48 protein-coding genes, 16 pseudogenes and 1 riboswitch are annotated in these 57671 nt (G+C 34.4%); of the genes and pseudogenes, 16 read left to right on the top strand and 48 right to left on the bottom strand.

The features are described 5' to 3' along the window. Positions 1-1544: 1544 nt before the first annotated feature. Positions 1545-2774, bottom strand: a complete 1230-nt coding sequence (locus tag Q3V31_RS11485; RefSeq protein ID WP_090814375.1) for a helix-turn-helix domain-containing protein — start codon at positions 2772-2774, stop codon at positions 1545-1547. 339 nt (positions 2775-3113) lie between these two features. Between Q3V31_RS11485 and Q3V31_RS11480 the strand changes: the two genes are divergently transcribed. Both Q3V31_RS11480 and Q3V31_RS30980 read left to right on the top strand, forming a co-directional pair. Then, entirely contained in the window at positions 3114-3278 is a 165-nt protein-coding gene (locus Q3V31_RS11480) for a hypothetical protein (RefSeq protein WP_016129860.1), read from the top strand. A gap of 339 nt (positions 3279-3617) precedes the next feature. Continuing rightward, a pseudogene (locus tag Q3V31_RS30980) lies at positions 3618-3686 on the top strand (hypothetical protein); the annotation flags it as partial. A 789-nt stretch (positions 3687-4475) separates the two neighbouring features. Here the strand turns inward: Q3V31_RS30980 and Q3V31_RS11475 are convergent. Continuing rightward, positions 4476-4864, bottom strand: a pseudogene (locus Q3V31_RS11475) (alpha/beta hydrolase); the annotation flags it as partial. 219 nt (positions 4865-5083) lie between these two features. On the opposite strand from Q3V31_RS11475, the pseudogene Q3V31_RS11470 reads away from it, so the two are divergent. Next, a pseudogene (locus Q3V31_RS11470) lies at positions 5084-5182 on the top strand (YolD-like family protein); the annotation flags it as partial. A gap of 231 nt (positions 5183-5413) precedes the next feature. Here the strand turns inward: Q3V31_RS11470 and Q3V31_RS11465 are convergent. Next, a pseudogene (locus tag Q3V31_RS11465) lies at positions 5414-5683 on the bottom strand (N-acetylmuramoyl-L-alanine amidase C-terminal domain-containing protein); the annotation flags it as partial. A gap of 106 nt (positions 5684-5789) precedes the next feature. Here Q3V31_RS11465 and Q3V31_RS11460 point away from each other — a divergent pair. Then, positions 5790-5996 (top strand): hypothetical protein, encoded by a 207-nt coding sequence (locus Q3V31_RS11460; RefSeq protein WP_000834521.1) that lies wholly within the window; start codon positions 5790-5792, stop codon positions 5994-5996. Between the two features lie 68 nt (positions 5997-6064). Here Q3V31_RS11460 and Q3V31_RS11455 read toward each other — a convergent pair whose 3' ends face one another. From Q3V31_RS11455 to Q3V31_RS11425, 7 genes and pseudogenes are all read right to left on the bottom strand, one after another. Continuing rightward, the gene (locus tag Q3V31_RS11455; RefSeq protein WP_002094521.1) at positions 6065-6436 is read right to left on the bottom strand and encodes a hypothetical protein; all 372 of its coding nucleotides are present in this window, start codon (positions 6434-6436) and stop codon (positions 6065-6067) included. Positions 6437-6523: 87 nt separating this feature from the next. Further along, entirely contained in the window at positions 6524-6820 is a 297-nt protein-coding gene (locus tag Q3V31_RS11450; RefSeq protein WP_001088450.1) for an HNH endonuclease, read from the bottom strand. Beyond that, a complete protein-coding gene (locus Q3V31_RS11445) occupies positions 6813-7073 on the bottom strand; it encodes a helix-turn-helix domain-containing protein (protein WP_269719412.1) in 261 nt (86 codons plus the stop codon). The genes Q3V31_RS11450 and Q3V31_RS11445 overlap by 8 nt, the downstream gene beginning before the upstream one ends. 83 nt (positions 7074-7156) lie before the next feature. Further along, positions 7157-7351, bottom strand: coding sequence for a hypothetical protein (locus Q3V31_RS11440; protein WP_002094518.1), 195 nt, complete (start codon positions 7349-7351; stop codon positions 7157-7159). A gap of 239 nt (positions 7352-7590) precedes the next feature. Further along, complete coding sequence (locus Q3V31_RS11435; protein WP_001208185.1) at positions 7591-7779, bottom strand: hypothetical protein; 189 nt, start codon at positions 7777-7779, stop codon at positions 7591-7593. A gap of 798 nt (positions 7780-8577) precedes the next feature. Continuing rightward, a pseudogene (locus Q3V31_RS11430) lies at positions 8578-8709 on the bottom strand (Holliday junction resolvase RecU); the annotation flags it as partial. A gap of 324 nt (positions 8710-9033) precedes the next feature. After that, a complete protein-coding gene (locus Q3V31_RS11425) occupies positions 9034-9282 on the bottom strand; it encodes a DUF3947 family protein (protein ID WP_329765148.1) in 249 nt (82 codons plus the stop codon). A gap of 200 nt (positions 9283-9482) precedes the next feature. Here Q3V31_RS11425 and Q3V31_RS11420 point away from each other — a divergent pair, with 200 nt between their 5' ends. Both Q3V31_RS11420 and Q3V31_RS11415 read left to right on the top strand, forming a co-directional pair. Then, entirely contained in the window at positions 9483-9707 is a 225-nt protein-coding gene (locus Q3V31_RS11420; RefSeq protein WP_002094515.1) for an exosporium leader peptide-containing protein, read from the top strand. A 35-nt stretch (positions 9708-9742) separates the two neighbouring features. Continuing rightward, positions 9743-10081 (top strand): annotated as a pseudogene (locus Q3V31_RS11415) (carbohydrate binding domain-containing protein); the annotation flags it as partial. On the opposite strand, the pseudogene Q3V31_RS11410 reads toward Q3V31_RS11415, so the two are convergent. The 9 genes and pseudogenes from Q3V31_RS11410 to Q3V31_RS11370 all read right to left on the bottom strand — a co-directional run. Further along, positions 10074-10366 (bottom strand): annotated as a pseudogene (locus tag Q3V31_RS11410) (IS4 family transposase); the annotation flags it as partial. The pseudogenes Q3V31_RS11415 and Q3V31_RS11410 overlap by 8 nt on opposite strands. A gap of 123 nt (positions 10367-10489) precedes the next feature. After that, entirely contained in the window at positions 10490-10825 is a 336-nt protein-coding gene (locus Q3V31_RS11405) for a hypothetical protein (protein ID WP_329765146.1), read from the bottom strand. Positions 10826-11102: 277 nt separating this feature from the next. Next, positions 11103-12014, bottom strand: a complete 912-nt coding sequence (menA, locus tag Q3V31_RS11400; RefSeq protein WP_306007630.1) for a 1,4-dihydroxy-2-naphthoate polyprenyltransferase — start codon at positions 12012-12014, stop codon at positions 11103-11105. 158 nt (positions 12015-12172) lie between these two features. Further along, positions 12173-13303, bottom strand: coding sequence for an RNA-guided endonuclease InsQ/TnpB family protein (locus Q3V31_RS11395; RefSeq protein ID WP_329765144.1), 1131 nt, complete (start codon positions 13301-13303; stop codon positions 12173-12175). Between the two features lie 1029 nt (positions 13304-14332). Continuing rightward, positions 14333-14608, bottom strand: a complete 276-nt coding sequence (locus tag Q3V31_RS11390; protein WP_001176332.1) for a hypothetical protein — start codon at positions 14606-14608, stop codon at positions 14333-14335. Between the two features lie 243 nt (positions 14609-14851). Then, on the bottom strand, positions 14852-15736 hold the full coding sequence (locus tag Q3V31_RS11385) for an alpha/beta fold hydrolase (RefSeq protein ID WP_329765136.1): 885 nt from the start codon (positions 15734-15736) through the stop codon (positions 14852-14854). Between the two features lie 175 nt (positions 15737-15911). After that, positions 15912-16665: pseudogene (locus tag Q3V31_RS11380) on the bottom strand (CgeB family protein); the annotation flags it as partial. 48 nt (positions 16666-16713) lie between these two features. Then, the gene (locus Q3V31_RS11375; protein ID WP_000701574.1) at positions 16714-17313 is read right to left on the bottom strand and encodes a DJ-1/PfpI family protein; all 600 of its coding nucleotides are present in this window, start codon (positions 17311-17313) and stop codon (positions 16714-16716) included. 51 nt (positions 17314-17364) lie between these two features. Continuing rightward, positions 17365-18347: pseudogene (locus Q3V31_RS11370) on the bottom strand (phosphotransferase enzyme family protein). A 258-nt stretch (positions 18348-18605) separates the two neighbouring features. Between Q3V31_RS11370 and Q3V31_RS11365 the strand changes: the two are divergent. Further along, the gene (locus Q3V31_RS11365) at positions 18606-19379 is read left to right on the top strand and encodes a hypothetical protein (RefSeq protein ID WP_000410304.1); all 774 of its coding nucleotides are present in this window, start codon (positions 18606-18608) and stop codon (positions 19377-19379) included. Between the two features lie 196 nt (positions 19380-19575). Here Q3V31_RS11365 and arsC read toward each other — a convergent pair whose 3' ends face one another. From arsC to Q3V31_RS11315, 11 genes and pseudogenes are all read right to left on the bottom strand, one after another. Continuing rightward, positions 19576-19980 (bottom strand): arsenate reductase (thioredoxin), encoded by a 405-nt coding sequence (gene arsC, locus Q3V31_RS11360; RefSeq protein ID WP_000428374.1) that lies wholly within the window; start codon positions 19978-19980, stop codon positions 19576-19578. Positions 19981-20005: 25 nt separating this feature from the next. Beyond that, positions 20006-21046 (bottom strand): ACR3 family arsenite efflux transporter, encoded by a 1041-nt coding sequence (gene arsB / locus Q3V31_RS11355; protein ID WP_071735113.1) that lies wholly within the window; start codon positions 21044-21046, stop codon positions 20006-20008. Positions 21047-21064: 18 nt separating this feature from the next. After that, a complete protein-coding gene (locus Q3V31_RS11350) occupies positions 21065-21502 on the bottom strand; it encodes an ArsI/CadI family heavy metal resistance metalloenzyme (RefSeq protein ID WP_329765131.1) in 438 nt (145 codons plus the stop codon). A 60-nt stretch (positions 21503-21562) separates the two neighbouring features. Further along, positions 21563-21868: an arsenical resistance operon transcriptional regulator ArsR gene (gene arsR / locus Q3V31_RS11345; protein ID WP_000046018.1), complete on the bottom strand. Its 306-nt coding sequence runs from the start codon at positions 21866-21868 to the stop codon at positions 21563-21565. 117 nt (positions 21869-21985) lie between these two features. Then, a pseudogene (locus Q3V31_RS11340) lies at positions 21986-22492 on the bottom strand (MFS transporter); the annotation flags it as partial. A 122-nt stretch (positions 22493-22614) separates the two neighbouring features. Beyond that, a pseudogene (locus tag Q3V31_RS30975) lies at positions 22615-22733 on the bottom strand (amidohydrolase); the annotation flags it as partial. 236 nt (positions 22734-22969) lie between these two features. Beyond that, a complete protein-coding gene (locus Q3V31_RS11335; protein WP_071735116.1) occupies positions 22970-23983 on the bottom strand; it encodes a phosphotransferase enzyme family protein in 1014 nt (337 codons plus the stop codon). 146 nt (positions 23984-24129) lie between these two features. Further along, positions 24130-25449, bottom strand: a complete 1320-nt coding sequence (locus Q3V31_RS11330) for an aspartate aminotransferase family protein (RefSeq protein WP_001095745.1) — start codon at positions 25447-25449, stop codon at positions 24130-24132. Between the two features lie 65 nt (positions 25450-25514). Continuing rightward, the gene (locus Q3V31_RS11325; protein WP_001098744.1) at positions 25515-26939 is read right to left on the bottom strand and encodes a sodium:solute symporter family protein; all 1425 of its coding nucleotides are present in this window, start codon (positions 26937-26939) and stop codon (positions 25515-25517) included. Between the two features lie 23 nt (positions 26940-26962). Further along, positions 26963-27919: an agmatinase gene (gene speB / locus Q3V31_RS11320; RefSeq protein WP_000277798.1), complete on the bottom strand. Its 957-nt coding sequence runs from the start codon at positions 27917-27919 to the stop codon at positions 26963-26965. A 276-nt stretch (positions 27920-28195) separates the two neighbouring features. Then, positions 28196-29569 (bottom strand): sigma-54 interaction domain-containing protein, encoded by a 1374-nt coding sequence (locus Q3V31_RS11315; protein WP_329765112.1) that lies wholly within the window; start codon positions 29567-29569, stop codon positions 28196-28198. A gap of 212 nt (positions 29570-29781) precedes the next feature. Here Q3V31_RS11315 and Q3V31_RS11310 point away from each other — a divergent pair. Then, positions 29782-29931, top strand: a pseudogene (locus tag Q3V31_RS11310) (IS5/IS1182 family transposase); the annotation flags it as partial. A gap of 106 nt (positions 29932-30037) precedes the next feature. Here the strand turns inward: Q3V31_RS11310 and Q3V31_RS11305 are convergent. Both Q3V31_RS11305 and Q3V31_RS11300 read right to left on the bottom strand, forming a co-directional pair. Then, positions 30038-31243 carry a M20 family metallopeptidase gene (locus tag Q3V31_RS11305; RefSeq protein ID WP_000501384.1) on the bottom strand — a complete coding sequence of 402 codons (1206 nt, stop codon included), beginning with the start codon at positions 31241-31243 and terminating at the stop codon, positions 30038-30040. A gap of 88 nt (positions 31244-31331) precedes the next feature. Beyond that, positions 31332-31433, bottom strand: a riboswitch (SAM riboswitch). Positions 31434-31508: 75 nt separating this feature from the next. Beyond that, the gene (locus tag Q3V31_RS11300; protein ID WP_002076530.1) at positions 31509-33818 is read right to left on the bottom strand and encodes an AAA domain-containing protein; all 2310 of its coding nucleotides are present in this window, start codon (positions 33816-33818) and stop codon (positions 31509-31511) included. A gap of 111 nt (positions 33819-33929) precedes the next feature. Between Q3V31_RS11300 and Q3V31_RS11295 the strand changes: the two genes are divergently transcribed. Next, positions 33930-34322, top strand: a complete 393-nt coding sequence (locus Q3V31_RS11295) for a VOC family protein (RefSeq protein ID WP_001145281.1) — start codon at positions 33930-33932, stop codon at positions 34320-34322. Positions 34323-34598: 276 nt separating this feature from the next. Further along, the gene (locus tag Q3V31_RS11290; RefSeq protein WP_000611118.1) at positions 34599-34922 is read left to right on the top strand and encodes a hypothetical protein; all 324 of its coding nucleotides are present in this window, start codon (positions 34599-34601) and stop codon (positions 34920-34922) included. Between the two features lie 214 nt (positions 34923-35136). Here the strand turns inward: Q3V31_RS11290 and Q3V31_RS11285 are convergent, their stop codons facing one another. Continuing rightward, positions 35137-35469 (bottom strand): DUF1904 family protein, encoded by a 333-nt coding sequence (locus Q3V31_RS11285; protein ID WP_001120971.1) that lies wholly within the window; start codon positions 35467-35469, stop codon positions 35137-35139. Positions 35470-35552: 83 nt separating this feature from the next. On the opposite strand from Q3V31_RS11285, the pseudogene Q3V31_RS11280 reads away from it, so the two are divergent. After that, positions 35553-35929 (top strand): annotated as a pseudogene (locus tag Q3V31_RS11280) (transposase); the annotation flags it as partial. On the opposite strand, the pseudogene Q3V31_RS11275 reads toward Q3V31_RS11280, so the two are convergent. The 4 genes and pseudogenes from Q3V31_RS11275 to Q3V31_RS11260 form a co-directional block, all read right to left on the bottom strand. After that, a pseudogene (locus tag Q3V31_RS11275) lies at positions 35928-36170 on the bottom strand (IS4 family transposase); the annotation flags it as partial. The pseudogenes Q3V31_RS11280 and Q3V31_RS11275 overlap by 2 nt on opposite strands. 211 nt (positions 36171-36381) lie before the next feature. Then, positions 36382-36894 carry a HEAT repeat domain-containing protein gene (locus Q3V31_RS11270; protein WP_255260693.1) on the bottom strand — a complete coding sequence of 171 codons (513 nt, stop codon included), beginning with the start codon at positions 36892-36894 and terminating at the stop codon, positions 36382-36384. Between the two features lie 272 nt (positions 36895-37166). Next, entirely contained in the window at positions 37167-37490 is a 324-nt protein-coding gene (locus tag Q3V31_RS11265; protein ID WP_242399078.1) for a PepSY domain-containing protein, read from the bottom strand. A gap of 20 nt (positions 37491-37510) precedes the next feature. Continuing rightward, positions 37511-37981, bottom strand: coding sequence for a hypothetical protein (locus Q3V31_RS11260; protein WP_329765104.1), 471 nt, complete (start codon positions 37979-37981; stop codon positions 37511-37513). 176 nt (positions 37982-38157) lie between these two features. On the opposite strand from Q3V31_RS11260, the gene Q3V31_RS11255 reads away from it, so the two are divergent. Together Q3V31_RS11255 and Q3V31_RS11250 are read left to right on the top strand one after the other, a co-directional pair. After that, complete coding sequence (locus Q3V31_RS11255) at positions 38158-38832, top strand: response regulator transcription factor (RefSeq protein ID WP_329765103.1); 675 nt, start codon at positions 38158-38160, stop codon at positions 38830-38832. Next, positions 38829-40202, top strand: a complete 1374-nt coding sequence (locus tag Q3V31_RS11250; protein ID WP_329765102.1) for a sensor histidine kinase — start codon at positions 38829-38831, stop codon at positions 40200-40202. Before Q3V31_RS11255 ends, Q3V31_RS11250 begins: the two co-directional genes overlap by 4 nt. Before the next feature lie 860 nt (positions 40203-41062). On the opposite strand, the gene cypD is transcribed toward Q3V31_RS11250, so the two are convergent. After that, positions 41063-44260: a bifunctional P-450/NADPH--P450 reductase gene (cypD, locus tag Q3V31_RS11245; protein ID WP_329765101.1), complete on the bottom strand. Its 3198-nt coding sequence runs from the start codon at positions 44258-44260 to the stop codon at positions 41063-41065. Positions 44261-45000: 740 nt separating this feature from the next. Here cypD and Q3V31_RS11240 point away from each other — a divergent pair. Beyond that, a complete protein-coding gene (locus Q3V31_RS11240; RefSeq protein ID WP_000704314.1) occupies positions 45001-45858 on the top strand; it encodes a PhzF family phenazine biosynthesis protein in 858 nt (285 codons plus the stop codon). Positions 45859-46122: 264 nt separating this feature from the next. Here Q3V31_RS11240 and Q3V31_RS11235 read toward each other — a convergent pair whose 3' ends face one another. Then, positions 46123-47601 (bottom strand): DHA2 family efflux MFS transporter permease subunit, encoded by a 1479-nt coding sequence (locus Q3V31_RS11235; protein ID WP_071735345.1) that lies wholly within the window; start codon positions 47599-47601, stop codon positions 46123-46125. A 529-nt stretch (positions 47602-48130) separates the two neighbouring features. Here Q3V31_RS11235 and Q3V31_RS11230 point away from each other — a divergent pair. After that, complete coding sequence (locus Q3V31_RS11230) at positions 48131-48736, top strand: hypothetical protein (RefSeq protein WP_329765099.1); 606 nt, start codon at positions 48131-48133, stop codon at positions 48734-48736. 544 nt (positions 48737-49280) lie between these two features. Here Q3V31_RS11230 and Q3V31_RS11225 read toward each other — a convergent pair. From Q3V31_RS11225 to Q3V31_RS11190, 8 genes and pseudogenes are all read right to left on the bottom strand, one after another. Continuing rightward, positions 49281-49667, bottom strand: a complete 387-nt coding sequence (locus Q3V31_RS11225; RefSeq protein WP_002094508.1) for a DUF1259 domain-containing protein — start codon at positions 49665-49667, stop codon at positions 49281-49283. Between the two features lie 328 nt (positions 49668-49995). Then, positions 49996-50157 carry a hypothetical protein gene (locus Q3V31_RS11220; RefSeq protein WP_000441003.1) on the bottom strand — a complete coding sequence of 54 codons (162 nt, stop codon included), beginning with the start codon at positions 50155-50157 and terminating at the stop codon, positions 49996-49998. A gap of 623 nt (positions 50158-50780) precedes the next feature. Then, positions 50781-51410, bottom strand: a complete 630-nt coding sequence (locus Q3V31_RS11215; protein WP_329765097.1) for a LysE family translocator — start codon at positions 51408-51410, stop codon at positions 50781-50783. Between the two features lie 209 nt (positions 51411-51619). Next, complete coding sequence (locus Q3V31_RS11210) at positions 51620-51835, bottom strand: hypothetical protein (protein ID WP_001104090.1); 216 nt, start codon at positions 51833-51835, stop codon at positions 51620-51622. A 357-nt stretch (positions 51836-52192) separates the two neighbouring features. After that, positions 52193-52354 (bottom strand): annotated as a pseudogene (locus Q3V31_RS11205) (zinc ribbon domain-containing protein); the annotation flags it as partial. Between the two features lie 105 nt (positions 52355-52459). Next, the gene (locus tag Q3V31_RS11200) at positions 52460-53311 is read right to left on the bottom strand and encodes a DUF2935 domain-containing protein (RefSeq protein WP_001078039.1); all 852 of its coding nucleotides are present in this window, start codon (positions 53309-53311) and stop codon (positions 52460-52462) included. 333 nt (positions 53312-53644) lie between these two features. After that, a complete protein-coding gene (locus Q3V31_RS11195) occupies positions 53645-55090 on the bottom strand; it encodes a L,D-transpeptidase family protein (RefSeq protein WP_001064086.1) in 1446 nt (481 codons plus the stop codon). Positions 55091-55304: 214 nt separating this feature from the next. Beyond that, on the bottom strand, positions 55305-55727 hold the full coding sequence (locus Q3V31_RS11190) for a YhfM domain-containing protein (RefSeq protein WP_329765095.1): 423 nt from the start codon (positions 55725-55727) through the stop codon (positions 55305-55307). Between the two features lie 135 nt (positions 55728-55862). Here Q3V31_RS11190 and Q3V31_RS11185 point away from each other — a divergent pair. Then, positions 55863-56835, top strand: a pseudogene (locus tag Q3V31_RS11185) (IS1595 family transposase). Positions 56836-56914: 79 nt separating this feature from the next. Here Q3V31_RS11185 and Q3V31_RS11180 read toward each other — a convergent pair. Continuing rightward, the gene (locus Q3V31_RS11180) at positions 56915-57658 is read right to left on the bottom strand and encodes a class I SAM-dependent methyltransferase (RefSeq protein ID WP_016129882.1); all 744 of its coding nucleotides are present in this window, start codon (positions 57656-57658) and stop codon (positions 56915-56917) included. Positions 57659-57671 lie beyond the last annotated feature (13 nt).

The raw sequence follows: 57671 nt of genomic DNA, 5'->3' as shown, positions 1-57671 counted from the left end.
ACCTAGTGCTAGACTCTCTCCTTGCATACGCTTGAGAAAGGAAAAGTCTTTCGGATAAAGTATTAAACCTTCGTTATCATTCATTTCTCATAGAATGTAAAAAAATTACTTTTCGCTCATTTAAATAGTATGTTTGTCACAAGTAAACAATAAAATTTCATCAGCTATATTAAAATGAGTTGCTCAATAAATAGTAAAATATTTATTTTTCTCCAGTTTTGCTATTTGAATTACAAGCGTTCAGATAGATAAACTCATTGCTCCTACAGCTAATCCTGCCATGAATTTTTAGAAAGCAATTTTATAAGCCTCTCTACTAGTTGTGTGGAAAAGGCTCTATAAGATTACAAAAGATGAAATTATACTGTACATTGCTTATACTTTTATTGCGGAATAAGATCACTTTTGTTATGTAGAAAAATAAAACCCTTTTTTACAAAAATAATACTTTTGAGATGCTAAACTCACTTCTAACTAACTGATTATTAAGAAAATTAATTACGACATAATGTTACTTGTAAATTTATTAACCCCTAATAGCGTGATCTTCTCCTTTCTGTGTGGTCATACCAGTTATGTTGTTCATTAAAACATTAAATTTCCGATGCGTAAATAGCAAAATTTTGTCGATTGTACTCGATTATTTAATTTTTAAGCGCTTATATGAGCGGGAAATATTATACTAATAAAATTTAATATTAGATTTTATATTTGTACTTTTGATGATTGCAACATAATATATATATGGTTAAAAAAATTATTTTATTTTAACTGAGCTAGTTATATTTTAGAAAAAATACTTATAGAATAATTTAATAGGATTTCTTATACTATTTTACCTTTATTTGGTTATGTATAATTACATATAATATAGATATATCAAGTAATATATGTTATATTACTAAGTTTTATGGAATAATTTCCGATATTACTATTAACAAATACATGATTTATTACGCTCTTTAATTCACCATATTATTCAAAAGTATCTTTATATTGTCATAAAAAACATCTCAATTCTTAACGCGAAGATACTAAACTGGATTCTTGTAGTTCGTTATAACAAGAAGTTTTGAAACAAGAAAAGGCCGCAAAGCTTCCTTGAAAAAGCGCTTTGCGGCCTTCTAGTTTTTTGTTTTGCTTAGAGAAAATGGTTTGTTTTTTTATTCAAATTAATACCATGATATAAAGATATCCATTTCTGTTTTACTTTGGTATATGTATCATGGACTCTTTAAGAGCTATTTGTTTGATGTGACGTCAGATTCATTTGTCCAATTCAGAACCATACTGATGAATCAAACGCATAATCGTTGTAAGAGTTATGATTAAGCCCCGTTTCTCCATTATTTTCACCAAATCAAGAAAACTAAGGTGGTTCCGTTAACAAAATATTATCAGGTTGATAACGTTATCTATTTGAATACATATTCCTTTTCTAGATCAATCACATACCCTTTCTAGAGTAAAAGAAATAGTATGCTCAAGTTTTAGAGATACTTTCGCGTATATTAAAGTTTTTGCACAAGAAACAGATACTAAGCTTATATTACGGTATATTTTTCACGATATTGTCTAGGGGTCATGTTAGTTGATTTTTTGAAAACCCTTGTAAAATAACTTTGATCGTTAAAATTAAGCCAAGCACAAATATCTGATAATGGATATGTAGTGAGTGTTAATAATTTTTTTGCTTCTTCCACTCGTTCCCTTTGAATAAATTCACTTAAAGGAATCCCCACTTCTTTTTTAAATAATTTAGATAAATAAGTAGGGGTAATATCCAAATGATTAGCGAGTTCATTGAGAGATATTCCATCGTAAACATTTTTACTAATATGATTCATACATGTAGTAACCACATTTGAAAATTTTTGCGCATTGAATTCTTTCACCCGATCTGCAAAAGTACGTAAAGCATCTCCTGACAATCGCCTTACAGAGTCCACGTTATCTAGTTGTTCCATGGTTTGGATATACAAAATACTAAGAGCAAAAGCAATGTCTGGTGGGAGATTACCTTCTATCGCATATCGAGTAGCTAAAGTAATCGCAATAATCCCATGGTTTTTTTGGTTTCTGAGTGGATCCGCTGTTAAAATTAATTCAGTATCTTCCTGCGAAACTGCATACATATATTGTAACAACTTCTTTTTATTTCCCTCTTTGATTGCTGAAAAATAATTATGTACTAATGCCATGTTATGAGTTTTTGGTTTATTTTGTTGTCGCTTTAAAATATATAGATCGGGTTTCACAATTTTATAGGGAACTTCCTCTAACACTTTATTTTTTTCTAAAACAATATCAACATCTAACTTTTCATTGAAAATCATGTAATGTAATAAAATTCCCATATCAATTAAAGTAGTTTTTTTAACCTCAGGTAGGGATTGATAATAGTTTAGTCTTTCTTGAATATTTTTATTTGAGTTAAATTCTTTCCAAAGTTTAAAGGTTACATCATCTGATCCCTTCGGATGTACAGTGGGGCCAATTATAATAGTCCCTTTTATAAAATCATGATTTGCTATATGAATTAGGACGAAATTTTCAAGATAACTGTTACATCTGAAAAGTGGCAAGTTATAGGGATCATTTTCTTGATAAATGCCACTAAGATGTTCCTCTTTAGAAGAATAAAAAGGACTACAAACATAATCAGAAGTAGAATGATATAAGATTTTTTTGTCTGTAGATAAAATGTGAACAGGGACATTAAAGGCTTTATGTGCGAGATCACACAAATGTTGTATATCGATGGAATTATTCATTACCTTCTCCTTTTAATTAGATTAACTGCTATATTTTACATTGTTACTTTGTGGATTCATAAATTATTTTCCGTCAGGTATAACTTACGACAAAATATTACTATAAAATATCAAAATAGTACAATTCACGACAAAATATTACTATATTTTTTTTATGAAAATCATATATTATTTATTTGTAATTAACATCTACATTCGAAGCAGATAGGAAAAGAGTGAAAGATACTTTATCTGAGTGTAAAGAAATAGATTTTTTCTTGTAATTTCCTAAACGACAATGAAATGAGCGGAGTGCGTTTTTTGATCCTATAAGATCCTATCATAGAATCCGAGAAACCAGTGAAGAACTTACAAAATAAAAATACAGAAATAGGGGATGAACTGGCGTATACGATTCGAACAAGAAATACGCTTCTTGCTAGTCTTGTGAAAAATCTATCTTTTCCGAATAAATTGCCAGAAGGACTAGAATATGTCCCAGGTGCATTACAAGTAGTTGGCTAAACAGTGACAGATGCAGTCAATACAGACAAGAGTAAATTTAATGTAGGAAAAGCAAACGGAAAATTTGGAGATGTGATACATACAGAGTGGCATACAGTGGTACTCCATGCGAGGGCCAAGCTGGAAAAGAGATTCAAAATACAGCAAAAGTCATAGGAGATACTGTACAACCGTAAGAATCAACAGCCAAGAATTCAATTCATCCACTTGGACAAATTGAGATTAAAAAAGTGGATACTGCTGATTCAAATGTAAAGCTGAAAAAATACTTCATTCCAAAATTAAGACAAAGATGGTAAAGAGGTTGAAAAATTAACAACAGATGAAAATGATAAGGTTTCTTCTGAACCACTATTCTTTTTAATGTACACAGTGGAAGAAATTCATGCACCCAATGGATATTTGTAATTTAGAGATCAAATTGAGGTATAGGGCTCATCATCAGTACAAAACATAAAAGTAGAAAACACATAAGACGAATGGAATATTAAAAATAACAGAAATATATTAATGGTCGCAACATTAGTTATATTTTTCCGTAAAAGAGGAAGAAATAAATAGATTTCAAAATTAATAGAGGTAGTAAAGGAGACAAAACATATGAAATGGGTTTTTATTATGTTGTTAATCTTTGTATTAACAGTCTCTATGCTACCTAGCTTTATTATCGCATCACATAACATATTATTAATTTTCTGAGTATAATGGTTGTTAATTAACAAAAATACACCTCTAATTAAGAGTTGTTGCAATATAAATCCAAAATAAAAGTAGATGTTAGACACTTAGTGCACAGTATATTCACCTCAAAACAGTAGTTACTGCAATACCTGAATTTGTTTATTCTATAACAAAAGAAATGTTACTTAGGAAATATTGCTTCAAATCCATTTTGTATTAGGCATTCTTTATATGGCACTTTTTATTGAAAAATTTAGATGGCTACTTGAAATTTTTATTTTATTTTTAATTAAGAATCAGATTACCTACAATTGAAATTGACTTGAGTATTATGAACTTAAAATCACTTACAAAAACAAAATAACGTTTAACCACCTTATTTCCTCTCATATATAATTCAATTCTAATCGATACCTACAACACCACCTCCACCATCTGAAAGGATTACAAAGGAATCTGATGGATTGTTTTCTATTACTTCTTTAACTTAGTGTAATCTGTATTGACCTGTTAACTGGTCCTCAGCCATTTTTCAGATATTATTTTCTGTAATGATCGAGAAGTTAAATTAAATGCAGATTTATAATCTTCAGTATGCATATAACGGATAAATGAAAGGGTAGTAGATATAACTGGATTTTCATCGTCAATATTGTCTATTTTTTTATATTTGTTTTTGTTTCCTTTAATGTTGATATATATTGTTGGTTGAACGGATTATTATATGTATCGGGATACAAACTTGTTTTCAATACATCCTTATGCTGTCCCTCAAACAGGCTTGAAGAACTTTCGGAATTTTTAGGTAAAATTAATTCCTCCGCATATGAAACCGAAGGAATAGTTATCGCACAAATTGCACTGACAAGTAATAACTTATTCCCTATTCTTTTTTTCGTGCTCATATTTATTGATTCTCCTTTCAAAATTAAAATTTGTTAATACAGCATGCCAAGTACTATAAGGAAAATAAAAATTTTCAAAGAGATTAATAATCTACTTTACGATCCCCCCTTAACAGGTTGAAAAGCTATTATAATCAAACTTCAATAAAAAATGCCTTCTCCCTCTTTTTTTATCACTGGATTTTTTGATTGGCATGGAAGGACCACGCTGAATCACATGTAACTGACATAAATCCGATAAAGAATTTAGTAACGTGCACTGATGCATCTTATAACAGAATTCCCCTTAAATTTATAGATATAATTGATTTGAGATAAAAAACATACAGTTTTTCAAATGTAGCCGGGAATAAAAAGGAAAAAATCTTGTATTCTAGGTTAAATACAGATAGAGCAAAGTGTAAGCTCTTATGAGAGTTAGCAAGATAAAGGCTGTTTGTTATGGTTATCGAATTTACAAATACATAAGAGGAACAGAACTCAATAGAGAAAGCTAAGGAAGCATTTTGATAATAGTTGAAGACACCCGATTAAGGATGGCTTCAACTATTATCTCACTTTGTTATATTCATACCACCATTTACCACCTGGTCTAGTATCCATCCACCAAGTAATCTTATCTAACTCTGCATTAGATAGAACATCGGTTTGGATATAACATACTCCAGAAATTGGATCAACATTAACCCTACCTTTTATTCCTCGTTCTGCCATAGCTTGAATAGCTTCATCTAAGGAGTTAGTACCACATCCACCTGACTTAACGTATTGATATCCACCATTCCCAACAGTTTGTCCTGTTAGAGCGTATACGTAGGAAGTAACTCGTCATAACTCCTCCTTATGGTAATTACTTTGTAAACCTTTTTATTTAAATGTATAATTGTATTAAGAGTCTAAAATTTCAGAATCGGAGGGCAGCATCATGAAAAGTTTTGGTACGTTAGTAATCTCTACCGTCATTTCAGCAGGCTTAGTATATTATAATATCGATTCCTTTTATAATAAATTTACATCCGGGAATACATATTACTGGGTGAACGGTATCCTAGCTGCTGGATTCCTTATATCCTTAATTATCAACATAAAAGATATCATCAAGAAAAACTACACAACTTCTGAATCGAATTAAGGAGCCTATTATGGTTCCTTTTTCTATGCAAAATAAAAAAGCAGCGCATTCGCTACTTTGAATTCTTTTTATCCCCAAATGAAATGATATATATATTCTCCCGTTACACGTTCATTAATTCCAGCAATCCTAGCGAATCTCATTAAGTCCGCCCCTTGAAGAAAATACACCGAAATCGTAACTGGTACTTGTGACCACATGAATTGATAAAGCTCATTCACTCTCTGATTCGTCGAAACGATTAAATCATTTACTGGTCCATGATTCCATGCAGAGGTTTGAACTGAAGTGAACGGAAGGTCTTTCCCATTAACCACTATTCTTGCCACACTTTGAGTTATGTCCACAACAATCCCCTCCACCATTACAAAAATTAGACCTGTTTCTATACTTATATTCTTGATTAATAATAAATGTTTAAGGCAGACCCCTATTTTCATTTCTACTCAAAAACAATTTATTTGATAAAATAAAAAAGCAGCGGATTCGCTACTTTAAAGTAAATTAAACTATTCCTTTTTCTTTTGCTATTTCGTACAAAACAGTATGACTAACTCCTGTTTCAGTACATATTTTCGCTCTTTTGCCTTTTCTATCCCTATTCTTTGCAATTCCTTATGTTTAACCCTATTAACATCATGTATCTTCCCATGACATTCAAGGCATAACATAACCAAATTACTAATTCGATTCGTTCCACCTTTCGCTAAAGGAACGGTGTGGTGTATATCTAAATCATTTGTTTCTCCGCAATTTGCACACTCTTTAGGTAAAACATTTAAGTAATACGTACGATTCTGTTCGAATTCCTCTCTACTATTCATTTTTACTCTCCTCAGCATTTAAAGTCGATTGTTTAGAATAGTGTTCTTTTATATACCTATACAGGGTTGCACGTGCACGAGCAACATCAAACATCTCACATACTTCTACTTTCGTTTTACCAGAAGCAAGCATTTCCATCATGCCTTGAATTTGTTGAGGAGTATGAGCCTTCTTTCTACCGCCTTCCCTTCCTCTTGCCTTTGCAGCAGCTACACCACTAATAACACGTTCATTAATTACTTCACGTTCCATTTCAGCCATTTAATAAGTATAAATTTAGAAAACTCATAAACAAAAAAAGAGTGCTGTGAAGAAACGCACTCATTCAAAGGACTTTACCAATCCTTACGCTTATCACAATCACAGTCACGATCATGATTACGTTTACGACGACATTCATCACAATCACAGTCGCGGTCACGTCTACAACGACGGTCATCACAATCTCTATGTCTGCGTCTACAGAACATTAAATCATCCCAAAATCTATCACAATCTCGGGAACGTCTGAAATTACAATTACATCCCATAAATATAATTACCTCCTCTTAACTCTAGGATTCATCATATTCTATGCTAAAAAACAAAAACAGCTTGTTTACTAGTCTACTTTCTGCATTTTAAAGTAATAATGTTATTACCTAATCTTTAAGTTTCAAATCTATTTCACCCCTTATCTTTCCTTAACAACAAACAAGACGCCACCCAGATCACGCGGTAGCGCCTACGATAATTGCTATACACTTAACCAGACTCATTTATCCTCACATTATTTATTTCTTTGCTTCCATACCCCATTCTCTTTACGATAAGTATTCTTGCCATTCATGAAGTCAGCTGTATTGCCAGGAATGCTATATTTTTTCTTTTTCTTTTTCTTTCTTTTCTCTTTAGACTTTTCCAAAATAACTTGTTGTAGATCTGTTCTCCATTGCTTTAAGCGTTCTTTTTCTCGCATCTTCACTTATACCCCTAATGAAATTTATATATGTTCATATCAAATATACCTCTAGAATTAAATCAACGAAAGGGGTTACAATTATTTATCAACTTAGTTTAAAGTGTATATATCAAGTCAAATGTCCATTTTATTCAAATTTAAAAGAGCGCCCATGCCATGGATGCTCTTAATGTGATAAAGGGTATCCTATGAGTATTGAATGAGACACGAAGAACTTGTCCCATAATTCAATATATGCTCGTCCTTATCAAAGGGTGCAATAAAAAAGAGCACCCGCCATTAGGTACTCTTCAACAAATAAGTATGGCGCTCCGGGTTTCACCTCATATGATAACTCGTCCCACGATTTTATAATATGCTTGTCTCATTCAAAGGTGTACTTGTTTAATGTGTAATTTCTATATAACAAAGAAAAAAACACCCATTCTGGATGCTTTTTAACTATTTTTTGTTTTCAATAAGACTATACAGAGTCCCTTTTGTTATTTTCGTTCCTGGCCTCGGAATATTCCAGACTAAATGAACTTACCTCATAATCTTTCTTTCCAATTTTAACATTCTTTCAAAACTCTGTAACAAAACAACTCTTTTGCAACTTCTCTTTGTATCTCTTTATATTCTTGCTTGCTGATTTCTGGAAAGAATGATAATTGCTCCATCTATAATCCCCCTATTTCGAATTTTAATTTTCATATCCACATTTGATACGTGAAATTTTACTGTCTCATTGTTGAATAAGGGAACCATGCATAGCGAGTAGCCCCCACCATCCACTCTGCATGGTTCCGCTATCCATTAAGCCTTTAATAATTTACGTTTCTTGTTGGCCATCTTCTCTTTTGCTGCTTCAATGTTATTTGCTATCCTTGTATGATGGTCCTGATCAAATTGAATCATGGCATCTATTACTGGTGTGAATCCTTGTTCCGCCTTGGAGAACCGAGCAGTTAGCTTTTGCTAGCTGCTTTTTGTTTGAACAAAACGAACTCAATTGACTGCACAAACATATTATATTTTGTGTTCCTTTCTCTATATATTGAAATAGTCTTTACAAATGGATAATCTCGTCACGAGAGCACTTTATTAAGTGCTCTTTTTTGCGTTCCACATTAATACAAAATGAAATTTTCATTTTAATCTTAAGTACACATTTAATTGAATATTACTTCATCAGACACGAATCATTTTTTATAAGGACGCTCTGTACTTGCGCCCTTATTTAAATACTCAATGTTATTCCCCTGCACATTTTTATAAATTGTATACAGTTCCATATGGAATTGTCGAAAAAGAAATTCCATATGGCGTATTATAATGCATTGGATAATAATCCATAGATGAGTAGTACGGTTGTATGCCTTGCTCCATTTGTTGCATTTGCTGCTGTGCTTGTAGCGCTTGTTGAACAGCTTGAATTGTACTTTGTGCTCCGCTATACGTAATACCCGCCGTACCATACGGACGCATTCTATCCTGGGTACCAAAATATGAATAAAACATTATTATTCAACTCGCTTCCATATAAGTTATTACAAAGTATGTTATGATTCTTAATTTCCGTGAGTGTTAAAAACTAGTTCCCTAGCTTTTATTCAAATAGTGTTTTTGTTTAATTTTTAAAATACAACCGCTTGTCCATTTCACTTTGCTCTATCATTGCATTTACTATTAGTAATACGAATTTTTAGAGGTGAATTATATTGGACGAGTTTTTATCTTCTACTGCATTAAATCCGGACTCGATTGGACCTACACTCCCACCTATGCAACCTTTTCAATTCCCCACTGGAACGACTGGGCCGACACTATTTTTCACTTCCCTTGCACCAGACCCTGAACCTAATGAAAATAACCTAACTCTCGGATACATAAATTATTTATTAACAAAGATGTCCTTCGGCAGGTTTATCCAAATATATATATAAATGTGAAAAACTAAATTTTAATCTGACCAAAGGAGATGAAGAAATCGTTTAAAAAATTCGGTATAGGAGTATTTTCTACAGCAATTGTATTAAGCGCCAGTATAGGTTTTTCAGGTATTGTATCAGCAGATAGTCCATCTGCAAATGAACAAGTTAGGAATGAAGACTTTGAGGATGGGCTAAATAACTGGATTTTATCTAATTCTAATTCTAATTCTTCTACCGAGAATATCGGCTCTTCTGAAACAGGCAATCATTATCTGAAATTAATACATGCAGACACAGCCTATCAGCTTGTTACTGTAAAGCCGAATACAGAATATACATTAACATTTGATATAGCGGGGAGTATAGGTTCTACAAGGGAAAATACACGCTGTAAAATAAAACAGCACATCGGTTAAAACGTTGATTAAGTCTTTCTGAATTCATAATTGTAGCTGTATTTGCACAAAGCTGACTACATAATCGAGTAAGAGAATCGCTTGCTACATGTTGACTAATCCAGATACATAAAGTAACTAAATCTTTTGCGCCATACTTACTTTTACGTTTTTCAAAACCTGTCTCTTGTGCCAGTTGTTAAAAAATATGTGGAGATAGATATCGCTGTAATTCTTCAGCGAATAATGAAACTCATCTTGAATCAAAAGATCCATACAAAAACGCCATCCTTGCTGTATATTTCTACAAACAGGATAGCGCTTTTTTCATTTTAAAGGTTGCATTCTATGATGAATTATATTAATAAGGTAATATCAATTATACGTAATAATTGATATTTAATTGATATTAGAACTTATTACTTTATATTTATCTTCTTTTGCAACATCTATAATTGCATCAATTTTTTGTTGTTCATTATTCAGCTCATGTCCTTCGATCCAAACTTTATATCCTATTTCTCCCACTACTCCAACTTTAGTTATAACAACATCTAACTGTTTTTCTTTTTGAAAATATTCAATAGCAGTTGCCTTTGCTTTTTCTTGAGTTTTTGGAAATTCTTTGTCACTTAATGGATCTTTCGTTGTTAATGTAATGTAAGAGACAAAACCAATAATAATTAAAGTTATGGTAGAAAGTCCAACTAAAACTATTTTTTCATTCTTCTTCATCCTTGTCTATCTTTTTTTTAAGATTAACATATCATTTATCGTTTTTCAATAAAAAAATATTGTATTTCGCTATTTTTTTATTGAAAATACCTATAACTTAGACAAATATATAAATCATTCCTCTAACTATCCTGATCTTTATCTCAATTAATCTATTAAATAATGTAGATTTATAAAAGAGTTTGATCATTATTAAAGAAATACAAAAATAAAAACCCCAATTTCTCTATATTAAAATCGAGAAATTGGGGTTTAGTCACGAAACAATAGTTTTTATTTAAAACAGATAACTAATTAATAATCCTGCTGATAATAAGAAGCCGAAAATCGTATTTGTCATCGCTGTTGATTTCATTGCGATGCGCATATATCCGGGATCCTTTGCTCCTTTTTGGAAACTTCGAATTGCAGAGATTGGCTTTCTCAAACCTAAGAACATAACTAATGCCCAAGGGCTTATATAACCCATTAATACAATCACCGCGATCCATAAATAAGCAATGAAAAAGGCTACAGCTAGTGTTACTATTGCTTTTTCTCTCCCAAGGAGGATTACTAATGTCTTTCTTCCACCTTTAATATCTTCTTCGATATCTCGGATGTTATTCGACATGTTAATTGCACCGACTAAAATTCCAATTGGAATGGAAATCAATACACTTTCAATCGTTATCGTATTCGTTTGAATAAAGAAAGCAATGAGTACAAAACATGTCCCCATTAACAATCCAGAAACTAATTCTCCAAACGGAGTGTACGCAATTGGTAATGGACCACCTGTATATAAGTAGCCAACCGCCATCCCAATTAAACCAATAACGACTAACCACCAGCTGCTATTCATACAAATATAAACTCCAATAATTGCTGCTACCACATACAATAAAAGTGCAACTGTTAACACATTTTTTGGTTTCAATCCATGACGGACAATTCCACCACCGATGCCAACAGAATCAGCGGTATCTAATCCACGTTTGAAATCATAGTACTCATTAAATAAGTTCGTTGCTATTTGCAATGCTAAACATGCAACCATCATCGCAATAAATAAAAGCCAATGAATGTCTGTAACATACAGTGATGCCACTGTCCCTAAAATTACAGGTGAAAATGTCGCCGTTAACGTATGCGGGCGCGTCATCTTCCATATTAATTTAGCGGAACTAATTTCTTTTTCTGTCCCCATAACTCTGTTCAATCTCCGATACGATAAACTTAACTAAATCTATACAATTCAATCAAATTTACACGAGTTAGTGCTTCATCGTGTTCTCGCAACCCCGAAGGGACGAGGGGTATAACACTCCACACGAGGCAGTATCGTTACCTCCTATTATCAAGCATTTATTTTACACATCTTGATAAATTTATCGAAGCATTTAAATCTCTATCGTGGTGGCTATTGCATGAAGCACAACGCCACTCACGTATTTTTAAACTCCACTGTCCTTCTGGTTGAACTGAATGGTCGTATTTTACTCCGCAACATGAGCAAATCTTGCTTGAGGCGAACCATTTATCAGCTTTTACATACTCAATGCCATACTTCTCGCACTTGTATGACAAACATTGAAAGAAGAAGTGTAACTTTTGAAATGAAAATGCTTTCGATAGTTTTTTGTTTTTTAACAGGTTTGAGATAGGTAAGTCTTCCACAACGATCCTCATTGGTTTGATTTTCACCAATTTAGCTGTTGCTTGATGGATATGGTTAATTCGGATATTCGTAATTTCCCTAGATAACCGCAGGTGCTCAGTTTTAGCTTTTTCATATCCGGCAGACTGAATTTTTACACCTTTTTTAAATCTCCTAGACATATCTCTTTGTGCTGACTTTTTCCTTTTCAAAAGCTTTTTAACCTTGGCATCTTTGTTTATATTTCGTTCTTTCATACCATTAGAAGCTACAAACAGCTCTTTTAAACCAACATCCACACCAATCGACTCATTGGTTAGTTCTTGTAATTCAAAGTCTTCTTGGAATCCTACACTAATCCACCAGTGACGACCGTCAAATGTAACTCTTGGATTGGATGGTTTTTTGTTTCTTGGTAGTTGTTGGCTTGTTTTCACTTCTCCAATGGACTGAATATGAACTACTTTCTTTCCTATAATCAGTCTTTCATAATTAGCATAAAATCCTTGGATTAAATCTTTTTTGGATTTATAAGAAGTATGATAACCATTTTTATACTTTTTGAACGAATGTTTCCTCGCCGTATCAAAATCTTTTGAAGCCTGTTTAGGAACTTGTGCGTTGATGTCTTTTAACCACTCATATTTCTTTCGCTTCTTGATCTTTGTAAATCGTTTCTGTAAAGCTAACTGTGAAACAGATTTTCCAAATAGCTTATAGTATCTATCACTCATTCTTTTACAATAGTTATAAGCGAATCTTGCAGCACCAGCATGGTTTCTAAGCACTTGTTCTTGTTCAGGCGTTGGAATCAGTCTGACTTTCTTCGCCAATATCATCAGAATGTAACTCCTTTACTGTGCAATTATTCGGGCACTCATCTTTTAGATAATGAAAGATTGATTCTTCTGAATTGTAGCGTGTTCCATCAGCATTCTCCTAAGACTACTAGGATACAAACCTGTTAATTCCGATACTTGACTAACTCGTGAAAATTTCATTAATATTCTCACCCCATGGAATTTACCACAATGCATAGGTTCGGTAGCTTCAATGGGATTTGATAGATTTAATTAAATTTATCTCGTTCAACTAAGAGCGCAATTCCTTAGCCAGTTCTCTTATGAACTTCTCATATTTTCACATGAGCGCAGACTATATGTTTATCTCTTTAGAGATAGAGGATTTTTCCACCACCATAGGCTTGTGATGTACTCTCGTCAGTTATACGAGATAGTCGTTGAACGTTCATCTTATCCATTTTGACTTAGATGATTCGAGGCGGAAGACCCATTGTTCTAGTGTTTAGGATTTAACCTTACACCATCTGATTGATTTTTTCTGCTTTCGCAACATTCACACTCGCTATTTCTAGCCACGTTGTAGTTCAATCAGCTTTAGGGATTGCCCGCAGTTAACCCTCACTACTAGCCAATCACTGGACTAGCAGGGCTTACTGATATATTTAATTAACTTTCGTTATAATTGGTTAAATAAATCGTAACAGTTAGTTACCCTACATTTAAGTATAAATTACTAGCAGTATCTTTCTATCTATTTCCTGCTTCACATCTATTATATCAAAAAAAGAATTGGCGATAGAACTTTCATGCTCTTGCTTACACCATAAATTTGTATCAAAATATATTTTTTTCTAATATGGGGGTACCCCTAATACCCCAGAAGAAAAAGAAGAGTTTGAATCCTTTAACGTACAGGGCGTTCCATATATCATTGTAAAAGATCATGAAAATAACATTCAAAAATTAATTCTTGGATTCAGCACTCAATCATTAGAAGAGGCTATTTTATAATAATCATCCAAAAAAAAGAAACGAACAAAAATGTTCGTTTCTTTTTTTTGGTGTTTAATGCTCAAGAAAACTTATAACCGCATAAGTATATAGAACGACTAGAGCAAAGGCACATATTCCCATAATTATAATCGCTAGTGCGCTTTTCTCTTGTCTAAACCCTATAATTCCAAGAATAAATGCACTCAACATTGTTACCTTAAGCATTGTAGAAAGATTGGGAATTGAATATCCACTCAACCAGGTAGAGAAACTTACAATTACAGAAAAAGAGAACAAAGTTAGAACAATAGATAATATATTAATGTGCTTCCCATACTTCAATTGCATTTCGCTAGCCTCTTTTCTTTTCATTAGTGAATAATAGATAGGCAGATATATTTTTATTTTATTCTAAATTTTCTTGAAAATCCACAGCCAAAAGAAGAGGTTGTCCCAAAAGTCGCTAAATAGTTACTTTTAGGCAACCTCTTTTCTTTATTTTTTACTTTCCTCTAGTTTAGAGATACTAGTTTCTTTTTCAGGTAACGTATCAAGAAAGTCCGTTGCTCAAATTCGAACAACGGACCTTCTTTATATGAACCAATTTAAAACATCCGCAGCAATCTCTTCCGGTCTATCCCAATGCATTAAGTGCCCTGTATCTGTATAAAGCTTAGTCGTAATATTAATATGCTTCCTAAATTCCGCAATTTGCAATTCTCTTATTTCTAAATAATTATGTGGCAGATCACAATACAATAACAAAATATCGTTTTTAATTTTATGCGATTTCAACGTTTTATACACCTTATATTGAAACTTAATTACACTTCTAGCGGTATCGCCAGTAGCATGCCATTTCACTTTATTATCTTCTTCTCGCATTAAGTCATAAACCGCACGTTCTATTAATGGTGACCACCTGCTGTAAACCATTTCTTCTGATTGGATGAATGCTTCTTTATTGTCAAAAGTATATTCATCAAAATCTTTCTCGTAATGGGTGATTTCTTCTTCTAATGATCGCGGTGGACACTCTCCTTCTTTCTCATCTTTGTATAGCTTCGCAAAATAATCTGCATTCATTTTACCATGATGATAACCACCATCTAACAAAACCATCTTATTCACTTTTTCTGTACATTCTGCTGCATAGTGAAGCGCAACGCTTGCTCCCCATGAATGTGCTACTATATGAAATGTGTCTTTTCCTATCTGCTCAAGTAATGCTACTACCCAATTTGTTAAATGGGATGCACCGTAATCTTCATCCTTCCCAAAACTTGGTGTTTTCCCATGTCCAGGTAGATCAAACGATACAATATGATATTTATCCTGTAAAAGCTGCGCTATTTCTATAAAACTTAATTTTGTACTTCCTAAACCATGAAAACAAATGATTTGAGGATTTCTTTTATCCCCCCATTCACAAACACTTGCTTCATATTCGCCAAATTCTACAAAAAAGTGATTCATTTTTAATCTCCTCTAATTATCAAATATAAATTAGTTTGTATGCAAAATCGTTTTTTCTAAATGAATAAATTCAGCAAAATTATCCAAATCCCTTTTTCGTAAATGATTTTATAAAATACTAGAGTTAACTCTATTTGAAAGCGCTAAACGCTTATCATTTCAGCTAATGGTTAGACTACATCGTCACATCAATGAAATTAATATAGTTTAATAATTGTAATATACGTTTATCATATGTGTGATTTTTCAAAGTTCTATTCAGCCCATTTTTTGCTATTTGTTTTCTTTCTTGTACATGTTCCAAATAATACTCCGGTGCACTGTAAAACGTTTCTATTTCAACACCTGGTATGTAATGCTTTGATACATCTGGGCGTATATCAGTTAATTGAAAAGAACCTACAGCATTAATTTCAAACGTCCTATTATTTACTGAATATGCTTGGATGTTTCCAGCATTACAATTCAATTCCTAATCATATGATGAACGGTGTAAATTTATATTAATTCTAGTAGATACGTAATAGTGTAACGCATCTTCATACTTTGCAAGTGGAAAAAGTTGTATTTTACCCTTTAATCTTTCATAGTTCTTTAATTTCTCCCACCCGAACCCCACAATTTTTGTGTTTTTTTCTGCTAAATACTCTGAAATAGAATCAACAAAGTTAATTCTATTTTCAAATGCTGTACCTATCTTCTTTCTGAGAAGGTTTAAACACATCTTGATTTACTGCTAACGGAAGATGAAACACATTGTTACATCCTATCCCTTTATAAAACTGGATACAATTTAAATCTTGCGTAAATATATAATCATAATACGGAACAAGATTTTCTGTTACATCCGTATAATAAGGATCATCTGTCAGCCAAGGTCCAGTAGTAAAACCTGCATTTTTTAAGAATGGTATTATACTATGAAATTGAGGTGGGATTCTTACTGCCCGTTAAAGAGGGATAAAAAAGAAGTTAAATCACTTCCAAACAACACCTCGCCTCTCGTATTCCATTCTATATTCAACAGCAGCTGCAATTTGGGGACTTGCAAACCTTTCCGTGATCCAAAGACCTAAATCAATTCCTGAAGTAACTCCTCTTGCAGTAATAACATTTCCTTGATCTACTATTCTGTAACGAAGAAGATCTGCTCCATATTCACTAATTTCATGCTGCGCTAAATGGTGCATTGTTGCCTTTTTATCATTCAATATACCGGATGCAGCTAGTAACATACCTCCTGTACAAACTCCAGCAACAATTGTTCCTTCATTGTGCATCTCTCTAATCATTTTGGTCAAAGTACCAAGCTCTGCTTGCTTTCGTGCCCCATCTTCAGCTTTATGATTCCAGCCACCACCAGGTACAATTAACAGATCTGGACGATTATCCATTCGTAAAAAATCATGTAGTTTAACCGTAACTCCAAACGAAGTAGTAACCTCTTGTTTTCGTTCACTTGATACGAGTTCCAACGTAAATGAAGCCCCTTCTTCTATTGCTCTTTTCAGTACTTCAAAAGGTGCAAAAGAGACAAGCTCTCCGAAACCGTCAAACAATACAATTTGTATTTTCATTTTTGAACACCTCATATGCTTTGTTTTATAAATCCCAAAAGAGAAGAAATGTTATCTACAAATTAACAATGAAGACAGTCTTTCTCCTCTTATTTATAAACTTTCAAATGTTCCTCTAACCGTCTCGCATCCTCTAACACACTTAACATTTTCTTCACAAAATTCCAATTCAAACTACCGGATAACCATAACAGTGAAGAAAGTCTTTTATAATCATTTGAAGTTAAAATATTACTAGCTTTATACCCTTCTAAAAATGCTCTAGCAACTTTCGAACATACTTTATGCGACTGTATTCCTTCTGTCCGGGAATACCACTTTATTAAAAAGGCTAAACCTTCAATACGATCAACATATGCAATGGATTCAAAATCTATAATTCCTTTTACACATTGATTGGAGTCCCATAGGACATTTAAAGGATTTAAATCAGTTTGTACTATATACTCTAAATCATTTGTATGTGCGCTTTCTATATGAAACTTAGCTAGATCTATATACTCTCGCAACTTCTTACATGTACCGCTCTTATTTTCTAATAGCTTTATAAACTCACCATACCCATCTAAATGAGATTTCTTTTGAAAAATCGAGCTTTGAAATGTACTAGAAATATCATGTATCTTTCTTGCTTCCTTTCCGAAGGCTTCTGCGATAGTTTCTGTACAATGAGTAACGTGTCCTCCTTCAATCCAAGTAGACAATACAAACCGGTACTGTTCCTCATTCCAATTGACAAATGTAAATGACTCTCCCGCCCTATTTTCCTTAATCTGCATAAATGGGATTCCATGCTCTCGTAAATAATACGTAAACCGTACTTGCTCTTTCAATTGTTCATTTGATAACGTCCCAAAGGCCGGATTGATTGTTCGATTGCTATTCATAAACCGTGCAGAATACCGATTTCCATTCACCATGATTTTATAGTGTAGATCTGTATGCCAACTGTTCTTATGTAATTCTTCTTCAACTACTAATGTATGGATTTCTTTAAAATAATTTATTACTACGTCTTTTATTATGTGTTTCATCCTTTTTTCCTTTCATGTGAAATTTAGAGTAAACATGATTTATTATGCTCCCCCATAACAAATTTCATTTTACTTTATACATAACTAGGATATTACAAATATGAGATAGAATTATAGGAAATAGTAGATACGAGACTCTAATATTGAAAAACTTAAAACTCGGATAAAAACTATATATTTCAAAATGGCAAATGCTATTAAACTAACAGTCAATTTAAGTAATGACTTACACATTGATAAAATCTTGGGGGATATGATATGGAAAAAGAAACTCTATTAAAGAATGTAAAATCACTGTTAAAAATGCACTCTGAAGGATTTCTTGGTGGAGAGGTAATGCCTGAAGATGTTTTAATTCATGTTGTTCCAGATCATAAATTAATGGATGTTTTAACACTTGCCATGGCTTTAAATTATCAAAGAAATTCCTATACTTTATGGGAAGCGGTTGTAAAAGCGTATCAAGATGAAGCAACAAAATGGATTTTCAGTCCGAACGTTGCGGCAAATAGTGAGATTGATATTCTACGGAATGCTTTACTTTTGCACCGTGTAGCATTACAACCTAATCGCCATCCAGAGATTTGGAAACGTGTAGCAATAGGAATAGTGCAATCTTCACCAAAAGGAAATGTACAAGGTCTAATTGAATCTGTTCAATTTGATATTTCTTCTTTAAAGAAGATTATGCAAGGCACACGAAAATCTGATTTCCCTTATCTTTCTGGACCAAAAATCTTTAATTACTGGCTTTACGTCTTAGAAAGTTACTCAAATGTTTCCTGGAAATCCCGTGAACTTATTACAATAGCTCCAGATACACATATATTGAAAGCAACCGTAAAGTTAGGACTATGTTCATCTGAAGTATTAAATGGAACAGCTGAAAATCGGCAGACTGTAGCAAAAGTATGGGAGAATGTGCTAATGGGTAGTGAAATTCCCCCTATTGATATTCATACTCCTTTATGGTTATGGAGTCGTGCAGGGTTTCCACCTCTTTTAAATTTAGAATCATTAAAAAGTACTTAAAGCACTCCATTCATTTTAATACTCAAGTAAAACTATTTCAAATCTAGTAGTTTCGGGCCAGGTCTGCTTTCTTTCACTATATTTTTGTATGTCTCGTCTAAAAAATGCATTTGAGATACAACACCAAATTTAACTTTATATGAGCGATATAGTAAAAAGAGCCAATCCCTATAAAATAGAAGATTGACTCTTTACTTTACTCCCCTGTTTCAGAAAATCGCTTTATACGTTCCCCAATTTCATCGCGAACACGTTGAAATTCAGACCACTCTTTTCCTGCTGGATCATCGAATCCCCAGTGAATACGGTTAACGTGCGAAGGTGTCGAAGGACAGACAAAATCCGCATGACTACAAAGGGTAACAACTAAGTCAGCGTTATTTAAAATGTTTGCATCAATTATATCTGATGTTTGATTTGTTATGTCGATATTTACTTCTCTCATCGCTTTAATAGCATTTGGATTTACTCCGTGTGCTTCAATACCTGCAGAATATACATTCCACTTATCACCTACATATTGTTTGCCCCACGCTTCTGCCATTTGGCTTCGGCATGAATTTCCTGTGCATAAGAAATAAATTGTCTTTTTGTTTTCCATGTTGTTTTCCGCCTTTGTTTTTAAATTATACTGGCTGATCTTTAAAATATTTTCGCTTAAACCAAAAAGCGACGTTTACAAGTGCAATCATTACAGGTACTTCCACTAACGGTCCGATAACAGCTGCAAATGCTGCGCCTGAATGAATACCAAACACACCAACTGCTACAGCAATCGCTAACTCAAAGTTATTACTACCTGCTGTAAATGCTAACGTTGTAGTCACCGAATAGTTTGCACCAATTTTTCTTCCCATAAAGAAAGAAACAAAAAACATCACAATAAAATAGATTAATAACGGAATCGCTATTCTTACAACATCTAATGGTACGCTAACAATCATTTCCCCTTTTAAAGAGAACATAACGATGATTGTAAATAGTAATGCAAGTAATGTAAGTGGACTAATCTTCGGTATAAACACCTTTTCATACCACTGTCTTCCTTTTAACTTAACGAGTACAAAACGTGTCAACATACCTGCTATAAAAGGAATTCCCAAATAGATAAATACTGATTTCGCTACTTCTCCCATTGTAATATCGACAATAGCCCCTTCAATTCCTAACCATTCTGGAATGACTGTTACAAACACGTATGCATAAACAGAGAAGAATAACATTTGGAATACGGAGTTAAAAGCTACTAAACCTGCCGCATACTCTTTATCCCCATCAGCAAGGTCGTTCCAAACAATTACCATTGCAATACAACGTGCTAAACCAATCATAATGAGCCCGACCATGTATTCTGGCTTATCAGGAAGAAAAATAATTGCTAAAACAAACATAAGTACAGGTCCGATAATCCAGTTTTGTACTAAAGATAAAACCAATACTTTTACATCTTTAAATACACGGCCCATTTCCTCGTAACGAACTTTCGCTAATGGTGGATACATCATAACAATTAAACCAACAGCTAGCGGGATAGACGTTGTTCCAACTTGTAATGTATTTAGTCCGTCTACTACACTAGGAAATGCAAACCCTAAGCCAATCCCAACAGCCATAGCTAGAAAAATCCATAGTGTTAAATATCGATCTAGAAAAGATAAATGTTTCATTTTATTTTCCATCTCCTATTAACAACAAGAATTTTTTTCTACTCCGTTAGAAGTCGTGTAACAAGATGGATCTTCAATTTTATGAACATCACTATCTGCTTTTGTATAAAAGAATTCCCACTCGTTCCCATCAGGATCCGTTACCCAAAACTTATCTTGAACTGCATAGCAACAAGTCGTATCCATCTCATCTCGCGCAAAGAAGCCTTCTTTTTCTAATCTTTCTTTATGTAATGTAATTTCTTCAGCTGTATCCACTTGGAAACCGAAATGATTTACTTGATTTCCCTTCACTTCATCTCGTACGTTCAGCGTGAAGTTAAGTCCTGGCGGCTCTAATAAAAATTTTGCATAATCCATTTTCATCTTAACTGGTGACACACCAAATACCTTTTCGTAAAATTCAATAGACTTCTCTAAATTCGTAACATTTATACCAACGTGAACATATCTCATAGCTTATTCCTCCTCTTTATATGTTATTAATCAATTTTTTTTGATTAATAGTACAAAATTTTAACAGCAGCTACCTTTGCCTGTTTTTCTAAAGATACAACACAATTCTTCTGATAATAAATTATTTACTTCCGCATCATTTAAATCATAATAACTCCACGTACCTTTTGTTTCTTTTACAATTAAACCTGCATCTAATAAAATCTTTAAATGATAGGACAACTTAGATTGCGTCATTTCGAAAACCTCTGTTAGATCACACACACAAGTCTGGCCGCGCTGGCAAAGTTCATACATAATTTCTAAACGCTTCTGATCCGCCAACGCTTTAAATTTTTTCTCATAGAGCTGAAAATCCTGTGCCACTGTAGTTCACTCTCCCTTCATCAACTTTCTTTGATGTTTATAGTATATACGCTGTTTAGTTCTTTATGCAACTGATTAATCGATTTTTTTTGATTAATATAACCTTCTTTTCTTTCCCATAATTGTACAAGTCCATAACAATTCACTTCGATAATGAAAGAAGAAAAATGAACCTAACACCGGTCCAGATACCGCACCGATATTATTCGCTGTAACAAAAGTGGCAAAGACGACCCTTCTATCCTTTTCTGGTACTATATCAGCTATCATTGCAGAACTTGCTGGACTGTATATTGCCCCACTAATTCCAATACCGATATAGGCTAAATAATTAATCCAATGCGAATGAGATAAGGAAAAAACTGCAAACATTACTACTTGTATGATTGTGCCTAATAGCATGACAGGGCGGCGTCCTAATCGATCAGCTAAATATCCACCTAACAAATTACCGATTATGCCTACAAGAGGTATAATTGCCATTAAAATTCCGCCAATAGTTTTGCCAAAAGCATCGCTATAGTATATGGCCATAAACGGAAAATACATCCAAAACAATGTATTGAACATAGTCTCGCCAATCAATCTAGTTTTTAAATTCCGGTCCCATGATAACCATTTCAACGTAATACATCCCCTATTTTAACTTGTCAAATATTCACTATACATTCTATAAACTTTCAGTCCAAGGAAAATATAATAACATAAAGTGAATTTATTTTACAAATTAATATAGGAATCTAAACTTCGCGCGCGAGAAAACCTGTTTCATGTCCAGCTATATTATGCTGCAGTTGGAAACTAGCACTCCTACCAATAAACTCAACGTTCTTAATGCGTAAAACTCTTGGTTATCAAACTCCGGATAGATAAAACAGGCATAGTCCATATGCATTGATAATGGGCCAATGGAGTCTTTTAGGGAACTATTAAGTGCGAGAAATATTACTTACATAAATACGATACGTTTGAGGAAATAAATCAAGCGATATACGAGTACATTCAGTTTTATTATTATGACATTCCAAAAACGACTAAACGGCCTCATCCCCATGGAATATAGAACTAAAGCCGCTTAGGGTATTTTATTAGTTCCCCTGTCTACTTGACAGGGGGCTGTTCAGAGTTGGCTCTTTCTTTACTTACCAATACAGATAGATTTTCTCCTCTTATTGTATAAACTCTCAAATGTTCTACTAATGCACTCTCGTCACCTAATAGACTCATCGTCTTTTTAACAAAGTTCCAATTTAAACTGACGGATAACCATAGTAACGAAGAAAGTCTTTCATAATCATTTGAAGTTAAAATGTTACTAGCTTTATACCCTTCCAAAAATACTCTAGCTACTTCCGAACATACTACATGTGACTCTATTCCTTTCGTTCGAGAGTACCATTTTATTAAAAAGGCTAATCCTTCAATACGATTCACATATCCAATCGATTCAAAATCTATAATTCCTTTTACACATTGATTGGAGTCCCATAGGACATTTAAAGGATTTAAATCAGTTTGTACTATATACTCTAAATCATTTGTATGTGCGCTTTCTATATGATACTTAGCTAGATCTATATACTCTCGCAACTTCTTACATGTACCGCTCTTATTTTCTAATAGCTTTATAAACTCACCATACCCATCTAAATGAGATTTCTTTTGAAAAATCGAGCTTTGAAATGTACTAGAAATATCATGTATCTTTCTTGCTTCCTTTCCGAAGGCTTCTGCGATAGTTTCTGTACAATGAGTAACATGTCCTCCTTCAATCCAAGTAGACAATACAAACCGGTACTGTTCCTCATTCCAAGTGACAAATGTAAATGACTCTCCCGCCCTATTTTCCTTAATCTGCATAAATGGGATTCCATGCTCTCGTAAATAATACGTAAACCGTACTTGCTCTTTCAATTGTTCATTTGATAACGTCCCAAAGGCCGGATTGATTGTTCGATTGCTATTCATAAACCGTGCAGAATACCGATTTCCATTCACCATGATTTTATAGTGTAGATCTGTATGCCAACTGTCCTTATGTAATTCTTCTTCCAGTACTAATGAATGAATTTCTTTAAAATAATTCATTAATACATCTTTTATTATGTGTTTCACACTATTTTCCTTCCATGTAAAAATCTTTGGTGAGAGGTTTGTAAAGTACATCTAATTTACTCAAATGGATGCCATTTACTTAAATGTACTATACCATTCTCCTCTTTTTTCTCCCTCAATCTAACGAAATCTATTATTTTTTAATTCTACACCAAGACCTTCAACTCTTCCTCATATTCTGTAAGTGCCTCATCTAAAATTGCTAATCCATCATCAATCTGATCTTTGTTTATAGAAAGCGGTGGAATCATTCGAATTACTTCACTTGAATTTCCACAGAAGTAAAATAGTACACCTTTTTTTAATGCGATGTCTAATATTTTAAATAATCCCTCACCATTAGGTGTACCTGTTTCAGGGCTAATAATTTCAATTCCAATCATTAACCCAACAGCTCGTATACTTCCAATAACAGAATGTTTTTGTTTTAAGTTATACAATTTCCGAACTGCGTAAGCACCCATTTCTTTCGCATTTTCAACCAACCGTTCTTCTTTCATTACCTCAAGAGTTGCCAGTGCCGCTGCACATGCAATTGGATTCCCTCCGAAAGTTGTACCATGTGTTCCTAATGGCCACTGCTGCATCAACTCTTTTGACGCAACCGTTGCACTAAGAGGTAATCCTGATGCAATTCCTTTTGCGATTGCCATAATATCTGGTGTTACTCCAAATGTTTGTGCTGCAAACCATTCACCTGTACGACCAAATCCTGTTTGTACTTCATCAAAGATTAATAGAATTCCATGCTGATTACAAATTTCACGAACTTTCTTTAGCCATCCAGCTGGTGGAACAATATATCCCCCTTCGCCTAGCACAGGCTCTACAATTACACATGCAACCTCTTCTGGTGTAACTTGATGATTAAACAGAGTTTCAAAATCTCTTTCTAGTTTTTCAACACAGTATTCCTCCGGATCAATCCCTTCCGGACAACCTTTAATATTTGCATATGGAATTTGATACGTTAGCCCATTAGGTTGCAAAAACTTACGATATTTACTTTTGGAAGTTGTTACACTTAATGCCCCCATTGATCGCCCATGGAAACACCCTAAAAAAGAAATAACATATGGTCTTTTCGTCACATATTTTGCTAACTTAATCGCCCCTTCAATCGCTTCTGTACCACTATTTGCAAAAAAGAAACAATCTAACTTAGGAGGCAATACCTTCCCAAGTTCTTCCGCAAGACATAAAATTGACTCATACATGATAACTCCAGATGGGCCGTGAGTCAGACACTCTGCACTATCCTTAATTGCTTGTACGACCTTTGGGTGACGATGTCCAACATTGGTCGTTGCAATACCTGATGTAAAATCAAGGTATTTCCTCCCATCTAACCCAAAATAGTAACATCCTTCTTCTTTCACGACCGGTAAATTCGGATGGTCTTTTGCCATACTTGGTGCTAGTAATTGTGGCATTCTTTCAATTAAATGATTCCAATTTGTATTCATTTGAACTCCTCCTTATCATTGTGCATCAGTTTCCCATTGCATATAAAAATCATTGATTCATCTGTTTATGCATCTACATCTGCATTTGTATGCTGTTCTTTCCACTCTTCATACTTTTCAAATTCTGGTGACGTTAAATACGAAATGATGAAAATTGATAAAACACTACATACCATCCCATATAAGATTGGATCTGTAGCCGAAAGACCTTGTACAATTAAACCAACTATCGTGACAATTGCACTTAAAATAATAGAGTAAAATGCCGCTTTGTCTGTTACGCGTTTCCAAAACAGCCCTAAAATTATCGGAAAGAATACCGATCCAGATAATATTGCATATGCAACATCTAACGCTACAATAACATCCTGAATCCAGACAGCGCTAATCATTACGAATATTCCGATAATTAATGTTAAAATTCTTGAAGTTCTAATTACAGCCTTTTCACTCATATTCTTAGATGTAGTACTTTTTATTATGTCGTTTACAATTAATGTTGAAGACGCTAATAGTGTTGCAGATGCAGTTGACATCAGAGCTGAAACAACACTTGCAATGACAATCCCTAATAAGCCTACTGGTAAAATTGTAATGGCCATTGTTATAAACGCACTTTGTGGATCACTTAAATTTGGAAAAACTACAGCAGCGCACATGCCAATTATACTGATTGCAACAGCATATAAAAGACAGTATACCCCTGCGCCAATTGTACCTTTTTTCGCAATCCCTACAGTCTTGGCAGTAAAAATCCGCTGCCATATATCTTGGCCGATTAGTACCCCTAAACAATATAAGAGAAAGTACGAGAAAATTTTATCTCCACCAATGTTGGCTATTTCAAAATAACTATGTGGTAATTTTTCTTGAAGAGCAGACCAACCTCCAGCCTTATCTAAACTAAGAGGTAACATAATTGCAAATACTCCAATTGTCATTACAATAAACTGAAATATATCGGTCATCGTTACAGACCACATGCCCCCCAGTAATGTATACATAACAACTACACTACCGCCTAATAACATACAAAGTTTAATATCCCATCCTAGTAGTACATTTAATATAGTCCCCATTCCAATTACTTGCGTTACAGTAATCATCGTTACATATATAAATGTAATCAATGAAGTAATCACTCTTGTTTGTGAATTAAAACGTAATCCTAACAGTTCACTGATTGTAATTATTTTAAATCTTGATACTTTTTTCACTAAAAATATTCCTAATAGAATAATTCCGATTCCAATCATAACAACGAGCCATATCCCTGAAATACCAAATTCATATCCTAATCTTGCAGTTCCAATTGTAGATGCCCCACCAAGAATTACTGCGGCTAAACAGGCTAGATACATCACTAAACCTAAACTACGACCAGCAACCATAAAATCTTCAGATGTTTTTGCTTTCCTTGCCCCTATCAAACCAATACCAATAATAATTATAAAATAACCAGCCATTAGTAATATATCTACTGTATTCATAACATCCTCCTTTTCAATACATACTATGTTAACCTTACTAAATTACGTCTTTTTTGCATCGCTACAAGAGTAATCATTTCATATGCAATACTTGATGCTGCAATTGCTGTAATTTCTCCACTATCATACGCAGGTAACACTTCGACTAAGTCAAATCCAGCAATATGTAATCCATCTAATCCTTGCATAAGTTCCACTGCTTCAATCGTTGTAGGTCCACCAATTTCAGGCGTTCCCGTTCCGGGTGCGTATGCAGGATCTATAAAATCAATATCAAATGAAACGAAAGTTACTGCATCCTTTACTCGTTCATGAATTCTCCGTAACACTTCTGTATATCCAATTTTCCGCACTTCTCTCATTGGAATAACTTCAAAACCTAACTCTCTTGCATCCTCTATATCATTTGGTCCATACAAAGGACCACGCATTCCTACTTGAATAGAATGATCGACATTAATAAGCCCTTCTTCAACCGCCCGTCGAAATGGAGTTCCATGCATATATTTTTCTCCATAGTAATGATCCCATGTATCACTATGCGAATCAAAATGAACAAGAGCTATAGGGCCAAATTGCTTTGCGAATGCTCTTAAATTTCCTAATGAAATAGAATGATCCCCGCCTAATATAATAGGTACAATCCTTTTTTCTAATAAAGGTGTTAAACCTTCTACGATGTTGTCATATGTACGATGAATATTACCAGGTACAATATCTAAATCTCCATAGTCTACCCCTGAACAATAATCAAAAATATCAATTGCTTGATCTGGATTATATGGACGTAATAAACTTGAAAAATTCCGAATATGATTCGGTCCTAAACGCGCTCCCACACGATACGACTGTGCAGTATCAAAAGGAATCCCTAGCACTGCAAAATCTACATTTTCAGTAGTATTTTTTTGTTCTAGTCTCATAAACGTTTTCACTCCACAAAAACGAGGTGACATAGCAGAATCCTTAGGTTTATACATCTTCTCACTCCTACCATTTATTTTTCTACAACTCTAAATAAAATAAATCTTACATTAGGGTATTCTTTGCCTCATACTCATAAAGGTTGACTTATCAATTTATCCCCTACTTATTTTTCTTGTGCTAAATCTTAAAGCATTGAAAATAAGTATTTATATATAAGGCAATGTTCTCTCCTCCTTTGTATTGTTTATTAATGCAAATATCATGCCAATTTAGAAAAAAAGAAGAAGATGGACAAAAATGTCTCATCCATCTTCTCACCATTCATAACTTCAATTTATCTTATACTTCTTCAATTTTCTTACTACAGAGGGCTGACTTATCGCTAAATTCTCTGCTATTTTCACAGTCGTTTTATATTTTCTCTTAGCATCCAATAATACTTGCTTCTCTACCATTTCTAGTATTTCTGTAAGAGTTTGAGACGATTTTGTAACGAATTCATCACCACTCTTAGATTTATAGTAATCTGGTATATTTTCAATCGTAATAAGCTTTGAATGTGATGTAATCACGAGCCGTTCTATTATATTCATTAATTCTCTTACATTTCCTTTCCACTTTTGCTGTAATAAAATTTGTATGACCGCCTGATCCAATTCCCTCTCCCTTTTATATTGAGTACAAAATTTATTCAAAAATAAATAAATCAAATTCATAATATCTTGAGGTCGTTCACGTAATGGAGGAATCAAAATTGGTACAACGTATAAACGAAAATATAAATCTTGTCTAAATTTTTTATTCTCTACCAGCTCTTCTAAATCGCGATTTGTTGCGACAATAAGACGAAAATCTGCATTCTTCAGCTTTGTTCCACCAACTCGATAAAATTGTCTTTCTTCAATTATCTTAAGAAGTTTTACTTGTTGTTCAAGTGAAAGCTCTCCTACTTCATCAAGAAACAAAGTTCCCCCATGAGCAAGTTCTGCAAATCCGGGTTTCCCATTTTTTTTCGCCCCTGTAAAAGAGCCAGCTTCATACCCAAAGAATTCAGCCTCAAATAAAGACTCAGGTATAGCAGCACAATTGACTTCAATAAAAGGTCCATATGTTCTTGGACTTTTATCATGAATATAACGAGCAATAGCTGTTTTTCCTACTCCTGATTCTCCAAGTAGAACTGTATTTACATCCACCTCTGCAACTTGATGTATTGTCTCCATTGCTTTATACATAGCAGGATCATCAGCAATTAAGCCTACTGATGTAATTTTTTCACGCAGTGCAAGTTGAGCTTCCTCTTTCACACGTTCCAGTTCCTCTTGCATATGATCTAAATATTTCTGAATTTCTATCAAATCCGAAACATCATAAGAGTAGCTTACAACTCGATATACTTCACCTTCCTCATCCAATAGGGGTACTCCTGTTACTAGCAATTTATTTCCTGTCTTTGTAAGCTGAACAACTGTGATTTTCTCTTTTTTTTGTATGATTAACGGTGTCACAATCGGAGTAATAATACCTGTTCGTTCCAATTCATAAATAGAAGCACCGATTAAACTTTCATACTTAATTCCATATCTATCAGCGGTAAATTGTGTCGCTTTTAGAATCGTCCCATTTACATCTGTTACGATTAAATCATCCATTAAAGATTCCAATATCGTCTCTGTTTCAGAAATAAATTCTGTATATAACAATTTTTCACCACCGTTCAAAATAAAGAAAATTCAGTCTATTTATTAATGAATATTTTATTTGATTTTGTATAGAAATGTAAAGCATAAGTTTTCTCATATTATTTTTCTTGCACTTGATACAACAAAAAAACCTCCCATTTTCAATTTATCTCCCACCTACTCACTAGGCTGTGACCCTTCAAGTTCCTTGAGGAAGGAGTCTTATTGGCTAAATCGAGGCGAAAAATAGCGAGCTAAAGCATAGACACGGGTATGATGTGGCATCTTCCTCGGGTATGATTTGTATGCAAATACAATGGGCTATGGTCATATTCGCAGTTAATTTAAAACGAATCATGACCTTAATGAAAGAAACAAGGTAAAAAAGTATAAGAAAAAGGCGACTTTCCGTTCAAGTTTGAACGAAAAGTCGCCTTTTTGCATTGTACATATGTTTTACGAAATGAAAAACCCACTCCCTTTAACCACCTATCCCTGATTCCGCTGTTCCTCTCTAAACTCCTCCTTCACCTTCTCTAACAACCCTTCTTCCGTAATTAATCGATACGCTGTATTTGCTAGTGCTTTTGCCGATGTAATTAACGCTTTATCTCCAAGTTCTGAACGTGCTGCTTCTCTAAATTCATTCGTATGTGCAATTAAGTTATCTGGTCCGATTTTAATGTACGGATGAATTGTCGGTACGACTTGACTTACGTTTCCTGCATCCGTTGAGCCGATTCCTACTCTTTCTTTACGGTTTACATCTTCACCTAATAGTTCTAGTTCTTCGGCTACGACGTCATTAAATGTTTTTGTCACGAGCAATTCATCAATTTCATTTTGGAATTGATGAATTTTTACTTTTGTGCCTGTTGCTAACGCTGCTCCCTCTGCGATGTTTCTTACTTTTTCTGTTACTTCCGCACATCTTTTTCGCGTTGCTGCGCGGATGAAGAACCTTGCTGATGCGTAGTCTGGAATAATATTAGGTGCTTTGCCGCCTTCTGTAATGATTCCGTGAATTTTCACATCTGACGGAAGTTGTTGGCGAAGTGCATTAATACTGTTATACAGCTGGATAATCGCATCTAATGCGTTAATTCCTTCTTCTGGTGAAGCTGCTGCATGAGCTGTTTTTCCGTAAAAATGAAAATCAAGTGGATCGACCGCTAGTGATGGGCTCGTTGGAGCTGTTTTTCCGCTCGGATGAATCATAAGCGCCGCATCAATATTTTTAAATAAACCAGCCTTTACATAACTTGCTTTGGCGCTACCATTTGGCCCACCCTCTTCTGCCGGTGTTCCGAACACGACAACTTCTCCGCCGATTTCCTCAAGCGTTTCTGATAACGCGATTGCTGCTGCAACGCTAATTGTTCCAATTAAATTGTGACCACATGCATGACCAAGTCCTGGTAAAGCATCATACTCCGCTAAAAATGCGATGACCGGCCCTTGTTTTCCTGAACTTTTTCGCGCGATAAAACCTGTTTCATGTCCAGCTATATTGTGCTGTAATTGGAATCCTGCACTTCCTAGCAGCAAACTTAACGTTCTTGATGCGTAAAATTCTTGGTTACCAATCTCCGGATTCGCATGAATATTATGACTTGTTTCTATGTACTTTTCCTTACTTCTTTCTATACTCTCTTCAATTGTTTTTCTTTGTGACGTTACTCCAGTCGCTCCCATTTTTCTTCCTCCTTTTATTTTCACGTAAAAAAGCCTCTTTCTAAAAGATAGAAAGAGGCTTCTGTATATACAGTCAAAATGAGCTTCTTTCTTATCTTTCAAGTTACCTTGCTGGAATTGGCACAGTATTCATAAAGAATCCGCTGCCGAGGTGTCATAGGGCCAGTCCCTCAACCTCTCGTGATAAGAATTTTCATAAAATTATATTAAATTATTTTCATTCTAAATTCATTCCGAATAAAAGTCAAGGAATTCCTATCCGAATTTACCGAATATCTAAAAATCCTTTTAATACACCAATTGTTTCCGGTGCTTGCAGTCTTGCACATATGTACGGAAATTCCGTACTACCTTCAAACATCATTTGAGATGTGAGAGGTGCCCCTGCCCAAAAGATTTCATCATCGATTACTATAAATGGGAACGCTTTGTTTTGCCTTTGTAACTTTACATTCTTTAATGGAACTGGTCCGTCACTATATACCGTTACTTGTGCATTTGTACGCATTAACGCTTGCCATACTCGTTTATCAACTTGCCTTGTACTTGGAAGGGAAATGATAATTTTTCGTTTTGCCGCTAATATATCTTTTAATAGCCCTTTCGGCTCTTCAAGATTCATTTCCATAAACCAGCGTAAACGTTTCGAGATTTTTCGCTCCCACAATTGTCTTGATGTCGTGCGATCATACACATCTCCGTGACGTTCTATATGAGCTGTTAATTGTGATAACGCTTGTTTCCTCGAAAGATTCTTACGCATGTAGTGGCAATCTGATAATTGAATGAACTTCCCTCTCGCTCTCGTAACCGCTACATTGACGAGACGATGGTTTTTATGATCAAAGAATAACACACCAGGACGTTCTTGCGGATAACTATCAACCGTATCAAAGATCATCATATCTCTTTCAGACCCTTGAAACTTATGAACTGTTGCTGCTAAAACTGGTATGTGTTGATATTTCGTTTTCTGCAGCATTTCTCTAATACACGTTGATAAAAAGCGAGACTGTGCTCTGTAAGGTGTAACAACACCAATCGATTGAACACCATCTAACAGTCCGATTAACATCATTTGCATCGCTACTAAACCAGACATAATATTAAAACGAGAACCGGAAGCCGCGTCTTTTAACGAAAATGCTCCCATTAAGCTCGTATCAAATAAAACACTCGCCTCATTTGCGAACGGCTGCAATTGCGCAAGTTCTTTACGCTCTGAAACAGATGGATGATCGTATACTCTGTTTTTATAAATAAATGAATTCGTAAACTTCGATATATCCGCATGCATACGTCTTTGTTCCTGCAGCATAAAAAGGTTGGGATGTGCTTCTGATTTATTTACAGACTCAACAATCCCTGCGTGATAAAACATATCTTCGCCGAGCCATTTTCGAACGAGTTCATGGTTTGCCATCGCAATTGGAGGTAACTGTAAAAAATCACCACAAACGACAATACGTTTCCCAAGCGAAGCAGCTAATGCGATTTGCGGAACATAAGCCATACTTACTTCATCTACTACAACTAAATCAAATGTACGCTCATAAATAAGTGAATCAATGGCACATTTCGATAAAGTTGCGCCGATTACTTTCGCATTTTCAATGTATTCTTTTTCTACTTCTTTAATTTTCGCTTTTTGCTTTCGAAGATCACTTTCAATCTCTTGTATACGCTTCTTATCAGCAGAAGTCGCTTTATATGATAAAATCTTTTCACGAAGATCTTGGCGTGTTTCCTCTAAATAGAGTCTTTCCTCACCCCATGATCCATTCGTCGTTTCAACTAACTTCGACGTAAGTAACGTTTCATGATTTCGTATATGCTCATGTTGACTATAACCGTAACGAACGATTTCACCAGGTGTCCATTTCTTTTTCTTTTCAATTTGCTTCGTTACTTCGCTCATTAATACATCTACTGCTGCATTACTATGAGCTAACACAAGTACCGATTTTCCTTTTTGATAATGCGCCGAAATAATACGTGATAAATTGTAAGACTTCCCTGTTCCTGGTGGTCCCCACACGTACGTTGTCGGATTGTAAAATGAACGATACGCCAATTCATTTTTCGGATTTTTCATCTTCTCAATATGCTTTGGACTACTCGTCCCATCAACAAGACGCTTTATACGATTACGTTTCAGCTTATCTTTATGTGCCTCTTTCAATCGCTCTTGCAGTTGCTCTAACAATTGCCACGGTTCACTGTATAAAACGGCTTCTCGTATTTCGCCTTGTATATAATCATTTAACTTCAATTCGATTTCTAATCCATGTACGGATAATACTTCTCCCGTCGCTTCCTCACCATCGAACTCAATTCGAATTGGTGAACCTTCAGGTAAACTTACTTCCGATATAAGCTGAAATACGTATACTGTACTTTCATAATCTGTATATAAAAAACGACCGTTCATGATAGAGATTTTACTACCACCTATCGTTTTCCAATGTTTAATTTCATACGCTAATGCATAATGCCACTCTTTCATCGTTGCCGATAATGAAGGAGTTTGAGTAGGTGTATTCATCGTATAATCTCCTTCCTTCTCCCCAAACATACTTTCTCACTATACCATATAACACGCTAAAATTTGTAAGGTTTTTATCTTGCTTATTTTCTTAATTTTCAATAACATATTGCATATAATTTTCAGAAAGAAGGAATCTACATGCCAGTTAGAAGAATAGAACACGTTGGACTTATGGTTGCAAACTTAGAAACATCTATTTCATTTTATGAAGAAGTAGTTGGCTTACAGCTCATTAAACGTATGGGGCACCCGAATCCAGACTTAAAACTCGCTTTTTTAGGTGTAGAAGAATCGAAGGAAACGATACTCGAACTCATTGAAGGTTATAACTCTTCTCTTCCGGCAGAAGGAAAAGTACATCACATTTGCTTTAAAGTGGATTCATTAGAGGATGAAATCGAAAGACTAAAGAAACAAAAAGTAACCTTTCTACTAGGAGAAGAAATTGAAACATTACCAGATGGAACACGTTACATATTCTTCGCTGGCCCTGACGGAGAGTGGATTGAGTTTTTTGAAACGGAGAGATAAAGTGAAACTTTAATCAGTGGGGTTTTGTTCATCCCCCACTGATTATTAGTTGAACCAATCGGGCTTTTACGGGCAGTTGATCCCCACCTAACTTCTGTGCTTCCTCTGGATTTTGAGGTGGGGTCTTACTGCCCGTTAATGCGGGATAAAGTAAGACCTTAGGATAGAAAAGGAGCCGGAATTCCGGCCCTTGTTTTTAACTAGTAACAATGAAACATATCTTCAACCCGAAGAATCACCCAGATTAAAAAACAATCATTTTATTAGGAGTAAAGAATGATAAATACAATCTATATTATTGTTTTTTGGATACTTATTCTATTTCCAATCCTGTATGTAATTAAGATAAAGCGCTGGAATATAAAAGTGGCTGCCGTGTTTGTTGGAAGAATCCTATTAAGTATTATCTTTTTCATAAATGGAATAGTTTTAGGAATGCAACGAAATTGGGCAGAGCCTCCCTATGAAACAGAATGGGATTTCTTTATACAGTCTTTACAACATGGAAAAACTGATGCGCTTATAGAAGTATTACTTCTAATTATTATCATTACTTTGGATTTAGCAGTTATATTTTATTATAGAAATAAAAAGAAATAGGATATTCTCTCCTATTTCTTTTCTTAATGGGGTAGCGCCACATATCCATTAAGCTAATATTTTGATGTCCCCAAAAACAAAAATTTTATCTCTTCAAAGTTAGTTGTCTATGAGAATTGAGTTCATTTTTTTGTTTTTGGATATTTGCTTTACTTAGCTTGATAGCAATGTAGTTCTACCCCTTATAAATGTTATAAAAATCTTTCAAATAGCTCTAACTTGCACAATGCTTCCCGTTAATATAATACGCTGATTCTGTGAAAACCGTAAATACAACCTCTACTTCTGGAAGTCCAAAATCCATTACATATGTAGTAATGGCCTTGGCAACTCGATCACGAATTTCCTGTCCACGCTCGAACCATTTCACTTCAATAAGAGGAAACGCTTCTATTTCTTCTCCATTGAATACAAACGTAGAACTTGGTAGTTCCAAGGTGAAATTATCCGTACCACACTCACAGATATCTGCGAGCTCTTCTACTAATGGCTTGCTTATGCTTTTTAATTGTTCAGTAGTAATTCCACGAAACACAACATGCGGCATGTGAATCCCTCCGTTAGATAGCTTTATATTTGCTCATATCATAACACAATTTATTTTGCTGCACTAACATCTATTGGTACATTCATAAGGCTGGCGTGAAAATCCAACTTGAATATGACCTTTTAAGTGGACAGTTCCTTCTCATACAGGACCAGGTAAACAACATGATCGAACCTACGGTTCTTCGTGCGTTCCGACAGTGAAAGCAAATGACCTGTGTATCCGAGATTTAGGTTATTTTCATCTCAAAAATCTTCAACATATACATGATAAGAAAGCCTATTATATCTCTCGTATTAAATCCAATACACATATTTATCAGAAAAATCTCAATCCAGGCTACTTTCAAGATGGAAGAATAAAGAAAGGTACACAATACATTCAGTTAGATATGGAGAAGTTGATGAATTCCATGCAGCCAGGACAAACTTATGAAATAACAGATGCTTATGTAGGGATGATTTTCTCCCGTTTTTTTCTAAAAGATAAAACAAACACAGTAAAACTTTTGATAATTCATGGATGTCTTTTTGTAACCCTTCATAAAACAATAGATAATAATTCTTTATCATATAGATGGATTTGCATTCACTTGGCTCTTTCTTTTTCTTATCCAAGAGTAACTGACGCATTTTGAACATCGTCGATGAACAGAGTAAAATACTTATGAGTTGCCCATATAAATGACACTCTAGGTGTTCTATAACGTGAGGAGACATATGTCGTTGTAATTCTTTAGCAATCAGTTGAAGTTCACTTTGAATCGAAATATTCATAAAGAAACGCCATCCTTTCCTATGATTTTACAGAAAGGATAGCGTCTTTTTTACTTTGTGAATAGTGCAAAACCTTAGCTTTATAGCGATGCAATGGCCTCTCCATATAGCCGTTTAATATTTATTTCTATTACCTTTATTTAAGCCTTTCTAGTTTTGAGATGGCTTGTTTTAATTCTTCACAGACATCTTCATTGTGTTCCTTTAGTAATCTATTATGTAATACAGGCAAAACTGACTTATCACCAATCTTACTTAATGCGTAAGCTACATATTCTCGAATTTCATCGTTTGGATCTTCAATACAAGTCAATAAAGAGCTAACTAATCTTACATCCGGAAAGAATTTAGCTAATTCTGTTCCCCAGTACCTTCTACCTTCATGTTTATCTTGTATAGTTCTAATTAGGTGTGGAACTATCTCATCATTATTAAACTCACATAATACACCTGTTGCATGGTCATATACACCATAACAATCATCTAAACTAAAGGTCATCATAATAGGCTCTATACAACTTGGATGTGGATTCTCTTCAAAATATGTAATTGCACTTGCGTATTCATCTATCATTTCTTCAGTTAAATCCTCGTCATCAGGCATAGGAGAGTATTTTTTAAGTATTTGAATGGCTTGTTCTCGATTCATAATTTTCACCTCTAATTTATTGTATACCATATTCATGTGAAGTTAACATATCATTATCAATAGTCAATAGAATTTTAGTTATGGGGAGATTATGATTCTTTAGGTTGATGGCGATGGGGTAGCGCCATCAACCTAAGATTTTTAATTACTCCCAGAACGAAAACTTTATGCATCATTGACTACTGATAATGAGAATTATGTAAATAAGCTGTCCATATGGACAGCTTATTCGATTTTTTCAAATACGTAATATTTTATTTCTCGATATTTTTTTAATCTTCCTTATCGATTTCTATTGTGCCTGTTCTAGCACTAACCTTTAAAATATTTAACAGATTATCAGGTGTCTTGATTTCCAATTCATATTCAAATTTAGATTGTGCTAAGTTGTCATCTTCTAATTCGAATTCTTTTTTCACATTCATAATTTCGCCATTTGTATGAGCTAAAGAAATTTCACGAACTTGTTTCTCTGTGTAGTTTTCATTCTTTTTGGCATAATTGTAACCCATACCATAATATCCACCAACAATAGCAATACCACTTACTAAAATAGCAATTACACTTATAATTATTTTCTTTTTATGTTTTAACATTTTCATCCACTCCTTAATGATTAATCATCTATTCCAAATCTTACTTCAAGTGCATTTTCTGCTTGCTCTAATTGATCTTCAAGTATATCGTGTTCTCTTTCTTGTATTTGATATTGTTCAACAGTTATCGTTCCAGCGTGAAAATCTGCTTCTAGCTGATCATCAGATAGATCTATCTTGTCATCTAATTGGTCAATTTCTTTTTTTGCTGCTAAGTACGTATTTAAGTTATCTTCTTTTGCTCCAACTGGTTTCGTGTTATTTGCCTTTTCTACAATAGATGTGACTTCATTTTTAAAATCTTGTGTTTGCTTAGTATCATTCATAGCAGGCCCTGTTTTGTCTGGTTCTTGTTGTAGTTGAGCACCTTCTTTTTGTGATTTATCGTTTTCTACTTTCAGTTGTTGTACTTCTGTATCGTTATCAGCTTGAGTCGAACAAGCTGTTAAGAATAAACAAGACATTGCTCCAATCATCATCCATTTTCCCATTATGTTCTCCTCCCTTTACATGTGCACCTTATCCATGTCTTTATATTACTGAACAAACATTAAAGGAAGATTAATGTGCAAAAAAATAAAATGATATAATTAAATAGTTTCTAATCTTTCTTTAATGTTTTGGAATTATAGTGATACATATAAATAAGAAGAAAAGGAGAATGTTAATGCGAGTTCTTATTGTCGAAGATGAAGAAGACTTACAAAATATATTAGTAAAACGATTAAATGCAGAATATTATAGTGTCGATGGATGTGGGAATGGCGAAGATGCCTTAGATTATATAAGCATGGCTACCTATGATTTGATTGTGCTTGACATTATGATTCCCGGAATAGATGGTTTACAAGTATTACAAAGATTACGCGCGGACAATAATACAACTCCTGTCTTGCTTCTTACAGCTAAAGATACAATTAATGATCGCGTAAAAGGACTCGACTTAGGTGCGGACGATTATTTAGTAAAGCCGTTTGCTTTTGACGAACTGTTAGCAAGAATTCGAGTGTTGATGCGAAGAAAAACAGGAAATACATCTAATGTGTTTGAAATCGCTGACCTAGTGGTGGATTGCAATATGCATAAAGTAACAAGAGGAAACCGAGTTATCAATCTTTCCAGTAAAGAATTTGCTATTTTAGAATATATGATTCGTAATAAAGAAGTTGTGTTGTCACGAGATAAAATTGAGCAACATGTGTGGAATTACGACTATGAAGGTGGCTCGAATATTATTGATGTTTACGTCCGCTATCTTCGCAAAAAAATTGATAGCCAGTTTGAAACGAAGTTAATTCATACAGTACGAGGAACTGGTTACGTATTGCGAGTAGAATCATGAAAAGACTATCAATAAAAATGAGAGTGACCCTATGGTATACGGGGCTAGTTGTAATTATTATGGCACTCGTGTTAGCTTTTATTTTAACTTCTTCAGATAAAGTTTTGCTCTTTAATATGAAAAATCAATTGAAGAGCACAGTAAAAGAAAGCATTGAAGATATCGAATATAAGCATGGACAGTTAAAGATTGACGATGAATTTGAAGCCTTAGAAGATGGAGTAAATATCATCATTTATAGTAAACAAGGTGAGCTGCTGGCAGGACATAATCCAACAACCTTTAATAAAAAGGTATCGCTTAAATCCGATGAAATACAAACCATTAAAGACGGTAATAAGGAATGGATAGTATATGATTTTCTCCATAATATAGGCGGCGATGAGCAAATCTGGGTTCGTGGCATAATGACCATGAATCAATTATCATCGACCATGAATACGCTTATTGTGGTAACACTCATCTCATTTCCATTGCTTATTCTCATTGCGGCAGTGGGAGGATATTTTATTACGCAAAGAGCGTTTCGACCTGTGCAACAAATGAGTGATTCAGCCAGTGAAATTGGTGATGGTAAAGATCTATCGAAGAGAATTAATTTACAAGGTTCACCAAAAGACGAAATGTATCATTTAGCACAAACCTTTGACAAAATGTTTGAACGATTGGAGACATCATTCGAAAGTGAAAAACAATTTACATCTGACGCATCTCATGAATTAAGAACACCAACATCTGTTATTATTTCGCAATGCGAATACGCTTTATCGCAGAGGAATACTCCGAAAGAAATGGAAGAATCGTTAGAAGTAATTTTAAAGCAATCACGTAAAATGTCCGCGTTAATCTCACAACTCTTATTATTAGCAAGAGTTGACCAAGGAGAGCATAGTACTTTTCAATTTGAATGTATCAATATGAGTGAATTAACGGAAATCGTTGTAGAAGAGCTTTCATTAATGGTTCAAGAAGCTTCGATTGATATAACAACTAATATAGAGGAAAACCTGTTCATTAAAGCAGATCAAACATTGATGATGCGTTTATTAATGAATTTACTAACGAATGCAATTGCTTATAGCAAAGCGAACGGCATTGTGAATATGCAACTGTTCCGTGATGAAACCAACATAATAGGTAAAGTCTCCGATAACGGCATAGGCATCAGCGAGCAACATATTGCGAAAATATGGGACCGCTTCTATCGAGTTGACGCAGCACGAACATCTTCAAACATTGGAAATACAGGTTTAGGATTGTCGATGGTAAAATGGATTGTCGAACTACACGGAGGAGAAATTACTGTTGAAAGTGAATTAGGAGAAGGCAGTACTTTTACATTTAAACTACCAATTGAAAACCGAGCATAATGTATGCTCGGTTTTCGATTTAGAATAAAGATTGATTAAAAAGCTCTCTTCAGTCCTTATTTAAAAGTAAATACAAAACTCCATTTTGAAAAAAGGCGATTAAAATGGAGTTACTCTTTTTAGCTATATATGAGATTTTACAAAACCATCTACTTAAATCCATTTTCCAAGTATACCATTCAACAATCTGAAATATTCTAATCAATACAATCACTCATTTAACTAAAAAAATTGGTTAATTGCATAACGTTCTTCTGACTTCTTTTTGTAAGAGCGCTACCCATCCTAGACATAAAATGAGCTTTTTTGTTACAAGTAAACACAAAATCTCGTTCTGGAGGTACTTTAAAATCTTAGCTTGATGGGTATGTGGCGATACCCCTATACACTAAAAGAGGCAGTAGAATCAAAACATATAATGAATGTGCAACGCTACTAATAGTGCCGACACACTCAAAATACACGTTAAGGTACGCGAGTAATTTAGTAACGTCCACCGTGATTCAAATCTGACTCTGAGTTCATCCCATACGTTATAGAAGGTATACTTAATTTGATAAATTCCCCCAGCGATTTGACACTGTCCTAAAAACTGTTCAGCCAGTGTGCAAAGGTTTATTTTAAATTTCAAATTGCGTCAAGAAATTGGTTAACACCTTGCCCATTAAGCTAAGATTATATAGCTTTGATTTCATATGATATTTTTTCTTTTTCTACAGTATCAGTCCAGCTTATTAAAAATAAGAAAATCCCGTATTCAATAAAAATACGGGATTTTTATAAATAAGTTTATTTTTAAAATTAACACTGATTCGAAAGAAGTTCATTAGTTACATATTACTTATCTAATTAAGAAAAATTCAAATACCAGCCCAAACATCTTTTCCATATCGCCCTTCATCTTGCACACGATCCAACCAATTCCTTGCTTCTTGTTCACTGACTTCATGAATTTCTTGATATGCTTGACAAAGGGTGTCTTCTACATCAGGAGCCATTTTACTTCCATCACCACATATGTAAAGATGAGCTCCATTATCTAATAACGAAATTAAATTGATTCTATCTTGTTTTATTAAATGCTGTACATATGTTTTAGGATATCCTTCTAGGCGAGAAAAAGCTGTGTGTAAAGAGATTAATCCATCTCTTTCATCATTTTCTAGTTCTGTACGATAAAGATAATCCTGTTCAGGATGACGACAACCAAAATATAGATGTGCTTCTCCTAAGTTAATACCTTTTTGCTTTTGAACACGACGCGCTTGTAAGAATCCACGGAATGGTGCAATTCCAGTACCTGGTCCAACCATGATAATTGGTGTTTCTGGATTTTCAGGTAATTGAAAGTTTGATTGTGGCGTTCGAATGAAACAGATAATCTCATCTTTATTATGACGCTGAGCTAAATAATTAGAAGCGACTCCTTCATATGTCCCTCCCCCACTCCATGCAGGTGCATTAACAACACCAACCGTAATGCTCAGACGATCCTGTGCAACGAGTGGAGAGCTTGAAATAGAATAGTAACGCGGTTTGAGCGCAGGAAGAAGTTCTAAAAAGCGTTCAAATCGGATTTCACAAGCCTCATACTTTTCAAGAAGATCCAACATTGATATACGTTTCTTTAATATTTGCTCATGATAAACTCCCTCTTCCAATAATGATTCCAATTCCTTTTTATGAGGAGGGCATGCTGTAAATGTCACCATTTCTCGTATTTGTGCTCGAGTGGCTGCTTCTTGAACTTCTACACTATAACTAAGAAGGTCAAATAAACTAACAGGACTGTCTAAAGGTATGTGATTTACACTGCGTCCACTTGCGCTCAGTATGACTTGATCTTTCCCGTTTAATCCGAAGCGTTTTAAAATTCGGTTGACATTTTTCTCACTATTAATTGGCAGCACCCCAAGGTGGTCACCTTCTTGATACGTAGCGCCTTCTGGCAAGGATATCTCAATATGTCGCGTGCTTCTTTCACTGCTAGATGATTGAAGTTCACGATTTTCTAGTATAGATGCATAAACTGCTTCATATGTTCGCGCAAGAGGAGATCCTCCAAGACGACTAACAAATTGTAAACTTAATGTACTACGTTCTTTCTCAATGTTTTTGTTAAGTTCCAATCCAAATGCCTTCATCGCATCAGACCACATGCTTTGTTTCCATTGCTCGAGTTGTTCCTCGAAATCACCACTTGCATCCGCTTCTCCACGTGTAGAAAATCTTGTTGCTCCTTTTTGAGCCATTTGCTCATCAATGTATCTTGGAATTCGCTGATAAGTACTAGCCCAATTATGATCTCCGCAACCAAACACTGCATATTGAACACCTTTTAGCTCATCCGCTTTTAATTCCTCCAACCATTGCACAAACTGCCCTGCATTACTTGGTGGTTTTCCATTATAAGAAGAAGTTACAATAAGAACCCCTCCTTCTTTTGGCAGACTTCCAATTCGATCGTTAAGAGCTACCACTTCCGTTTGAACACCTTCTAAACTAGCCGTATCTGCTAATTCTCTTGCAATACCTTCTGCTACCCCTGTATCCGAGCCATACAAAACAAGAAGCGAAAGATTGTCGGCTCCAATAATAGAAGGAGTCTTCTGAACTTGCTGTTCGATTTCATCGTTTTTCAGTTTCTCCTCTATAGGCGCAAGAACAGTAGTATGGCTAATAGTTTGATTTCGGGGTAGAATCCTAATTTTAAAATCACCAGGCTTTAGCGTTAATGTTTGTTTTACGTCCAGCTGATAGTCTTGATAATCGATGAATTCAAAATGTTGAAGAAGCATTCCCATTACGAGTGTGGCTTCATGAAGTGCAAACTGCATACCGATACATGCTCGTTGACCATTTCCAAATGGCTTATAAGCATGATGAGGAACCTTATCCAGCTCTTCAAATCGTTCAGGTTGGAATTCTTCCACATTGTCTCCCCACGCGTCTTTATCCCTATGTAGCTGTGGAATAAGAACAGAAATACGATCTTCTCCTTTCTTAATTGGATATTTCCCACCAATCACTGTATCCTCTTTTGCATAGAGACTGAATGCTGGAGCAGTAGGCCATAGACGTAGCGATTCATTTAAAATCATCCGGATATACTTTAGTTTCATAACTTGTTGGTATGTTGGAGTGGGATCTGTTAAAACCCGATCTACTTCTTCATAGGCTTTTTTCAATTTATCTGGATTCTTTAATAAAAAATAGATTGCAAAAGATAATAATCCACTTGTTGTTTCATGCCCAGCTATTAAAAAAGTGATAATTTGGAAACGAATATTTTCATCATCTAATTTTTCACCAGTTTCCGGATCCTGCACATTTAACATACGGGAAAGTAAATCATTTTCTTCCTGATTTCCACTACTTTTACGTTCAGCAATAATATTATCTACTAAAGAAAACATAGATTGAATATCATGCTGAAATTGACGTTTCGTTCTCCACATGAGTTTGTCTTCTATATCCAGTCTCTGTAATTGGTGCATCGCCTCATCTAAAGCACGACTCATGCTAGTAATAAAAGGATGAGAGGTCTCACGATAAAAGCTATTAAATCGGTAATTAAAACCACATAGACCAATTGTATCCAATGTAAGGCGGGTCATATCCTCCGGAACATCCACATTTTCATTTGGATTAAGTCGTGCCCATTTTTGAACGAGTTGTACGGCAATATCAACCATCATGCCATGGTAATCTTTCATTGCCCGTTGACTGAATGTAGGCATCAAAATATTATGAGCTTTTTTCCAGTTAGGCTCGTCAGTCTCACTTGTAAATAATCCGTCCCCAGCAAAGGCACGAACTTTTGCTAAAGCACCATCTATACTTTTATCGAACCGTGTTTCGTCACAGACTTCTGCTACCAGTTCATGTCCAGAAACGACAATGATGGCATCACTTAAAGTTTGAATTCGAAAAATGGGACCATACTCTTCCGCTATCTTGATAAAGGATAGGGTCGGTTTATCTTTATCGATTAATGGGAGATTCCCCAGCAATCCATATGTTTTCGGTTGAGGAATAGCAGATACTTTTTTATCCATTAAAAACACCCTTTCAAAAAAGCATGAAATAAAATATCCCATTCAATAAAAAGAAGATAGCAATGAATCGCCTGGGATAAAGATATGTAATTGATTACCTTATTTTATCTTTTCCCTAACTATTCACGATTATGATTTTGCTTATAAGGTTGGTAATCTAAGTTGTTTGTTGATATTAGATTTATAACTTGCAGAGAAAATACTAAATTAAAATGAAGCGAATTATTATAATTGGAGCATTATAATGTTAGTGTTAAAAGATAATCTAAAATTATTAATGTTTATGAGAAATTGCAAAACGGATGTCATCTCTTGTATTTGTTTATGAAACGCTCATTTTGATTCATCTTTTTTATAAATCAAATTCAACCTAAAAACTCCCCACATATTTTGATCAAACTTTATTTTACAGCTACAGTTGCACTACATATCCGTCAAGCTAAGAAAAGCGAATACCCAAAACAAAGAAGTTGACGAGCTTAAGATTGTAGTATTTGGAAAGCCCATAGTTTCTAATGTCCATTCAAACAAATACGATAAGCAAGTAATTGTTTGACTAGTAAAAAGGATCTGATATGAATATCAGATCCTTTTAGACTATAGACAAACTATTTTTGGAGAGTTCAGATGCTAAAAAATAGTTTGTCTCTTGCTTTATAGCAAATTTATCCAACAACATTTATACGTAGTGCTTTCTATGCTACAATTTACTATAAGTGAGTGAGGAAGGCAGGTGTCTTATGAAAATATCCGTTTATGTTGCAAGTGCATTTAGCAAGGATCATAAAGGCGGAAATAAAGCAGGAGTGGTATTTATTGAGAATACATTGACCACTACTCAAAAAATGGCAATAGCCAAACAACTGGGCTATGCGGAAACCGCATTTATATCAGAATCTGAAATTGCTGATTATAAATTTGAGTATTTTACACCAAAAGAAGAAGTTGATTTATGTGGTCATGCCACAATTGGCTCTTTCGCTATACTGATGCATTTAAATAAACTTTTCAGGAATCGCTATACGATTGAAACGAACAGCGGTGTTCTTACTATTACTATAAAAGATGACATGATATTCATGGAACAAAACAAACCGATATTCTATGATGTTGTATCTCCAAACGAGTTCATCGACTGTTTTGACATTAAAGCTATAGACAATACATATCCAATTCAGATTGTCTCCACGGGCTTAAAAGATATTTTAATTCCTATAAAAAGCGAAACACGATTACATGCACTGCAACTTAATTTTGAAAAAATTAAAGAAATCAGCAAGTATTATAATGTTGTCGGGATGCATCTATATACTTTTAATGACAATCGAATTATATGCAGAAATTTCGCTCCACTATACGACATCAATGAAGAAGCAGCGACTGGAACTTCAAACGGTGCATTAGCTTGCTACCTTTATGAACAGCACTACTTGCAAAAAGAAGTCTATGTATTTGAACAAGGTTATTCTTTACACTCGCCTTCCGAAATATTAGTTAAATTAGCAACCAATAGCAAGAATGAAATAGAAAAAGTTTATGTTGGCGGCAAAGGCTATTACTGTGAAACTAAGTGTTTAAATGTAGAAAATATTGAGTGAAAATAAAAAAAACGAATAACAAGGTTGAGAAGGATAGAGAAATAGATAAAAAAACAAACACATTATTTAATTGAACAATGTGTTTGTCTTCAATTTGAAAGGGTCTGATATGAATATCAGATCCTTTTTACTATATATAATTATTTCACTGGTTCTTTTCCAAATTTAAATACCAGCGCCTTAGCAGCAGAAATTTGCATTTCTTCATAGTCTAACTAAACAGTAAAAACTTATAGGAATCATGATCTAAAGTTTTATTTTACTCTACCGATTTAACCTCTCGACAGCTTCCGCGCTTGTATCTACACGTTTAACGAAAAAAACTAATAGTAGGGCAACAATATTCATGCCAAGCGCTACATAGAACGAATATTGAATTCCGGATAATAAAGCCTTCTGAGTTAATATTGCCTTCGTAGTTTCTGTGAAGGTTGTTGGATCTACATCAGCCATTAGACTTTCAGCTTTTGTTTTTGTTACAGAATTCATAATCGTAACAAGGATAGCAGTACCAATCGAACCGGACACTTGTTGGGCTGTATTATTAACAGCTGTACCGTGCGGATTTAAGCGAGTTGGCAATTGATTAAGGCCGTTTGTCATAAGTGGCATCATCACCATCGCCATCCCAAACATCCGCAGTGTGTAAATAAGAATAATATGTGTGTGACTAGAGTCGATTTGCAGATTTGCCAGCATATAAGTTGAAACAGCTGTAATGGAAAGTCCTACTATACCAAGAATCCGAGGGCCATATTTATCAAATAGTTTACCTGTAATTGGTGACATAACCCCCATTATTACCGCACCTGGCAGCATCATCAGCCCAGAGCTCAGCGGCGAAATACCGCGGACGTTTTGTACATAAGCTGGTGTTAAAATCATACCCGAAAACATGGCCACTGCGTTGACAATTGCAATTACAGATGCAAGTGCAAACATTGGGTACTTGTAAACACGTAAATCCAATAACGGTTCATTCATTTTTAATTGGCGGATAATGAAAGTAATTAGGGAAATAGCGCCTATGATTAAGGTCGTTAAGACAACTTTATTCGTCCAACCGTCGGAGCTTGCAGAACTGAATCCATATAACAAACCGCCAAAACCGACAGAAGATAATAATAATGAAAGATAATCTAGTTTTGCATTTTTGTTTTGTCTCATGACATTCTCCGATTTCCAAATCCCTAACAGTAAGCTAATGATTGCTAACGGTAAAATCATTTCAAAAAGCAAACGCCAGTCATAATACTCTACAATATAACCTGATAGTGTCGGTCCAATTGCTGGAGCTGTAATCATAACTAATCCAAAAATCCCCATTGCTGTTCCCCTTTTTTCTCTTGGAAAGCTTACTAGCATAATATTCATTAACAAAGGCCCCATGACTGAAGAGCCTGCTGCTTGAACCATCCGGCCAGTAAGTAATAAACTAAAGTTCGGTGCTAAAGCCGCTAAGGCCGTACCAAGAATAAAAATCACCATAGATGTAATAAATAAGCTCCTATTGGAGAAGCGGGTTATTAAAAATGCTGATGCCGGAATTAATATACCACTTACAAGCATATACCCTGTAGAAAGCCACTGGATCGTTGAATAATCTTTAATGTCTAAATCCTTCATTATTGATGGCAAGGCTACATTTAAAAGCGAGTTGTTGAGAAATGAAACAAATGCCCCAATAAAAAGGATTACAAGCATTAAATATGGTGGTTTTCTTTTATGTAATGTTTCACTCATATATTTATTTGCCCCTTCATTATAAATTCCATTAATTCGTTTAAGTCGTTTGCATATCTGCACAAGAATACATTGTCCTTGCAGTATTTTGCCAAACTCTTCGAAGGGATATTCTCTTTTTAGCAATTCTAATTACTCAACATAACATTTTTAAATCTTTTTTATTGATTAAACCTTTATAAACATTTAAATAAGATTTTGAATGAATATTTAAATACATTTGTTAACCGAAATTACATTAGGCTAAAATAAACAAAAGGAGCAACTGAAAATACCCTTCTAAAATAAAGTGAAACTTTAATTAGTGGGACTATTACAGGCAGCCCAACCCCCATCAAACTTCTTTGCTTCCGCTGAATTTTGAGTTGGCGGCGTCTTACTGCCCACAAATAGCGGAATAAATCAACAAGACCACACACCCATTCTTTTAAATACGGGCTTGTAAATCTAGTTATGTAACCATCCATAAAAAGGAATATTACATAGGCTAAGTCTAACATTACATTTTTAAAGTGAGGGGAATAAGCTTATGCACCAATATTGGTATTTGAATGCAGAGGGAAACGGTGAGCAATATAATAACCAAATTTCAATGTCATCATTATATTCACAGCCCCAAATAACTAAAGCTGAGGAAATGAATGGTCTGAAGATTCCTAAGAATTGGAGTTGTCGAGTCTATCCATTTGGTTGGGATTCATCAGCCAATTATACGGGTTTCAATCACGAGCCCCCTCCCTTCTCTTGGGGTCAGCCAATCCATTATGCAGGGATGATGCCCCAAGGACATCCTGCTAATTGGACTCCATTACCAGGCCATGCAGGTTTTAATTTTCAAAAACCTCCCTTCCCTTGGGCCCAACCATTCAATCATACAGGGATGTTCGCACAAGGTCATATTGCCGCTTTACTATCACCGCCAGCCAAGCCTTTTCATTTTAATACCAATAATAACTGGGGTATTTTGGGGAATTCTCCAGGATGGGGAGGACAGATAAGTCCCATGGGATGGGGAAATAACGGAGGTAACGGTCAACCAGGAATGCTTGGAAACTTATTGACGGTAGGAAAAGGCACCATGAATGGAATCGGAATGCTTAGTAGTCTAATCGGTATGGGAAAATTCTTCTTTTAGTTAATTAGAACGGGAGGATAGGTCCATAGCTCAAACATGTCCCCTCAATGTATTTATTGTATGGTTCTAGTACTCCCTCCAAGTTCGTTTCCTCTCCTTTCAAATTATAAAAACATCTATTACCTTGTATGTGATAACTTGATAGAGGTGTGGTTGCATCAACAAAACGCAAATTTCGTACGCTAAGCAAAACGCTACAAAAAACCGGTTCCTTTACGAAAGAACTGGTTTTTTGTAGCGTTTATTTATTTGAAAAGTAGTCAAATCTTTTTTGAAATATTTAATGAATCTGGGCAAAACATAATAAAAAGTACAATACCAGCTAAAATAAATGAAGAAGGACACACCTCTAATACCTCATCCAGTTCTTGTTGTTGTAAAATAAGTAGCATATAATCAATTAAAATAATGTAACAACCCACATTAGAAAAAACAACAAGAAAAGACATTCCAAATATGGAACGTCTTCTTTCACTTTATAAAACCATTCAACAATCCGAAATATTCTAATTAACAAAATCACACATTTAACGAAAGAAACTTGTTAATTGCATAACGCTTTTCTAACTTTCCTTGCGAAAGTTAGTGGATCCTCAACGTCTTCAATATTAACGTAAATCAAATTCGGATCATCACATAACCACTCATTGTGTATAGATGAAACGATTATTCCTTGTTTAATAATTGTAGCAACAAATCCATTGACCTCTCTTTGCAATAGCGCTACCCGGCCTAGACATAATGCTCGTCCAGTTTTATTATCTCGTGATTCGAATGAGAAGGAAGTTGTTACTCTAAAATGTTTTCCTAAGATTGTTGCTTGTATTTCATCCCGATTTATTGTTGCCACGCATTTTCCACCGGCGAATCCTTCTTGGCCACCGATAATTCTTGCAAACTGTTGACAAATTAATTCATCATGAAACGCCATACTTTGAATCATCCCCCCTTTTACTGTTAGGTTATGAATGACTACATAGGTCTGAAACGGCAATAAATCTATTTTACAAAAAAGATTATCGCAATCTATTAACTCAATGATTCTTGATTATTTGAATTAACTCGGCTATTATATGGTAAAGCATTTTTAGAGAGCATAAAAAAAACACCCTAAGGTGCCATCCTCCGATTTGAGAATCATATCTATGTATGGAGAAATTTAGAAAAGAGAAGCTTCTAACTATAATTTATAGAGCTCTTATACCATGAATTACTTACATACATATTTCCTTATTTACCCGAAGAAGAATCCCGTTATATTACTTTCTGATCAGTCTCGTTAAAGCCATCCCAATAAATCCAGCACCCATCCCTATTAGCCATCCAGCATGAGTATCACCTAATATAGATCCCACTCCTCCGCCAAGAAACATGCAGCCAACGAATACTAATCCTCCAATTCCCCAATTCGGCCGTTCCATAATTCAATCACATCCCTTCAATAAAACATATGCGATTAACTAGCCTAACTTTCTTGCATGGGATAGTTAATTATTTTGCTTAAGTTTAGCACTTCAGGGAATTCAAAAGACGCGGAGATTGAGCCATTTGAATGGATTGCAGAAGGTGAATTTAATTTTTTTATATTATAATAACTTAACGAAATCTGTTAGCTCAATTATTCTTGATCATATGAATTGTTACCAGAGTTTAAATGGTGCAGAATTTTTTTGTTATAAGGTGTTTTTCCTTTTCAGCTTGATGGGTATGGGGTGCTACTCCATCGCTATTAAGTTAAGAAACACATTCTTTCCCAAATGTTCAGTTAAAAAATGTCTTAGACTGCATTTAGTTGGTATAACTAGATTCCTCTATTCTAGTTTTCTAAATGTAATGCTGGAAAAGATTTAACCTTGTCATTGGAGGGCACATATATTCATGACAATTAATTAAAATAGATCCTGCACTATGAAATAAATTTTTAGATAAACCAAAATAACAAGCAAAAAGCCCCTTCCAACTTGAAGGGGCTTTTAGTATATAGAAATTAGCTTAAATCAAAGATAACATTTCTTGAAAGGGGGCATTTTTATATGATTCAGGTTTATTGAGGAGCCTTCATTTGAAGCAACTTTAACCCCATACCAATAAAAATCATTCCAGTTACTTTATTTAGAATCATTCCTACCTTTTGATTTCCTCTTAATTTTTTCGTGACATATGAAGAGAAATAAGCAACAAATAAACACCACAATAGTCCAGTTACTGTAAAAGTAATTCCTAAAATGATAAAAGGCATAGGACCTGAAGCTTTTGTATCTATAAATTGCGGAAGAAACGCAATAAAGAATAAAGAGACTTTTGGATTCGTGAGACTTGTTAAGAGTCCTTGTAAATATATCTTTCTAATGTTCAATTTATTGGATGAAGCTTGGAAAGCTACATTTGTTTTATCAAGTATCATTTTAATCCCTAAATATACAAGATAGATAACACCTATAACTTTAATGGTGTTAAATAACACAATGGATTTTGTAAGTATAATAGATAAACCAAAAGCAACCAATAACGTATGAACTAAAGAACCAGTAATAATACCAAAAACAGAATACACACCTGCTTTTCTACCTTGTGAAATACTTCTCCCCACAATATACATGGTGTCTGCGCCAGGAATTAGATTTAATAAAATCCCTGTTAGTAAAAACACTTCGTAATTAATAATACCGTACATTTTAGCACCTCTATCTATTTTTTTGGTGCCCTTATTGATATTAAATGAAATAAAAGAAAAAGAAAAGTGTTTTCTATTTATTCAATAAAATCAATGATTTTTTGATTTACAACCAATAAAACTGATGGAGTGTATCATTCGTATTGCGGACCCAAAACTCACTATTGAATAAGTAAAACCCCAGAAATCCAAAGATCTCTGGGGCTTCATTATATATTTAGCTCTTTTTGCTTTTTATTTTGTTTATGTCTATAAAGCAATTTTCGACTTATGAGAGAAATCAGTAATAAAATCAGTATTAGTATGAAAAGTTGCATAAATGATAAATCAAAATATTTAGCACCCGTAACTATTAAAAGTGTAGAAATCGTACCTTTTACAATGAAAAAAATAATAATCCATAATCCGCCTTTTTTCCAGTTCATTTTTATATTACCCTTTCCTACGTTTAAATTCTTAAATGGGACACCTTAATAGAAATCTATTATATTAATAAAAAAGTAAACTTTTTCACAAAAATCATGTCCAATTACATGTGACGATTTCATAATAAATGAAAATGATATTCACTGTCAATTTTATTGACTATTTTAATTCTGATCATCTCCATAATAGGACGACTTGAATATCCATTTTTTCATCTCAATCTCTTTCCACTTTGTTTCTTCTGGGGAATGTGTAAGGAGATAATAAAGTTCTGTGAACTACCCACCACATAGTATCTCTTATGAGCTTACTTGAAGTGGTGACTTCTCGGTTAATCGTTACTTTTGATAGCTGCATTAATCACGACTTATTTTTAGTCCACACGAACACTCATATGTTCTTTCAGATAGCGGCATTTCTTTTTTGTTTCTACAACCGCCACACACTTTTGTAGAAGGAAATCACTTATCTATTTTCACAAGCTGTTTGCCTTGGTCTTGTAGCTTATACGCTAAGTATGCTTCATTACATTGCTTGGAAATATTAAAAATTACAAAGAAAAGAAGCTAACAATAAATTGTTAACTTCTCAGCTAAAGGCAAAATAGTATCTTTTCTTATTTTTTAATATCTAGGTTGTGATTTAATATTGGTAAGATGAGCATCAAACATATCAATTATTTCAAGAAATCTATCAGCTTCACGAAATACATGGTCTGCTAATAATGGATGAATGATACTCTTTATTTTACATTGCTCAATTAAATCACGTGCCGTTTTCTTAAAATCCCGAAGAGATGTTACTGATACACGATTTTGATCTAAAAATTGATCTAAAAGAGGAACTGTTTGAGATTGTGGTTTCATAGATTCTAAGTCAATTGCTTGATACATTAATTCATCAAAATCATTGCTAAAATTCCGTGCTGTATCTACAAGCTTTCTTTCCGATGGATCAAGAAGATGACCAATAAATTTAGCATGGTCTGCCATAATCCTTAAAAAGAAAACATTTTCTTTAATAATAGCATCAGGAAGGGCATCTAATTTACCTTCATTTAATTCAATTAAACGTTTTCTAAAATAATCGGCTTCCCTACTTGTATGGTCAACTAACAGTGGAAAATTATTTTGCCCTGGCAATTTACATGTGAGAATTAATCCTAGAATTTTTCGTTTAAATCCCCAAATATTAGTTGCAGCTTGTTGTACTTCTGAATTAAATTTTTTTATTTGCCCAGGATCTGTTTCATTTGTATAGGAATACGCTATTTGTTCGATATGTTCAAACAATCGATAAAATTGATTAGCTTCTTCGATTAGTTGGGTATCCTCACATCTAAACCCCAATCGAAGAAAAAAAGAATGCTCCTTCATGATTCTAGACCAAAAACGAATCTCATTTAATGACCGTTCAACAAACATTACAGACGTAACACCCGTATCAGGATGTAATGAGGTTTCATCCCTATTCATTCTTAATCCCCCCAGTAAATACTAAGCTAGTTCTATTCTTATGAGTCAATATATATATAAATGCCATTAATAAAAATCCATGATGATATTGAGCAGGTCCTTTTGGAAATAAAGAAAAGACACCATCGGGTGCCTTTCTCTGACTTGATAACCACATTTTATGTTTAAATGTACCTAGCTTATATTTTGTATTTTTTATAACTATCCCCCTGCACACGAGAAGTGCATAGTATAAATAATAAAAAAGAAGCAGAAAATCACTCACGATTTTCTGCTTCTTTTTTTAATTTAAGTTCTTGATACATACATCGCTTCACGCAAGATTGCTATTTTCTAGTACACAATAACTGGATCATTAGTGTTCAAACTATCATATACAGTTTTTGCAACATTAGGAAGAAGGTTTACACACCCGCCTGATCCCCCTGCTAAATAAGCATTATTTGCCCAGTCTTTTCGCCAGCCTGCATCATGGAATCCTTGGCCGCTATTTGTGAATGGAACCCAGTAATCTACTTTAACTGCATAATCAGCTTTACCTACTGCGCTGCCTCTCAGCGTGTATGGAGTTCGTTTATATAAAACGTACCACACACCTGGTGATGTATCTTCACCCGTGCTATGTTTACCAGTTACTACATTTGTTGTGACTGCTAATTTTCCATCTTTGTAAATCCAAATTTGTTGCTCTGCAATTGAAACTTCCGCATACGTGTCTCCGATGCCATTATTCGATGTTGTTTCATAACCGATACCTTCCTTCTCCCAACCATTTCCATGGATATTAGAAGCAGATAGCGATTTTTCACCCTTTTCAAAAGCTTGTTGAACTTGTTTTGTTTCTTTTTCAACATCTAGTGCCCAGCCGTAGCCTTGTCCTTTTACTGATATGACCGAACCGGAATGGGTTTTAAAGCTGAAATTTTTATTTAATGTTGATTTAGCATTATTAATTTCAGCAATTTTTTTCTTAATATCGCTCGCATCGATTGTAACCTTCATATCCTTTGACATAGAGGCATTTTGAATTAAATCTTTCGCTTTTAAAGGATAAACTTCATTCTGCACTTTATATTCAACTGACTGCCCAAGAAGATTTTGTAATGCTTCTTCCTCTTTTTTGACAATCGGATCGTCTTCTTTAATAGGCTCTATGTATGTAGACTTCAGATGAATTTCACTTTTATACTTCTGCTTGTCGTAATCTTTCAGTAGACTAGTAACGTCATACTGTTTTCCATCAACGCTCTTCGAAATAACAACTTTTCCTTGTTCAAGCTTCGCCATAGCATCTTGAGGCGCTTGTAATTTTTCATTCATAGAGATGAGCTTTTCTTCTACAAGTTTTTTCATCGTTTCACTACGATACTGATCCGCCTTTTCCGGTAGCACTGAATAATTTTTTTCCTTTGAGGAAGGGAAAAATGTCCACTGGCTTTTTAATAGTTTCTTAACTTGTGGCAAATCTTTTTCCGTAAGTTCTGTTTTTGTCTCTTTTTCATCTAAAATTTGTTGTTGATCGACATAGACTTTGTTTGCTAGTCCAGATGTTTTTAATTTCTGTATTGCCTGATCAGCACTCATACCACCAACTTTTGTGTCATTAATCGTAACATTCGAATTGAAGTGAGTTGCCTGATAATAACTCATTCCCCCAATGAGAAGTGCAATTATACCAATACCCGCTACGATAAACTTCCAATTTGTAAAACGTTTGCTTGATCTTACTCGTTTTCTATCAACTTCTTCAACTGATTCATTTACAGTATTGTTGTTCATCAATCTTTCCCCCATATACATTAACGTCAATCGATTTTAAACCAAAACCATTGACTAGTGTACCTTATTTTTCCTGAAATTTCATTATTTTTAACTAGATTTTATCGCATTTAATTAATCAACTTTAGTTTTTTAATAGAACAACACATTGAATAGTCCCTTACAAGTAATAAATCGTTACAATAAACACCAAAAAGTTAAGTACCATATACTTTTATTTAGCTAACTTCTCTCCGGTAACAATCTGAAACAAGGTGTCTGCATTTTTTCCTTCTAATTGAGCATACCGATTATCCCCCGCCATTACTTCTACTTTATCTTTATTAGGACTCATCCAAATTTGATATGACACAGCTTTCGCCTCTATTTTCGGATTTTTAAACTGAAAAATAAACTGATAATCAGCTGAACGCGACATTTCCGATTTTTTATTTTCATAATGAATATCATTTAATATTTTCTTTACTTGCAACACCTGATTATTGTCTGTCACTATCTTAAGATTTTCATATTTATCATCACCAACATGTTTTTGCACTTCGATTCTTTGATCTTCATTTCCTAGTATATTTGAACAGCCTGTTACTATGAATATACAAATAGCAACAAAAACTAAAGTCAAATTTCTAATTCGCATATTAGTCCCCCTCTTTTTAATAGCCTCTTTTTGTATAGATTGTTGCTATTTTGACCATCCTTCTGAGAGGTAATAAAATTCTCTTTCAGGAGGGATTTTATTATGTAGAAAAACGTTTATGCCAATTTTTCAGATTTGCCAAAACATGAACAAATCAAGCTATTTAATCTATTAAAAGAAGATTTTTTTCTAACGATGAAGAGAATATGAAGGATGCTTTTACCACCATTAGGGAAATGCGTTTTAAAGAAAGGTTAGGTTGTGTCCATTGCGGTAGTGTAAAGGTAAAGTGGAACGGCAAGTATAGAGATAGACAGCGTTATCTCTGTCGTGACTGTGGAAAATCTTTCAATAACTTATCTAATACCCCTATTTCAGGGACACGTTATCTTGGAAAATGGTCGAAATATTTTCAAATGATGGTCGAAGGTTATTCCCTCCCCAAAATTGTGGAACGTCTAAACATCCACTTATCCACCGCCTTCTATTGGCGACATAAAATCCTGTATTCCCTTCATTCGATGGGGTTTCAAATGTTGAAAGGGATTATCGAGAGCGATGAGACCTTTTTTAAAGGGTCTTTAAAAGGGCGTAGTAGTTTAGATAGAAAGCCCAAGAAACGCGGAGGAAGAGACGAAAAGAGAGGGATTAGCAATCTTAAAATTGCCGTTGTGGTGGCTCAGGACCGTAATGGACAAGTTATTGTCCAAAAAGCTGGAACTGGTCGTGTGAGAGCTGAAGAAATTGATGCGGTTATCGGATGCTACATTGACCCTTCTTAGTTGCTATGCACGGACACAGCAACTAACTACAAGAAATTTGCTCTAATTTAAGCTCTGAAACACGAACCTATTAATCTAAGCAAAGAAGGATATGTAAAAAAGGGCATCTACCATCTCCAAAACGTCAACAACTATCACAGGCGATTAAAAGGCTGAATGGATAGGTTTCAAGGAGTAGCAACCAAATACTTGGACAATTACCTTTATTGGTTCAACTTTCTTCAACAAAGCAAAAAATTGGCGGAAAAAGAACAGATAAATCAATGCTACTTAGTGCCTGTCAAAATTCTAATCAAATCACTGTGAATTTTCTGCGTGAATTATAAAAAACAGTCATTCCTTAGTGAAACGGCTGTTTTCGTAATTCAATAAAATCTCCCAGATTGCGGTAGATATTTTTAAATATTATTTTGTTTTTTTTGACTTGATTATAATAAAAGATGGACTTCGCGATTCGTTTATTAAATCTGGCATTTTCTCTATCCCTGCCAAAGTTGATTGTGGTTCGATTATTTTATCCAGCGAAAGCCCGTGTTCAATCAAAGTATTTATTAATGTGGCAACAGTTCTATGATAAATAACCACACTATCGTCAACAAACCAGTTGTGTACTCTGATACCTTCTTCTTGATAATTATCTAATGCCCAGTGTGATTTATTACCATCCTCAGTTTTTATCCAATGGTTGCTTCCTTTGCGAGCTGTTGCTATTGGATGTTCGGTTGAAAAGATAAATTCACCACTGCTTTTTAATAGTTCATTAATCTTTTGAATCATTGCCGAGTAATCTTCAATGTAATGTATAGAGAGGGAACTTATAATCAGGTCGAACTTTTGATTGGTTAGTCCCATATCCTCCATAGGAAGGCACATAAATTCTATATTATCATCCTGATTTAACTTTTTAGCACGTTCAATCATATTTTTGGATATGTCTATACCTATTACGTTTTTTGCACCATTTTCTATACAATACTTTGAAAAATGACCATCACCGCAACCCAAGTCTAATACCGATTTTCCTTTCAAACACAGAATTAATGATTTGATTGCTGGCTGTTCTATGAAGTCATTAGCGTTTATTCCACTTTCACGCAATGCTGTGTAGTTTTTGAAGAAATTCGGATTATCGTAAATATTTTGTTTCACTTACATCACTCCT

It is taken from the genome of Bacillus nitratireducens, assembly GCF_036320425.1.
GTDB classification, from domain to species: Bacteria; Bacillota; Bacilli; order Bacillales; family Bacillaceae_G; genus Bacillus_A; species Bacillus_A nitratireducens.
Note: the sequence above shows the minus strand (reverse complement) of the source record. Positions and strands in the feature narration are given on the sequence as shown.

Coding starts and splice junctions, on each gene's coding strand:
- Q3V31_RS11485 (WP_090814375.1), bottom strand. CDS start 2,774: ATGAATAATTCCATCGATATACAACATTTGTGTGATCTCGCACATAAA.
- Q3V31_RS11460 (WP_000834521.1), top strand. CDS start 5,790: ATGAAAAGTTTTGGTACGTTAGTAATCTCTACCGTCATTTCAGCAGGC.
- Q3V31_RS11455 (WP_002094521.1), bottom strand. CDS start 6,436: ATGAAAATAGGGGTCTGCCTTAAACATTTATTATTAATCAAGAATATA.
- Q3V31_RS11450 (WP_001088450.1), bottom strand. CDS start 6,820: ATGAATAGTAGAGAGGAATTCGAACAGAATCGTACGTATTACTTAAAT.
- Q3V31_RS11445 (WP_269719412.1), bottom strand. CDS start 7,073: ATGGAACGTGAAGTAATTAATGAACGTGTTATTAGTGGTGTAGCTGCT.
- Q3V31_RS11440 (WP_002094518.1), bottom strand. CDS start 7,351: ATGGGATGTAATTGTAATTTCAGACGTTCCCGAGATTGTGATAGATTT.
- Q3V31_RS11435 (WP_001208185.1), bottom strand. CDS start 7,779: ATGCGAGAAAAAGAACGCTTAAAGCAATGGAGAACAGATCTACAACAA.
- Q3V31_RS11425 (WP_329765148.1), bottom strand. CDS start 9,282: ATGTTTTATTCATATTTTGGTACCCAGGATAGAATGCGTCCGTATGGT.
- Q3V31_RS11405 (WP_329765146.1), bottom strand. CDS start 10,825: ATGAAGAAGAATGAAAAAATAGTTTTAGTTGGACTTTCTACCATAACT.
- menA (WP_306007630.1), bottom strand. CDS start 12,014: ATGGGGACAGAAAAAGAAATTAGTTCCGCTAAATTAATATGGAAGATG.
- Q3V31_RS11395 (WP_329765144.1), bottom strand. CDS start 13,303: ATGATATTGGCGAAGAAAGTCAGACTGATTCCAACGCCTGAACAAGAA.
- Q3V31_RS11390 (WP_001176332.1), bottom strand. CDS start 14,608: ATGCAATTGAAGTATGGGAAGCACATTAATATATTATCTATTGTTCTA.
- Q3V31_RS11385 (WP_329765136.1), bottom strand. CDS start 15,736: ATGAATCACTTTTTTGTAGAATTTGGCGAATATGAAGCAAGTGTTTGT.
- Q3V31_RS11375 (WP_000701574.1), bottom strand. CDS start 17,313: ATGAAAATACAAATTGTATTGTTTGACGGTTTCGGAGAGCTTGTCTCT.
- Q3V31_RS11365 (WP_000410304.1), top strand. CDS start 18,606: ATGGAAAAAGAAACTCTATTAAAGAATGTAAAATCACTGTTAAAAATG.
- arsC (WP_000428374.1), bottom strand. CDS start 19,980: ATGGAAAACAAAAAGACAATTTATTTCTTATGCACAGGAAATTCATGC.
- arsB (WP_071735113.1), bottom strand. CDS start 21,046: ATGAAACATTTATCTTTTCTAGATCGATATTTAACACTATGGATTTTT.
- Q3V31_RS11350 (WP_329765131.1), bottom strand. CDS start 21,502: ATGAGATATGTTCACGTTGGTATAAATGTTACGAATTTAGAGAAGTCT.
- Q3V31_RS11330 (WP_001095745.1), bottom strand. CDS start 25,449: ATGAATACAAATTGGAATCATTTAATTGAAAGAATGCCACAATTACTA.
- Q3V31_RS11325 (WP_001098744.1), bottom strand. CDS start 26,939: ATGAATACAGTAGATATATTACTAATGGCTGGTTATTTTATAATTATT.
- speB (WP_000277798.1), bottom strand. CDS start 27,919: ATGTATAAACCTAAGGATTCTGCTATGTCACCTCGTTTTTGTGGAGTG.
- Q3V31_RS11305 (WP_000501384.1), bottom strand. CDS start 31,243: ATGGGAGCGACTGGAGTAACGTCACAAAGAAAAACAATTGAAGAGAGT.
- Q3V31_RS11300 (WP_002076530.1), bottom strand. CDS start 33,818: ATGTTTGGGGAGAAGGAAGGAGATTATACGATGAATACACCTACTCAA.
- Q3V31_RS11295 (WP_001145281.1), top strand. CDS start 33,930: ATGCCAGTTAGAAGAATAGAACACGTTGGACTTATGGTTGCAAACTTA.
- Q3V31_RS11290 (WP_000611118.1), top strand. CDS start 34,599: ATGATAAATACAATCTATATTATTGTTTTTTGGATACTTATTCTATTT.
- Q3V31_RS11285 (WP_001120971.1), bottom strand. CDS start 35,469: ATGCCGCATGTTGTGTTTCGTGGAATTACTACTGAACAATTAAAAAGC.
- Q3V31_RS11270 (WP_255260693.1), bottom strand. CDS start 36,894: ATGAATCGAGAACAAGCCATTCAAATACTTAAAAAATACTCTCCTATG.
- Q3V31_RS11265 (WP_242399078.1), bottom strand. CDS start 37,490: ATGTTAAAACATAAAAAGAAAATAATTATAAGTGTAATTGCTATTTTA.
- Q3V31_RS11260 (WP_329765104.1), bottom strand. CDS start 37,981: ATGGGAAAATGGATGATGATTGGAGCAATGTCTTGTTTATTCTTAACA.
- Q3V31_RS11255 (WP_329765103.1), top strand. CDS start 38,158: ATGCGAGTTCTTATTGTCGAAGATGAAGAAGACTTACAAAATATATTA.
- Q3V31_RS11250 (WP_329765102.1), top strand. CDS start 38,829: ATGAAAAGACTATCAATAAAAATGAGAGTGACCCTATGGTATACGGGG.
- cypD (WP_329765101.1), bottom strand. CDS start 44,260: ATGGATAAAAAAGTATCTGCTATTCCTCAACCGAAAACATATGGATTG.
- Q3V31_RS11240 (WP_000704314.1), top strand. CDS start 45,001: ATGAAAATATCCGTTTATGTTGCAAGTGCATTTAGCAAGGATCATAAA.
- Q3V31_RS11235 (WP_071735345.1), bottom strand. CDS start 47,601: ATGAGTGAAACATTACATAAAAGAAAACCACCATATTTAATGCTTGTA.
- Q3V31_RS11230 (WP_329765099.1), top strand. CDS start 48,131: ATGCACCAATATTGGTATTTGAATGCAGAGGGAAACGGTGAGCAATAT.
- Q3V31_RS11225 (WP_002094508.1), bottom strand. CDS start 49,667: ATGGCGTTTCATGATGAATTAATTTGTCAACAGTTTGCAAGAATTATC.
- Q3V31_RS11220 (WP_000441003.1), bottom strand. CDS start 50,157: ATGGAACGGCCGAATTGGGGAATTGGAGGATTAGTATTCGTTGGCTGC.
- Q3V31_RS11215 (WP_329765097.1), bottom strand. CDS start 51,410: ATGTACGGTATTATTAATTACGAAGTGTTTTTACTAACAGGGATTTTA.
- Q3V31_RS11210 (WP_001104090.1), bottom strand. CDS start 51,835: ATGAACTGGAAAAAAGGCGGATTATGGATTATTATTTTTTTCATTGTA.
- Q3V31_RS11200 (WP_001078039.1), bottom strand. CDS start 53,311: ATGAATAGGGATGAAACCTCATTACATCCTGATACGGGTGTTACGTCT.
- Q3V31_RS11195 (WP_001064086.1), bottom strand. CDS start 55,090: ATGAACAACAATACTGTAAATGAATCAGTTGAAGAAGTTGATAGAAAA.
- Q3V31_RS11190 (WP_329765095.1), bottom strand. CDS start 55,727: ATGCGAATTAGAAATTTGACTTTAGTTTTTGTTGCTATTTGTATATTC.